The sequence below is a fragment of the Croceitalea dokdonensis DOKDO 023 genome (assembly GCF_001306415.1).
Classification (GTDB): Bacteria; Bacteroidota; Bacteroidia; order Flavobacteriales; family Flavobacteriaceae; genus Croceitalea; species Croceitalea dokdonensis.
In genome coordinates, this window is the sequence record NZ_LDJX01000003.1 from 1 (window position 1) to 57671 (window position 57671).

General features: G+C 42.9%; 45 protein-coding genes and 1 pseudogene (1 of these 46 running past the window's edge). 27 read left to right on the forward strand and 19 right to left on the reverse strand.

Annotation, left to right across the window (positions count from 1 at the left end; translation table 11 throughout):
* Positions 1-343: 343 nt before the first annotated feature.
* From I595_RS06975 to I595_RS07005, 7 genes are all read left to right on the forward strand, one after another.
* The gene (locus tag I595_RS06975) at positions 344-634 is read left to right on the forward strand and encodes a DUF2188 domain-containing protein (RefSeq protein WP_054558719.1); all 291 of its coding nucleotides are present in this window, start codon (positions 344-346) and stop codon (positions 632-634) included.
* A 9-nt stretch (positions 635-643) separates the two neighbouring features.
* Positions 644-1204 carry a TlpA family protein disulfide reductase gene (locus tag I595_RS06980; RefSeq protein WP_083467518.1) on the forward strand — a complete coding sequence of 187 codons (561 nt, stop codon included), beginning with the start codon at positions 644-646 and terminating at the stop codon, positions 1202-1204.
* Positions 1205-1734: 530 nt separating this feature from the next.
* Positions 1735-2748, forward strand: coding sequence for a chymotrypsin family serine protease (locus tag I595_RS06985; RefSeq protein ID WP_054558721.1), 1014 nt, complete (start codon positions 1735-1737; stop codon positions 2746-2748).
* 11 nt (positions 2749-2759) lie between these two features.
* Positions 2760-3551 (forward strand): hypothetical protein, encoded by a 792-nt coding sequence (locus I595_RS06990; RefSeq protein ID WP_054558722.1) that lies wholly within the window; start codon positions 2760-2762, stop codon positions 3549-3551.
* Between the two features lie 6 nt (positions 3552-3557).
* A complete protein-coding gene (locus I595_RS06995) occupies positions 3558-5396 on the forward strand; it encodes a sensor histidine kinase (RefSeq protein ID WP_054558723.1) in 1839 nt (612 codons plus the stop codon).
* Positions 5393-6007: a response regulator gene (locus I595_RS07000; protein WP_054558724.1), complete on the forward strand. Its 615-nt coding sequence runs from the start codon at positions 5393-5395 to the stop codon at positions 6005-6007. Before I595_RS06995 ends, I595_RS07000 begins: the two co-directional genes overlap by 4 nt.
* 30 nt (positions 6008-6037) lie before the next feature.
* Positions 6038-7075, forward strand: coding sequence for a hypothetical protein (locus I595_RS07005; RefSeq protein ID WP_054558725.1), 1038 nt, complete (start codon positions 6038-6040; stop codon positions 7073-7075).
* A gap of 136 nt (positions 7076-7211) precedes the next feature.
* On the opposite strand, the gene I595_RS07010 is transcribed toward I595_RS07005, so the two are convergent.
* Positions 7212-8078 (reverse strand): fructosamine kinase family protein, encoded by an 867-nt coding sequence (locus I595_RS07010; protein ID WP_054558726.1) that lies wholly within the window; start codon positions 8076-8078, stop codon positions 7212-7214.
* A gap of 167 nt (positions 8079-8245) precedes the next feature.
* On the opposite strand from I595_RS07010, the gene I595_RS07015 reads away from it, so the two are divergent.
* Together I595_RS07015 and I595_RS07020 are read left to right on the forward strand one after the other, a co-directional pair.
* Positions 8246-8683, forward strand: coding sequence for a hypothetical protein (locus I595_RS07015; RefSeq protein ID WP_054558727.1), 438 nt, complete (start codon positions 8246-8248; stop codon positions 8681-8683).
* Positions 8684-8687: 4 nt separating this feature from the next.
* Positions 8688-9245: a DUF7103 family protein gene (locus I595_RS07020; protein WP_054558728.1), complete on the forward strand. Its 558-nt coding sequence runs from the start codon at positions 8688-8690 to the stop codon at positions 9243-9245.
* Here I595_RS07020 and I595_RS07025 read toward each other — a convergent pair whose 3' ends face one another.
* From I595_RS07025 to I595_RS07040, 4 genes are all read right to left on the reverse strand, one after another.
* Positions 9246-12119: a type I restriction endonuclease subunit R gene (locus tag I595_RS07025; RefSeq protein WP_054558729.1), complete on the reverse strand. Its 2874-nt coding sequence runs from the start codon at positions 12117-12119 to the stop codon at positions 9246-9248.
* Complete coding sequence (gene rhuM, locus I595_RS07030; RefSeq protein WP_054558730.1) at positions 12119-13114, reverse strand: virulence RhuM family protein/type II toxin-antitoxin system death-on-curing family toxin; 996 nt, start codon at positions 13112-13114, stop codon at positions 12119-12121. The genes I595_RS07025 and rhuM overlap by 1 nt, the downstream gene beginning before the upstream one ends.
* A gap of 191 nt (positions 13115-13305) precedes the next feature.
* Complete coding sequence (locus I595_RS07035) at positions 13306-14577, reverse strand: restriction endonuclease subunit S (protein ID WP_054558731.1); 1272 nt, start codon at positions 14575-14577, stop codon at positions 13306-13308.
* A 128-nt stretch (positions 14578-14705) separates the two neighbouring features.
* Positions 14706-16313 (reverse strand): type I restriction-modification system subunit M, encoded by a 1608-nt coding sequence (locus I595_RS07040; RefSeq protein WP_054558732.1) that lies wholly within the window; start codon positions 16311-16313, stop codon positions 14706-14708.
* A gap of 182 nt (positions 16314-16495) precedes the next feature.
* On the opposite strand from I595_RS07040, the gene I595_RS07045 reads away from it, so the two are divergent.
* Positions 16496-16882: a hypothetical protein gene (locus tag I595_RS07045; RefSeq protein ID WP_157449674.1), complete on the forward strand. Its 387-nt coding sequence runs from the start codon at positions 16496-16498 to the stop codon at positions 16880-16882.
* A gap of 1003 nt (positions 16883-17885) precedes the next feature.
* Here I595_RS07045 and I595_RS07055 read toward each other — a convergent pair.
* Positions 17886-18644, reverse strand: coding sequence for an SOS response-associated peptidase (locus I595_RS07055; protein ID WP_054558735.1), 759 nt, complete (start codon positions 18642-18644; stop codon positions 17886-17888).
* 185 nt (positions 18645-18829) lie between these two features.
* Between I595_RS07055 and I595_RS07060 the strand changes: the two genes are divergently transcribed.
* Positions 18830-20011: a helix-turn-helix domain-containing protein gene (locus I595_RS07060; RefSeq protein WP_054558736.1), complete on the forward strand. Its 1182-nt coding sequence runs from the start codon at positions 18830-18832 to the stop codon at positions 20009-20011.
* 98 nt (positions 20012-20109) lie between these two features.
* Positions 20110-20718 (forward strand): hypothetical protein, encoded by a 609-nt coding sequence (locus I595_RS07065; protein ID WP_054558737.1) that lies wholly within the window; start codon positions 20110-20112, stop codon positions 20716-20718.
* A 292-nt stretch (positions 20719-21010) separates the two neighbouring features.
* Here the strand turns inward: I595_RS07065 and I595_RS07075 are convergent, their stop codons facing one another.
* The 4 genes from I595_RS07075 to I595_RS07090 all read right to left on the reverse strand — a co-directional run bounded on the left by I595_RS07075 (position 21011) and on the right by I595_RS07090 (position 24470).
* Positions 21011-22006, reverse strand: a complete 996-nt coding sequence (locus I595_RS07075) for an aspartate-semialdehyde dehydrogenase (RefSeq protein WP_054558739.1) — start codon at positions 22004-22006, stop codon at positions 21011-21013.
* A 240-nt stretch (positions 22007-22246) separates the two neighbouring features.
* Positions 22247-22648 carry a large-conductance mechanosensitive channel protein MscL gene (mscL, locus tag I595_RS07080; protein ID WP_054558740.1) on the reverse strand — a complete coding sequence of 134 codons (402 nt, stop codon included), beginning with the start codon at positions 22646-22648 and terminating at the stop codon, positions 22247-22249.
* 78 nt (positions 22649-22726) lie between these two features.
* On the reverse strand, positions 22727-23833 hold the full coding sequence (gene alr / locus I595_RS07085) for an alanine racemase (RefSeq protein WP_054558741.1): 1107 nt from the start codon (positions 23831-23833) through the stop codon (positions 22727-22729).
* Entirely contained in the window at positions 23826-24470 is a 645-nt protein-coding gene (locus I595_RS07090; RefSeq protein ID WP_054558742.1) for a thymidine kinase, read from the reverse strand. Before I595_RS07090 ends, alr begins: the two co-directional genes overlap by 8 nt.
* Before the next feature lie 157 nt (positions 24471-24627).
* On the opposite strand from I595_RS07090, the gene I595_RS07095 reads away from it, so the two are divergent.
* The 4 genes and pseudogenes from I595_RS07095 (at position 24628) to I595_RS07110 (ending at position 27888) form a co-directional block, all read left to right on the forward strand.
* The gene (locus I595_RS07095) at positions 24628-25302 is read left to right on the forward strand and encodes a hypothetical protein (RefSeq protein WP_054558743.1); all 675 of its coding nucleotides are present in this window, start codon (positions 24628-24630) and stop codon (positions 25300-25302) included.
* Positions 25303-25366: 64 nt separating this feature from the next.
* Positions 25367-26038, forward strand: a complete 672-nt coding sequence (gene rsmI / locus I595_RS07100) for a 16S rRNA (cytidine(1402)-2'-O)-methyltransferase (RefSeq protein ID WP_054558744.1) — start codon at positions 25367-25369, stop codon at positions 26036-26038.
* 125 nt (positions 26039-26163) lie between these two features.
* Positions 26164-26607: pseudogene (locus tag I595_RS07105) on the forward strand (uracil-DNA glycosylase family protein); the annotation flags it as partial.
* 84 nt (positions 26608-26691) lie between these two features.
* Complete coding sequence (locus I595_RS07110) at positions 26692-27888, forward strand: ATP-binding protein (protein ID WP_054558745.1); 1197 nt, start codon at positions 26692-26694, stop codon at positions 27886-27888.
* 398 nt (positions 27889-28286) lie between these two features.
* Here the strand turns inward: I595_RS07110 and I595_RS07120 are convergent, their stop codons facing one another.
* The gene (locus I595_RS07120) at positions 28287-28889 is read right to left on the reverse strand and encodes a carboxymuconolactone decarboxylase family protein (protein WP_054558747.1); all 603 of its coding nucleotides are present in this window, start codon (positions 28887-28889) and stop codon (positions 28287-28289) included.
* A 185-nt stretch (positions 28890-29074) separates the two neighbouring features.
* Here I595_RS07120 and I595_RS07125 point away from each other — a divergent pair, with 185 nt between their 5' ends.
* The 3 genes from I595_RS07125 (at position 29075) to I595_RS07135 (ending at position 32687) form a co-directional block, all read left to right on the forward strand.
* On the forward strand, positions 29075-29503 hold the full coding sequence (locus I595_RS07125) for an OsmC family protein (RefSeq protein ID WP_054558748.1): 429 nt from the start codon (positions 29075-29077) through the stop codon (positions 29501-29503).
* 221 nt (positions 29504-29724) lie between these two features.
* Complete coding sequence (gene recJ / locus I595_RS07130) at positions 29725-31413, forward strand: single-stranded-DNA-specific exonuclease RecJ (RefSeq protein ID WP_054558749.1); 1689 nt, start codon at positions 29725-29727, stop codon at positions 31411-31413.
* Positions 31414-31418: 5 nt separating this feature from the next.
* Entirely contained in the window at positions 31419-32687 is a 1269-nt protein-coding gene (locus I595_RS07135; RefSeq protein WP_054558750.1) for an MFS transporter, read from the forward strand.
* A gap of 50 nt (positions 32688-32737) precedes the next feature.
* Here I595_RS07135 and I595_RS07140 read toward each other — a convergent pair whose 3' ends face one another.
* Both I595_RS07140 and I595_RS07145 read right to left on the reverse strand, forming a co-directional pair.
* Positions 32738-34162: a Gfo/Idh/MocA family protein gene (locus tag I595_RS07140; RefSeq protein WP_054558751.1), complete on the reverse strand. Its 1425-nt coding sequence runs from the start codon at positions 34160-34162 to the stop codon at positions 32738-32740.
* A gap of 64 nt (positions 34163-34226) precedes the next feature.
* Entirely contained in the window at positions 34227-34712 is a 486-nt protein-coding gene (locus I595_RS07145; protein WP_157449675.1) for a 3-keto-alpha-glucoside-1,2-lyase-like domain-containing protein, read from the reverse strand.
* Positions 34713-34835: 123 nt separating this feature from the next.
* On the opposite strand from I595_RS07145, the gene I595_RS07150 reads away from it, so the two are divergent.
* The 8 genes from I595_RS07150 (at position 34836) to I595_RS07185 (ending at position 48796) form a co-directional block, all read left to right on the forward strand.
* Positions 34836-37970, forward strand: coding sequence for a WD40/YVTN/BNR-like repeat-containing protein (locus I595_RS07150; RefSeq protein ID WP_054558753.1), 3135 nt, complete (start codon positions 34836-34838; stop codon positions 37968-37970).
* 475 nt (positions 37971-38445) lie between these two features.
* Entirely contained in the window at positions 38446-40368 is a 1923-nt protein-coding gene (locus tag I595_RS07155) for a MutS-related protein (protein ID WP_245628247.1), read from the forward strand.
* A 23-nt stretch (positions 40369-40391) separates the two neighbouring features.
* The gene (locus I595_RS07160) at positions 40392-43508 is read left to right on the forward strand and encodes a WD40/YVTN/BNR-like repeat-containing protein (protein WP_054558754.1); all 3117 of its coding nucleotides are present in this window, start codon (positions 40392-40394) and stop codon (positions 43506-43508) included.
* Positions 43509-43701: 193 nt separating this feature from the next.
* The gene (locus tag I595_RS07165; RefSeq protein WP_054558755.1) at positions 43702-44253 is read left to right on the forward strand and encodes a CopD family protein; all 552 of its coding nucleotides are present in this window, start codon (positions 43702-43704) and stop codon (positions 44251-44253) included.
* A 212-nt stretch (positions 44254-44465) separates the two neighbouring features.
* Positions 44466-45872, forward strand: coding sequence for a sensor histidine kinase (locus I595_RS07170; RefSeq protein ID WP_054558756.1), 1407 nt, complete (start codon positions 44466-44468; stop codon positions 45870-45872).
* A 111-nt stretch (positions 45873-45983) separates the two neighbouring features.
* On the forward strand, positions 45984-46766 hold the full coding sequence (locus I595_RS07175; protein WP_054558757.1) for an enoyl-CoA hydratase/isomerase family protein: 783 nt from the start codon (positions 45984-45986) through the stop codon (positions 46764-46766).
* Positions 46767-46789: 23 nt separating this feature from the next.
* Entirely contained in the window at positions 46790-48343 is a 1554-nt protein-coding gene (locus I595_RS07180) for a hypothetical protein (protein WP_054558758.1), read from the forward strand.
* 15 nt (positions 48344-48358) lie between these two features.
* Complete coding sequence (locus tag I595_RS07185; RefSeq protein WP_083467520.1) at positions 48359-48796, forward strand: META domain-containing protein; 438 nt, start codon at positions 48359-48361, stop codon at positions 48794-48796.
* A 36-nt stretch (positions 48797-48832) separates the two neighbouring features.
* On the opposite strand, the gene I595_RS07190 is transcribed toward I595_RS07185, so the two are convergent.
* From I595_RS07190 to I595_RS07215, 6 genes are all read right to left on the reverse strand, one after another.
* Positions 48833-51307 (reverse strand): TonB-dependent receptor, encoded by a 2475-nt coding sequence (locus tag I595_RS07190; RefSeq protein WP_054558760.1) that lies wholly within the window; start codon positions 51305-51307, stop codon positions 48833-48835.
* Positions 51308-51447: 140 nt separating this feature from the next.
* Positions 51448-52140 (reverse strand): LytR/AlgR family response regulator transcription factor, encoded by a 693-nt coding sequence (locus I595_RS07195; RefSeq protein WP_054558761.1) that lies wholly within the window; start codon positions 52138-52140, stop codon positions 51448-51450.
* A gap of 4 nt (positions 52141-52144) precedes the next feature.
* Positions 52145-53161, reverse strand: a complete 1017-nt coding sequence (locus I595_RS07200) for a sensor histidine kinase (protein WP_054558762.1) — start codon at positions 53159-53161, stop codon at positions 52145-52147.
* 183 nt (positions 53162-53344) lie between these two features.
* Complete coding sequence (locus I595_RS07205; protein ID WP_157449676.1) at positions 53345-55363, reverse strand: glucosidase family protein; 2019 nt, start codon at positions 55361-55363, stop codon at positions 53345-53347.
* A 133-nt stretch (positions 55364-55496) separates the two neighbouring features.
* Positions 55497-56921, reverse strand: coding sequence for a Gfo/Idh/MocA family protein (locus tag I595_RS07210; RefSeq protein ID WP_054558764.1), 1425 nt, complete (start codon positions 56919-56921; stop codon positions 55497-55499).
* Positions 56922-57017: 96 nt separating this feature from the next.
* On the reverse strand, positions 57018-57671 hold the 3' portion of the coding sequence (locus tag I595_RS07215; protein ID WP_054558765.1) for an HD domain-containing protein. 12 nt of this gene lie beyond the right edge of the window; 654 of the gene's 666 nt are visible here — the last part of the coding sequence; its start codon lies off the right edge, out of view; it ends in the stop codon at positions 57018-57020.

The window sequence follows — 57671 nt, forward strand, 5'->3', positions numbered from 1 at the left end:
ATCGTTCCATGTAAAATACTCGAAGTGACAGTTGTGGTTAGATTGGAGTATTGCATGATGTCCGTTCAAGTGGCGTCCTGAAAAAGACGTTGTTCCCGATACTTCGGGGGAGAACCATTGTAACAAGAGAGCTTCTCGATACATTTTCCATCTCACTATCGTTCCATGTAAAACACTCGAAGTGACAGTTGTGGTTAGATTGGAGTATTGCATGATGTCTGTTCAAGTGGCTTCCTGAAAGGGACCAGGTTCCCGATACTTGGGGAGGCCAGGGGAACACAGTGAGCCTACCGCAACCGGCATGACAAAAAATAGTAACTTCACCATCATTAGCTAACTATTTATGCCCAAAAACAACGTTACCAAGACCTTGTTAAATACAATAATGGAGCTGATTGAGGTATTTTTCAAAAGTTCACGTGCCGTTGATAGGCCTAGAACATGGCACCAGCATGTAGTACCCTATGAAGACGGTTGGGCAGTAAGACGGGAAGGTAATAAACGCATCACCTCTAAACATCAAAAGCAATCTACTGCCATCACTAAAGCCAAAAGATTGGCAAAAAAGCATAAAGCCGATGTGATTGTCCACAGAGCGGATGGTACGATTCGCGACCGAATTAACTATGATTGAATAGTTACTATGAAGAAAAAGTTTAAACCCAGCGATATTTTCTTTTTAGTATTCATCGCATTACTGATGATACCGCAGACCCGAAAACCCATTCAACTGGCGGTCAATAAGGCCAAAATATGGGTTTGGTCACCAAGTGAAATAGCTGCTGAAGACCAAAAACAGCTGAGTCCTTTTGATTACCCTGTGCTTACCTTAGATGGGCAATCGAAAACGATTGAAGTGGGTAAAGGCAAGGTTACTTTTATAGGTTATTGGGCCACATGGTGCGCTCCATGTTTGGCAGAACTGCCCACTATTGAAGCCTTGTATGCCGATTATGGTGACCAGGTCAATTTTCTTTTACTGACCAATGAACAGCCCAAGACCGTAAAGGCCTTTCTTCAAAAGAACCCTTATGACCTACCGATATATACCTCACAAATTACGCCTCCAGACCTGTTATTGAATTCCAGTATCCCCACCAATTATTTGATAGGCCAAAATGGGCATATCCTAAGCAAAGAAACCGGTGCCGCAGATTGGAACAGTGAACGTGTAAGGGATATGTTAGAGGATGTACTACCTTAATCAGCCTTTAGCGCCCGTACCGATTGCAGCACAGTGGGTATAAAGTAAACCAAAGGTGTATCCTATGGTATCATTGCTATCAAGGTAATGGCATCGCTTACCAGCTCTTTTAAATGTGCTGATGTTTGATTTTAACAGTTTGGGTTGGCTACGCTGGTATTTTTGGATTGGAAACATTAAAATCAAAAGCCCATAGGGTTCCCATACCCTAATTCCCCCGAGTTAGAATATGGTACTGCCCATAGGCTTTTTTGCTTCACTAACTCGCCGTAAATAAACAAGGAACCACTGCGCTAGGCAATACCCATAAATCGGTATTTTTTAAAAAATCAGGTAAGAAAAATCTGATTATTAGAAGAAACTTTGGAAGAATAGGGAAATAAGGAGTAATAATTTGTTAAAAAGAGGAATTTATAGCACCTTATACTGGTTGGTGAAGGGCAAATAGCATCATCTAAAATACCTAATGATGGGGATACGGTCGCCAACCATTATAAACCACCTTTGTATAACTAATTTTTTGGTATTACATGCAAACTCACAGGAATTGGGACATTTACTTGGCCGTAAAAATGGCACTACTGGAAGTTGAACAACGTTGGTATGATAGAGAGCCTGCCCTAACCTCATTAAGAATTACAGCTTTGGAGGACGACGGTTCTACACTTTGCATTGAGGCTGGCGTAAAAGCAGGGGTATTGGGGCTAGTACCTAAACTTAAAAAAGAAAAAGGCTATAATTTACCAGAATTTTTAACCCTTTCCGATCGCCATGTCAAGGATGGTATCATTGGTTTTCCAAAAAATTTCACTAAACGGATACAGGTGATTGCCAAACCTCGCCGTACTTTTTATGGTATTTCAAATCATTTAAGCAGGCCCTTGGTGGGCGGTGTTAGCAGTATGAACAGTAATTATAAAGGACCCGGAACTTTGGGCGGACTTTTAAAGCTTAAGGATAACAGGCATATTTACGCTATCTCCAACTGGCATGTTTTTGTGAATTCAAACGGGAGGCTGGGAGATAAAATTCTGCAGCCCTGCAGGTATGATGGTGGTAAGTTCAAATCTAATCAGATAGGGGATTTGGTATGGTACCGTCTTGATGCATTTATGGATGCAGCCCTGGTAAAAGTGTCTAATGATATACAAATTGGCACGGGCACAAAAGGACAAGGAAAGTTGTCCGGTACCATAGCGCCTGTAAAGGGAATGGTAGTAGAAAAGTATGGGCGTACCACGGGCAACACCACAGGTGTAATCGAAGGTTTTTATGAAAGCATCAAAGTAAGCCATCCGGAATACCCCAACGGCAATATGATGTTTAGGGACCAGATATTATGTAATTTAAAGGCAGATTGGGGGGACTCTGGAGCTTTATTGACCACACCCAAGGGTGAGGTTGTGGGCCTGGTGTTTGCCTCGGATTTTGATGGCGCTTGTCTTGCCAATACATTGCAGTTTTCCAGGCCTTTACAAGCTGGGGGCAAAACGGGTAAAATGCATGGAATCATTAAAACATTAGATATAGAACAGTTTAACTAAAAACAATCAGCATGGCACATGAAAGATTACGATTTCCGGTATTATTGAACAATACCAACCATCCAGAAGAAACCGTTTACCAGCCTATTTTTTCCGATCAGGGTTACGGTACACATTTTGGCCTTTTTGCCAATTTTAAAGGTAAGCCTGTGGATGATGGATATCATTTAGATGGCATGGAAATTAAGATACAGGGGTATACCGGCGACGTTACTTTGGGAATCACAAAGGTTTTGGGTCATCGGGAGAAAGCGCTGCCCGATCAGTTTAAATTAACGGGCTTTTCAACAGGCAGATTGATAAAGTTATATGTGCTCTTACAGGCATTTAACCACAACAGTATCGCCAACTATCCGGAAAAAATAGCTAACGGGGACGCGAAAGGAGATGATGGGGAAGAAAATCAGGAAGCAGCGGCTAGCCCTTCCCTTAACCTATTACTAAGGCACGGAGACGTTGTTGAGGTTACGGTTTTGTACGAACCGGTAGCCAATAAAATTTCTCAGATCAAGGAAGATTCAGATACAAGAAATACCTACTCCCTTTTTGCAGACCCCAAGTTTCTGTTCAGGGATGGGGAAGAAATTGGCTGGTTAACGGGTGCAAAGGAAAAAATGGAAATCATTGAACTTGCAAAAAAGAAGGGGTTAGATGCTGCTATTGCCTTGGCTGATTCCCGGGAGCTGCACAGTTTTGTGGCAGAATCGTTCACAGAAGAAGATCTAGAGGATAGGTTGTTTGGGGCCATTGGGGGTGGCAGACCTTGTAAAATGAAATTGTCCGATGTTTATATCTTGAGATAATCACCAATGAAAACTACCGCCTTTATTTTTTTTATCCTGGTTTCGGTCTCTTTTTATGGACAAGAAAGAGAGGCGGTAGATTTTTTGAGGAGGTATGAGCTAGATGCGGCCCAATCCATGATTCTTCAAATTGAAACGGATTTTCAAGCCCCGCTATTATGGCAATTGAACATGCTCTATAAATTTGATTTTTCATCCGGGGTAAGCCCTCCGCAATCCAACCTTACAAGTACCAGTGTGTATTCCAACTTTTATCAGTTGGTCAATGAGGGGGATTTTTTGTTTTATTCCATGGAAGGGGAAAATCTTAAAGCATTGGAAAAATACCAAGAAGCCTTGCAGTATGCAGAAAAGAATGACAATGTGCAGTTGGCCTGTGAAGCGCTAAAAAAAATATTGACCCTACACCGTATCTATTATTTGTATGACAACCAAACGTACACCCAATATTTGGAAAAGTACGGATCATTGGCCTATGACGATTTTGAAATGGCCAATTACCATTATTATAATTTGATTCTAAACTTTAAGAACTATTATACGGACCAATGGAAACTAGCCTCCCAGGAATGGTTGGACACTTATTTTAAGACCCATAAAGAACCTTATCTAATGGCTAGGGTGTACAACGTTTACGCAAGTTATTATGAGGAATTGGAGCAGTATGATAAAACCAACGTATACATAGAAAAGGCGGCAACCGCTTACGATAAGGTCCCCTATAAGTTTAAGAGAACAAGAGTGAACCAACTGTTGGCCTTTGGGGCAAGGATTGCCGCAAGCCAGAACAAAACCGATGCTATGGCCCGTTATTTGGCAGATTTTGACACCACCTTGGCCAATAAGACAGATTTGCAGTTTAAATCGCTTTACCATTATTACAGCTCGGTTTTGGATACCTTCCAAGGAGACTACAAATCTGCTTACCACAATTATTATAAGTATGAAGTTTCACAGGACAGTTCCAGACGTTATCGTTATGATAATTTATTGAACGACCTAGAGGTAAAGTACCAGACCGCCGAAAAGGAAAAACAGCTCTTGGTAGAAAAGCAAAGGGCAACCGCCAACAGAAATGCCCTTATAGCCGCTTTGCTTCTTCTTTTGGTAGGTGGTGTTGTGAGTGTGCTCCTCCAAAAAAACACCGCCAAAAAGCGCCAATTGGCAGAGCAGGAAGCCCTATTGAAACAAGAACGGGTAGATAATTTGTTAAAACAACAAGAACTGCTGAGTATAGACGCCATGATCAGCGGGCAAGAGAAAGAACGCCAGCGTGTGGCCAATGAACTGCATGATGATCTGGGAAGCCTTATGGCCACGATTAAACTCCATTTTGACAACTCTAAAATCAGTAAAAAGGACCCCGCACTTAAAAATGCCCAAAAGCTATTGGAAGAGGCCTATCAAAAAATCCGTGGGATGGCCCACACCAAAAATTCCGGGGTAATGAGCGATCAGGGCCTTTTACCCGCCATTAAAAAAATGGCCCAGGTAATTACGGAAACCAATGCCTTGGAGGTAACCGTAGAAAATTTTGGAATGGGAGACCGTTTGGAAAACTCTTTGGAGCTTAACCTTTTCCGTATGGTCCAAGAACTCTTGGCCAATGCCATAAAGCATGCCCAGGCCAGTAAAGTGGTGATTCAACTCACCCAGCACAAGGACAGTCTCAACATTATTATCGAGGACAACGGCAAGGGTTTTGACCGGAGCAAGGTGGTAACCAACGATACGGGCATGGGCCTTACCACTATTGAAAAACGCATTGAACATTTAGAGGGCAGCTTTACCGTGGATAGTATCTTGGGTAAGGGCACCTCTATTTTAATTGATATCCCAGTATGATCACCGTAGCCATAGCCGAAGACCACCAAGCCCTTATTGATGGCATTAAATCCTATGTAAAACATGAAGATGATATCCAAGTGGTGGGCCACGCCAATAATGGTGAAGAGCTCCTAAACTTGGTGCGTTTAAAACAACCTAAAGTAGTGCTCACAGATATTAGGATGCCCAAATTGGACGGTATAGAAGCCACCAAAATAATCCTGGCAGAAATGCCCCACACCAAGGTAGTGGCCTTTACCATGTTTGATCAAGATGATGCCGTGGGGCAGATGTTGGCAGCAGGGGCACAAGGCTATATTTTAAAGAACAGCAGCTTAAAGGTGGTGTTGGAGGCCATTAGAACGGTAGCTACTGGCCATACTTACTATGACAAGAAAATACATCGGCCAGAGGCCCAAAAAAACAGCTCTAAAAGTATCCTCTCTTCCCGTGAGCGAGAAATATTACAGCTTATTGCCAAGGGTCAAACCAGCCACCAAATAGCAGAGGAACTCTTTATAGGCAAAAGCACGGTAGATACCCATCGTAAGAATATGATCCGCAAACTTAATTTAACCGGGGCGGGAGAGTTGCTCCGCTACGCAGTGGAGAAGAAATATGAGTTTTAACCAAACAAAATAACCATAAATCCAAAACACATGAAAATCGCACCAAGTATCCGGGCCTTTACGGCCATTACCTGCCTTTCCATTTTTGTCTCCTGCGAACAAGACCAGGTAGAAGAGGAAACCGTTCCCGTTCCCGTAAATGAAGCACCCATTATGCTAGACCAATCCTTTGATGTTTTGGAGAGTGCCAGACCGTTTGAGGTGGTGGGCGCCATAGAAGCTAGGGACCCAGAGGGCGAAGACCTGCTTTTTTCATTGGAGACCGATGTTGACCTTTTGGTAAACCCCGTTACCGGTGTCATTACCAATAAGGGCACCACTATTTTTGACTATGAGACCGCTACGGTACTGAGCATTCAGGTAAGTGCCCGGGATAAAAAAGGGGCCACTACCAGGGCAACCATTACCTTTAATGTGGTAGATGTGGAAGATGGCCCACTGACCAATTACCAAAAATCCTTTGTGGATGAGTATATCTACCTCACCTACAAATTGTCCCCAACCGCAAGCGGGGGCTCCCTGAGCGAAAAATGGCGGCAACCCATTAAACTGTATATGGATGGCGACCTGCCAGACAATTTTTTACAGACAGTGGAGGGCTACCTGAATGAGTTTAGGGCCCTCATGCAAGAAGGAACCACCATAGAGTTGGTCAACAGTCAGCAAGAATCCAACGTCCACGCGGTATTGGGGCCTACGGGCGCCATAGCTAACCTATGGCCAGATATGTTTGCGCTCATCAATAATCAGGGTTTTGGGGGTTATGCACTGTACAATTCAGATGGTGATTTTTCCATTTTTAACGGTCGTATTTGGCTGGGCAGTACGGATGAGGGGCTTTTTAAACATGAGTTGGGGCATATCATAGGCTTGGGGCACACCTCCGACGCCTATTGTGAAGACCAGGTCACCAGTGTTATGTGCTCTGGGGCAGCGGACGAGTTTAATCTTTTTGACCGGGAAATCATTAAAATACTTTATGACCCCAATACCCCCGTAGGCCTTAACCAAATAGAAATGCGGGAGCTGGTCACCCAGCTGCTCATCAATGGAGAGGTCTCCATTTAGGCAGCCGCACCCCTTTTTTGCGCAGCTGGGCTGGGACTGCCCGGTCTTCATTACCCGGTAAGCACAACAGGGCGAGGTTGGCAGTGTTTGGTACGGGCAAGGCCAAAACCAAAGCCAATGTTGCGCCTAAAAGCCCTTAGCCAAAATAGCGTGTTAAGATATGTGTCACAGAACCCTTGTAAGAAGTGCCAAACAAATTTAGATGCACCAACAAGTAGTACAATTGGTAGAGGTCACAGCGTTCCTTGGCCCCATCTTCTTTGGGGACGACCTCATGGTACGCCTCGTAAAACCTATTTCCAAAACCGCCAAAAAGTGCTGTCATGGCCAAATCCACCTCATGATGCCCATAATATACCGCAGGGTCTATCAAATAGGGCTCCCCTTTGGCTGAAATCAAAAAGTTGCCGGACCAGAGGTCGCCATGCAGCAGTGACGGTTTTACGGTAGGGAACAAGGTTGTACAAACCTTTATGAGTGTATTTTCTGATGGAACTTCCGTAGGATGCAGCTTTTGGGCATCTACGGCCATTTGCAATTGCGGTAAGAGCCTTTCCAAAACATAAAAGCTGGTCCAATCCTCATGTAAGGTGTTGGATTGTGGTAGGCTCCCAATAAAGTTAGACGTTTTAAAACCAAATGGACTGTTCTGCTCCAAGTGGTGCAACACCGCCAAGTGCTGCCCCAAACGTTCAAAATCCAATGGGTTGGGCTGTTGGGCCTCTATGTATTCCATAATGAGAAAGGCCTCAGCTTCAAAGGTGCTACAGAACAGTACCTTGGGAATGGCTATGGATTTGGAATCTGCCAAGACTGCTAAGCCTTTCTGCTCTGCCCTAAACATGGGGAGTGCCTGCATACTGCTGTTAACCTTACAGAAAAAGCGCTCGCTATCCGTCGCTATCAAATACGCCCGTGAAGTATCACCACCTGCAACTGTGCGCACTGCATTGATTTTGATACAGAGTAGGTATTCTAGGTGGGTTTTTAGGGATTGGGTCATTGGGTATCGGTCCTGGTGTTTTCATAAAGATACGGAGAGGGATGGTGTAATGTAAGAATCTTTTAATTGATTTATTCACAGATAGTTGCTATAAAAATACCTAGGAATGGGGATTGAAGTTAACTGCTTTCTATTTTACATTTAGGTCCAAATTAAAAGTTATAATCATGAAAAATTTCTTCACTGTCGTTGTTCTGCTTCTTTTTTTTAGTTGCAAGTCCTATGACATCAAACAAACGGAACCCATTACGTTAAAAGACGGGATTCAGGATATTATAGAAGCATTGAACCATGCCGGAGACTTAAAATCCAATAGATATAATGGTTTAGTACCTGCTGAATTCACTGTCGAACTCAATTTATCCACTTCTGATAAAAGGTCTGATAGCGGCTCTATTGAAATAGCACCAGCGTCATTTATACCAAAAATTGGTGCAGGATGGTCTGCTGAAGTAAATAATTCCACGGGCAATAAATTGACCATAAAGTTTAAAAGCATCTTATTTGCCAAGCAAGATGAATTTTTATCTTCACGTAGTCCAGATTCCATAGTTAAATTCTACGAAAAGTTAAAGGAGTTAAATTGGAATGCAACAATGAATTAGTGGTATGAAAAACTACATTCAGAAATTAGAAATATTACTTGCCGTTTTTTGTATTCTTATACCAATATTCTTAAAAATAGCTGATGGCTGGAAACCATTTAAACCAAGTATTAGCCATTACGTCTTAATGGAAAACAGGCATGTTTTTGGAATGGTAATTACCATTGCCGCCATGTTGTTTATTTATAACGGAGCAATACAGCTAACACTCCATTCTGGATACACAATTGTTACAGGTAAATTTTGGAAGAATCATGGTTACAATATTATTTTAGGATTGTTTCTTTTTGGTGTATTACTATTTCCTTTGAACACCCATCCTAAATTGCACTACTTTTTCGCTGTTTTATTTTTTGTTGGTGCCGCTTTGAGTATTGCCTTTTTTGGAGATAACCATGATAAAGTAGTACGTTATACAATAGCGGTTACATCTATTATTGCCCTTGGAATTCATATTTTAAAGCCTTCAATTATCAATATGTTTTGGGCTGAATGGATTGCTCTTTTTGTGGTGGGAATACACTTTATACTTGAAGCTAAAGGCATAATTTCTTTTACCTAGTTACCCCGTCATCCCATTAACAAAAACTTCAACGAACCGTCTCATTTTTTCAATGATGCGCTCTCCAATTTCGCGTGCTTTTAAGATGCTTGGTCGGTTGTCCAAACACTTAAAAACCTCATCTCGAATAGGTTCCTGTCCACTATAGATATAGCTTTCGATGAGTGCATTAAACTGTTGTTTATCCAAACCTTCATCTTCACACAATTTTGCCAAAGCCAGAATTTTTTGTTCCTGCCAATAGTTTTCAAATTCGTCTTGAATGTCATCGGCGTCATCAATTTTGGGAAGATTTTCCTCAATGAATTTTTCAATCAATTCGCGTTTACTCCGTAATTCCACGTCTCCAGCCAGTAAATCGATAATGGCTTTTTTCTGTGCTTCAATATCAGACTTTTTGGCTTCTTTGAGTTTGGCCAGCAGTTTTAGGATGTAAGCGACATTAATCTGGTCGCGATGAATCAGTTCTAACTCAAAATCAATATCATCTAAAATGGAAGTTTTATGTTTTTGTCGGTCCATTTTAACCTTATCGTATAGGTCTAAATATTTACTCTTATAATCCTCAAAAGTTTGCTCATCGATTTCTAAATCGTCCCAATCAAAATCTACATAAGACTCCAAGACATTTTTAGCGCGAAGTAATTTTCTAAACGCTTGAACGAATGCCAACTCTTGTTCTTCACCTAATAAATCATCAACGCTTTGATAGGTTGGCGTGAGTTGTAATAGATTTTCTAATGCCTCATCAAATTTAGAAGCAATCGCTTCGTAAGGCGGAACAATAATATCTTCTTTTGCGTCTTTGTTTGAAAATAAGGTAATTGCCTCGTCTGTGACATTTTTGAGATTACGGAAACATAAAATATTACCTTGGGATTTTTTCTCGCCAAGAATTCGATTTGTTCTTGAAAAGGCCTGAATTAAACCATGGTATCGCAAATTTTTATCAACGTAAAGTGTGTTTACTTTTTTAGCATCAAAACCTGTAAGCATCATGTTTACCACAATAACGATATCTAAACGGTCTTTGGCATCATTAAAAGTTGCCTTTTCACGGTCTTTTAATCGTTTGCTAATGTCTTTAAAATAGTTTTCAAATTGTTGTCCATCTTTAGTTGAAAAACTGGTATTATACATGGCATTATAATCCGCGATGAACTCGTCTAGTTTGTCTCTCGTATGGCTTGTTTTGTATTTAGAAGCTGGTTCTGCTGCTAAATCATAATCATAGTCTGGCAGATAGTCTTGTGCATCTTTATCCTCTTCGTTTGCACTATATGAAAATATAGTTGCGATTCGCAAATTGTGCTCGCCTGCTTCCTTTTTGCGTTTGAAGATGTCGTAGTACTTAATCAATGTATCAATGCTACTTACTGCAAATAAAGCTGAATACTCCTTATTGAAGGTTTTTTGACCATGATAGGCAACAATATAATCGGCTATTTTTTCCAATCGTTTTTCATCAGCGAATACTTCTGCTTTGTCAATGTCCTCAACCTCGATATCTATGAAAGTGTTGCCTTTTTGTTTGTATTTACCAACGTATTCAATACCGAATTTTAATACATTTTGGTCAGCAATGGCATCGGTGATGACGTATTTGTGTAAGCATTCTCCAAAGAGGTCTTTAGTAGTTCGTTTCCCTAAATCGTTTTTTGAGGCATTATCTGCAAATATTGGTGTGCCCGTAAAACCGAAGAGCTGATTGTTGGTAAAGTACTCAGTAATACGTTGGTGTGTGTCTCCAAACTGCGAGCGATGACACTCATCAAAGATGATGACCACTTTTTTATTTTTTAAAGATGCCAAGCGTTTTTTATAATGGTCTTTGCTAATGGCATTGTTCAATTTTTGAATAGTGGTCAATACCAATTTAGAATCGTCTGTGAGTTGCTTTACCAGATTGTTGGTGTTGTTGGTGACATCTACACTGTCTTTTTTAAAGCTGTTGAACTCTTTCATGGTCTGGTAGTCCAAATCCTTACGGTCTACCACAAATACCACCTTGTCAACAGAGGGCAAATCCATGATAATCTGGCTTGCCTTAAAAGAGGTCAAGGTCTTGCCAGAACCGGTGGTGTGCCAGATATAGCCATTATCTGTATTAGTTTTTACTTGCTCTACTAATTTCTCAACCGCATAATATTGATAGGGACGCAGAATCATTAATATCTTATGCGTCTCATTACGCACAATATACTTGGCAATCATTTTGCTTAAATGGTCTTGATTGAGAAATGCTGATGTAAACTCTGTAAGCTCTTTAATGTTTTTGTTATGCTCATCAGACCAAAAGAAAGTTTGCTTAACGGATTGTAGTGCGTTGTTAGCCAAATATTTGGTATTAACACCGTTACTTATAACAAAGAGTTGCACATATTGAAACAAACCATGATTGCTCCAAAATGAATGACGTTGATAGCGATTAATTTGATTAAATGCTTCTTTAATCTCTAGACCGCGACGTTTAAGTTCTATTTGTACCAATGGCAAGCCATTGACTAATAGTGTGACGTCATAGCGGTTTTTGTAAGTGCCTTCTTGAGTGATTTGGTGCGTAACCTGAAACAGATTTTTTGTCCAATCTTCAGAATCAAAAAACTGAATATATGTTGGCTCACCAGCATCATTGATAAACTGAAAACGTCCGCGTAAAGTTTTAGCTTTCTCAAACACATTGCCTTTTGCTAAATGATTGAGGATCGTCTCAAACTCTTTTTTTGAAAATTTAATGTTATTAAAAGTCGCTAACTGACGTTGCAAATTAGCTACCAAATCCGCACCATCTGGTATTGCTACAGATGTATACCCCAAACCAACGAGTTGGTTAATGAGATTTTGTTCTAATAGGGCTTCTGATTGTTTGGTCATTACTCTTCTGCAATTAATAAGTTGACCACTACTTTAACCATCATATCTTTATCCTCAGGATGACTTTCTGCTATCATGAGTGTTAAAGCTACAAGGGTATTCTCATTTATTCGCCTAAACCCTTTTTGATTAAGTAAGATTTTATTGCGTTCTAGAAACCAAACAAATAAAAAGGCTGCAATACGTTTATTTCCGTCTGTAAATGAGTGGTTTTTTACTACAAAATAAAGTAGATGCGCTGCTTTCTCTTCTATAGAACTATATAAATCCTTTCCATCAAAGGTTTGGTAAATAGTATCCAATGACCCTTTGAAGGAATCATCTTTTTCTTTACCGAACAAGCCTTCAAATTTGGTTTGTCTACCTAATGCGTCAATAGCTTTTCTTGCTTCGGTATAGCCAATTTTAAAAACCTCTAAGTGTTTGGACTCTGGTATCTTTAAGCGTTGGTGATCATAATCATCTAAAATATCTAAGGCTTTACTATATTGACTTATTACGTGGATTAAGCCTTGCGTTTCATTAGTATTGAGCGCATAATCCGTAAGCACCTGCTCCTGTAAGGCCACCACTTTCTTTAAGGACTCTAATTGTGCTGTCTTTTGTTGTAAACGTTTTTCATTAATAGCATAACCTTCAACTAAATAATTTTTTAAAACACTATTTGCCCATATTCTAAATTGAGTTCCTCTTTTAGAATTGACACGGTAACCTACTGATATAATAACATCTAGATTATAGTGGATTCTGTTTCTTGTTACATTTCTATTTCCTTCTTGTTGAACTGTTCGGAAATTCCGAACAGTTGCTTCTTCACTTAATTCTCCCGAACCAAAAATATTTTTGATATGTTCACTAATATTGGCTTTACTTGAATTAAAGACTTTAACGATTTGCGCCTGTGTTAACCATACGGTATCATCTTGCAACGAGACCTGCAATTCACTTTTACCATCATCGGATTGGTAAATTACTATTTGATTGTCTTTATTCATCTAATCTATTTCTCTAAACTTCTGCCATTTTTGTACTGGTTGCTTTTTCATTTTAAATTATACATTTTACAAAAATAGCTGCCGTAGCAGTCCCTTTTTTGTTCTCGACTGCGCTACAACTGACATTTAGACTCCGCTCAATGCAGGCTCTCTCTAAATTTATACTTTCAATTCTTAATTTCTTAATAATCTCATACGAATAGTTGTTGTAATAAACCCTTTTTAAAGAGTTGGGTGGTTTCTATTTGCTGTGTAACGGTTTCTATTTTGGTATCGAGCGCAGATAAATAATTGGCGATTTGTTGTTGTTCTTCCTCTGAAACTGGAAGCATGAATTTTGCTCCATTTAAGAAATCATCGTTATTAATGTTCATAGTGTTCTTTGCTCCCTTTTGTACCAATGGCACCAAATAGTTGTAGACATTAACCCATGAGAGAAAATAACAATGAAACATAAATCCAAGACTTTCAGCTTGTGGTCTTGTAACTACATAAAGTGGCGACACCAAACCTTTTCTGCCAGTTAGATTTTGCTTTATGATTCCAAATGGAAAATCTTTAGTTGGACTTTTGGTATAAATTAAATCACCTGGAAAAGCCACCTTATAATGTAATGTGGAATCAGCGGCATAAGAACGACCTAAATGCTCAATTTGATTTATTACTCCTTTTTCTTTAGCAACCGAAAACACTTCAGTTACAGTGCCATCAGTATTTTTAGTTTTATGTTCATCAAGAACATCTTTTAACTTCTTCTCTTCCCAATCTGGAAAGTCGCTACCATCGGGTTGTTTAAAGCGCAGTTGTTGGCTAAAGAGTTGTTGCATCACGCCTTTTTTGTACTGCTGTAAGAGCTCCTTTTTACCTGTGAGTTGCTGTAGTTTGGTATCTACTGCGGTTAAAAAACTGGCGATTTTTTGTTGTTCGGGAAGAGAAGGTAAAGTTATATACAATCCTTTTAAATCAGAATTATAAACATTGCTGATACTCACACCTTTCGCTAATGATGCAATTTTTCTTTTTAATTTTTGATTAATGTAGTAGGAAGCGTATATCTGCGAGTAAACCAATTTATTTTTTGGTTTTAAAATATTTATTGTCCGACCTATTGCAATATTTTCAATTGTAAGAGCTGATGCCGAACCAATGTCTAATGGGTCTTCACCTGCCGAGGGCAGTAAAATTTCATCACCATCACTGAATTTTAATTCACTTCTTTCAAGGTTAGTTTTATTTATAACTTTATGAATTACTTCATTGTACATGTGATATAATTCTCCATATCTAACGCAAGGAATATCAAATTCGGGCGAGGCTTCATTCTGTTTAATGTTCTTCCCTGTTGAAAATTGGAATATATCTTCAAAGAGGTTTTTAGTAAATGCATCATTTAAAAACTCTGCAAAACGTAATTGTGGAACAAACTGTTTTTCGGTTTTGGTATGTTGTGTTTCGGTGTTCATATAAGGTTGCTACATCGTTCTCGACTGCCCTTGAACTGACAGTTGTTGTTGTGATTTAAATACCGTATTTGCTTAACATATTTTCAAAACGTGTTAACGAAAATGCACTTTGGTTAACATATTGCATATCAAAATGGAGTATTAATACCTAATTGCTGGCAATAGTTGGTTATAGTAGCGTCGGTTGCCTTCATATCTTTTTCCAAATCTTTTAACTGCTGTGATACGGCTTGCAGGTCTATGGGTTCTTCTTCTTCAAAAGTGTCTACATAGCGTGGGATGTTGAGGTTGTAATCGTTGTCTCGTACTTCGTCCAACGTGGCCACATAGCTGTACTTTTCAATGGTGGCGGGAGATTCTTCACTACGTTCAGAATGACAATAGGCACGGTAGGTGCTTACAATCTTGTCTATATGTTCTGGCAAGAGGATGTTTTGGGTTTTTACCTTTTCAAAAGCGTTACTGGCATCTATAAATAGGATGCTTCGACTGCGCTCAGCATGACATTTAGAGCGGTCTTTTTTAAGTACAAGTATGCACGTTGGGATGCCTGTACCGTAGAAGATATTGGCGGGTAGGCCAATGACGGCATCGAGCTGGTTTTTGTCTTCGATGAGGTATTTGCGTATATGGCCTTCGGCAGCGCCACGAAACAACACCCCATGGGGCAAGACGCAAGCCATGGTTCCGTTATCGTCTAACTGATATATCATGTGCTGTACAAAGGCAAAGTCGGCTTTGCTTTTGGGTGCCATTTTACCGTAAGTTGAAAAGCGCTCGTCGCTAATAATGGCATCGGGATTCCACTTGGCAGAAAATGGTGGATTGGCCACAATGGCTTCAAAACGTTGGTCGCTGTGTTTTGGTGATGGGTTTACCAAGGTGTCTTCGTTATAAATATCGAAACGTTTGTAATGTACATCGTGCATGATCATGTTCATACGGCACAAGTTATAGGTGGTTGGGTTGCTTTCTTGTCCGTAAAATGAACCAACTTCCTTCACTTCTTTGGCAACTCGCAAGAGTAACGAACCCGAACCGCAGGTTGGGTCGTAAACGCTCTTGAGTCGGTCTTTGCCTGTGGTAACTAACTGCGCCAATATTTTTGAGACTTGCTGTGGTGTATAGAATTCGCCTGCTTTTTTTCCTGCACCAGACGCGAATTGCCCAATAAGGTATTCGTAAGCGTCACCCAATAAATCACTTTCTTGGTTTTCTAAATCGAAATTAATGCCTTCTAAATGTGTGAGCACTTTTACAATGAGTTCGTTTTTGGCTTCTTCCGTTTTACCGAGTTTGCTAGAGGTTAAATCTAAATCTTCAAAGAGGTTGCCAAAGTCGTCTTCGCTTTCGCTTCCCATGGTGCTTTGCTCGATATTGGTGAGTACTTTTTGCAGGTCTTCTAAAATGAACTTGTTGACACCACCAGAGTTCCCACGTTTAGCGAGCTCGCTAAAGAGCTCCGTGGGTTTTAGGAAGTAGCCTAGGGCATCCAATGCATCGAGTTTGATTTCATGAATCAACTCTTTTTGCATGGGATGGCCAATCACTTCGTGATATTCCAATCCATCGGGTTTGAGAATTTTATTGGCATGTAACGCCATTTTTCGACTGAGGTATTTATAAAAGATAAAGCCGAGTATGTAATCTCTAAAATCATCGGCATCCATATTACCACGAAGGTCGTTGGCAATGTTCCATAGGGTTTGATGTAGTTGCTGTTGGTCTTCGGACATTAAATTGTTTTTATAGTTTGTGGAGAATTTAATGGTTGACCTAAAATAGGCATTACCCCCTTAACAAAAAACAGAAAGCCGTTATTTGGGGTTTTACCCTAGTCAAGTTGTGGTTTCAGGATAATAATGAAAGAATGTTCTTGATTGTAGTGTGGGTCGAATAGGAGGTTGAAAGAGGTATCATGACCAAGGTTTGCCCTTTTACCCCTCCGACCCCGACGAAAAAGTCGGGGCCACCTCCCCTCGAAAATGAGGGGAGGAGCTTTTATTATCTAGGGCTTATAAAGCTCCCCTCTTTAGGAAAGAGGGGAATGAATTCTGTAGTTAAGGACAAGAAGAAAGGGGAGATTGCCTTTTGTGCGAGGAGTTTTATTTGGGGTTTGGGACAGTTCAATCCCTCCGTCAACGTTGCTTCGCTTGTTGCCACCTCCCTTTTCCAAAGGGAGGAGCTTGGTTGTGTTGTGCAGAAAATCTTGCGGCTCCCCTCTTTAGGAAAGAGGGGAATGAATTCTGTCGGTAAGGACAAGAAGAAAGGGGAGATTGCCTTTTGTACGAGGAGTTTTCTTTGAGGTTTGTGATAGTTCAATCCCTCCGTCAACATTGCTTCGCTTGTTGCCACCTCCCTTTGCCAAAGGGAGGAGCTTGGTTGTGTTGTGCAGAGAATCTTGCGGCTCCCCTCTTTAGGAAAGAGGGGAATGAATCACGACTTTATTGTCGTGAGAAAGGGGAGATTGCCTTTTGTGCGAGGAGTTTTCTTTGAGGTTTGGGATAGTTCAATCCCTCCGTCAACGTTGCTTCGGTTGTTGCCACCTCCCTTTGCCAAAGGGAGGAGCTTGGTTGTGTTGTGGAGAAAATCTTGCGTCTCCCCTCTTTAGGAAAGAGGGGAATGAATTCTGTCCGTAAGGACAAGAAGAAAGGGGAGATTGCCTTTTGTGCGAGGAGTTTTATTTGGGGTTTGGGACAGTTCAATCCCTCCGTCAACGTTGCTTCGCTTGTTGCCACCTCCCTTTTCCAAAGGGAGGAGCTTGGTTGTGTTGTGCAGAGAATCTTGCGGCTCCCCTCTTTAGCAAAGGGGGGAATGAATTCTGTCCGTAAGGACAAGAAGAAAGGGGAGATTGCCTTTTGTGCGAGGAGTTTTATTTGGGGTTTGGGGTGTTCAATCCCTCCGTCAACGTTGCTTCGCTTGTTGCCACCTCCCTTTGCCAAAGGGAGGAGCTTTATCACTTTGCAAAAAAAATAATGTCAACTATCTTTTTGAGTAAGATATACGTCCTATCAGTTCGAGTGGCGTCCTGAAAGAGGCGTTGTTCCCGACACTTCGGGGGAGAACCTTGGGTGCCCGGATGCTTCTCGATACATTTTCACTTCCGCTATCGCTGCACTGAAAACACTCGAAGTGACATTGGAGGTCTCCTTTAGGATTTGCGTACCAATTATACGTTTTGTCAGTTCGAGTGATTCGCTGCAAGCGAATTATATCGAGAACCTTGGGTGCCTGGATGCTTCTCGATACATTTTCCATCTCACTATCGTTCCATGTAAAACACGCTAAGTGAAGGTAGTTATTAAAGCTCAATCAAAAGCGAGCTGTACCTCAGGATAATCTACCTTTTCAATAATCCCAGGGTAGTTGGAAACTACACTACGGCTATACAAGTCTTTGGTCACTGGGTGAATGCCCAGTTCGCCTTCCCACAGATCATTGTCCATAATATCCTGCACATCAGAGGCCGTGTTGCCATCATGTAACCAAGCGTCAATATCGTTTTCAGCAATTAAAATAGGGCGGCGTTTCTTGTCATTATGTACTGCTGCAAATTTTGGCGTGGCAGCTTTGGTCAAGACTGCAAAAGTCCATCGCTCGTCCGCCGTTTGGGTATAAATGCCCGCCAAGTACAAGGGTTCACCATCCTTCCTGTAAAAATAAAATGGCACTTTAAAATCCTTGCCTTTTACCTTCACCTTGGTATTATGGGGTTCAAAAAAACCATCTATGGGTATCACACAACGCTGCTGCTGCCATGAATAGCGATAGATAAAATGGTCGAACAACTTTTCAGATTTGGCATTAAGCCCTCCAAAAGTCTTTGGGTTTTTAAAGTACTCTTTGTAATTGGCCTGCTTTTCACGTGCAGGCATCAGTCCCCACATGGCAGGAAGCAGGTGCTTGGGATACTCTTGTGCCACTATCCATAGGAGGGGATGTTCCCATCCGTTGGCATGGTAGTGTATTAGTTCTAAATTGGCACCACCGTCCTTAAAGGCAGAGGTGAGCCTTAATTTTTGCTGTATTGCTTCCCTTGTCCGTGTTTGCCGTGTACTGTAGCACATAGGCTAAAAATACAAAAAACAGCAGCTACATGTAGAGAGGGGCATAGGTGGGTACATGGGGCATGGCGGTTGCAACCTTTTTCTCGCCTGTGGCCCGCAACTGGTGTTATGGGCAAGCGCGCAGTCAATACCCCATTTCATGGCTGCAATTAAAAGGATATATTTGGAGGTGTAACGTACTGCCAATGCGACCCTTTTTTTTACAGGCTTTTCCTGATTTTAACCTCTTTAGCACGCCATTGCTCATCTTGGTGCTCCAAGGGCTTGTTTTGGCAGCACTCTTATACCTGCGTTTTGTAAAGGAACGGAATGTCCCGGACTTACTTTTGGCCTGTATCATACTCATTATGTGCTATCACCGCACCACCTATACCATTGGTTTTATGGGTTGGTACGATACGTTTAGGAACACCAAGGTCAACTACTTTTTGGTGAGTATGGAAATGCTCACGGCCCCCTTACTATATTTTTACGTAAAAAGTGTGGTGACACCAGGTTTTCAATTGCTCAAAAAGCACTTTTGGCATGCGGTACCTTGGTTGGTCTTTTTTCTGGTGAAAACGGTAATCTATTTGTACGATGCACAACAGCCAGGCTTTGCAGACGTCCAAAATGGCTATTTGGTAGAACAATTGCAGTGGCCCTACCTTAATCCATTTTTCAGTATTTTTTCTGCCATGCAAATGTTGCTCTACCTGGCTTTCTCCTTTCAGCTGTACGCTACCTATAAAAAGGGCGTGCCACAGTTCTTTTCCAATATGGCGTACAAGGAGCTTATTTGGATTCGTAATTTCTTGTGTATATACAGTTTTATCTTTCTCTACGGCCTTGTGCAGGTATTTATTAATGAGTTGGTCATTGAGATGAGCTGGAAACAGAAATGGTGGATACAGTTCTTTTCCGCTTTGGCCATATTGTATTTTGGAGTCAAGGGTTACTTTACCAATTTTTCTTTTTTAACTGATTTTCAGGCACCAGATTTGCCAAGGGGAGGCAAAACCAAGAACGGGGCAGCAGCAGATTACATCGTAAAAAGAAAGCAGGACATCCATAAATTGATGGAAGAGGAAAAGGTGTACTTAAATCCGGAATTAAACCTAAAACAACTGGCCGAACAAACGGGACTGCAAAGGGCTGAAGTATCGGAAGCCATTAACCAAGGCTTTGGAAAGAACTTTAATGATTTGGTAAACCAGTATCGGATTGCGGAATTTAAACAACGGGTGTCTGCGGGGGACAACCAAAAATTTTCCTTGGTGGGCCTTGCATTTGAGTGTGGGTTCAATAGTAAGGCAACTTTTAATAGGGTGTTTAAGAAACTGGTGCAAAGCACCCCAACGCAGTACGTGGAATCGTTAAAGAACTAGCGTCTCAAATCGTATGGGACGCCTCTTTTTAATTTAAGTCGCCCAAGGCAGACCGTTTTCACACCTTTGTCCCAATAACGGTTAAACATAAAAACATCATGAAAAAAGTAGTATGTAGTAGTATCCTTCTTTGTTGGTCTGTATTCTCTTTAGTAAGTGCCCAAAAGTCTGACCTTGAAATTGCCCCTGGCACCTCCTTGGATTTTGATTATGCAGAGTATGAGCTGTATGAGCTACAGTTAAAGAATAAAACGGGAAAAGAAATAGAAGTTAAGGTGGAGGACAAAAAAACAGGGGAGTTTAAAAGGGGGTTTGGTTTGGGACCCACGGGCAAGGCGGTGGTCATGGTAGAGCGGGAATCCAAAATTACGTTGACCAACAATTCTTCCAAAATGGGCAAACTTACAGTGGTGGTATTGAATGCCAATGCACAATGGCAGGATACCTCTGGTATGCAAATGGTTGATTTTACCCTAATGAATACCAGTGCTAAGCCCATACCGTTGATCATTCCCAATGTCATGAACCCTAATTTATCCCCTTTCTCCAATAGCGGGGTAGAATTAAAAATGGGGCAGGAATTATTGTTTAGGCAAGGTGGAAAACGCTATGTGTTGTTAACGGTGGACAATACCATTAAAAATGGCGATAAGATAGATGTGGCCAAGTTGCTCAAAGCACGAAAAAAAGAATTGGGGCTTAAGTAGGGCTTTGGCCAAATTTAAGAAAGGCCCATGGCTCTTTGTAAAAGAAGGGCGATGGGTTTTTTAGGGTTGATACGCCACAAAATCCATGGTGGTCTCTACGTACAATGGCCGTAAGCACCATATCCAAGGCTTTGTCGGGGGTAGGTTGCCGCAGAGGCCTAAAATAGGCCGTCCACAAGGGGTGGTTAAAGTCAAATTAAAGGTGCGGTCTGCAATAGACTACCTACAGGCACCCGGTGCAGGTGGATAGCCTTGACGTTTCAATAGGCTCTAGAGCAGTAAAAAAATGGGATTAAGCACCCACCAATCCGTGGGTCACCAAATATTCCGCAATCTGTACGGCGTTGGTGGCGGCCCCTTTTCTGAGATTGTCTGCCACAATCCATAGGTTCAAGGAGTTGCGTTGGGTCTCATCACGGCGGATGCGGCCTACAAAAACCTCGTCCTTGTCATGGGCGTAAATGGGCATGGGGTAGGTGTTGGTATCCGTATTGTCCTGCACGGTAACCCCTGGGGTGTCATTTAATAATTGACGTACCTCATTAAGTTCAAAATCGTTCTGGAACTCTACATTGACCGATTCTGAATGTCCTCCAGAAGTAGGAATACGGACAGCTGTGGCGGAAATGGAAAAACTACGGTCGTCCAAAATTTTCTGCGGCTCCCGTGCCAATTTCATTTCTTCCTTGGTGTAGCCATTTTCCAAGAATACATCACAATGTGGCAAGGCATTTCTATTGATGGGGTACGGATAGGCCATTTCACCCTTTACCCCGGCCATTTCGTTTTCCAATTGTTGTACCGCTTTTACCCCAGTACCGGAAACCGACTGGTAGGTAGAAACCACCACCCGTTTCATTTGATATTTTTTGTGGAGAGGATGTAATGCCATGACCAATTGAATGGTGGAACAATTAGGGTTGGCAATGATTTTATCCTCACGGCTAAGTTGGGAGGCATTAATCTCAGGAACCACCAATTTTTTGGTAGGGTCCATACGCCAGGCAGAGGAATTATCGATGACCGTGGTGCCTACTGCTGCAAATTTTGGTGCCCATTCCAATGAGGTATCCCCACCAGCGGAAAAAATGGCAATATCCGGTTGGGCCGCAACCGCATCCGCAAGGCCAATGACAGTGAATTCTTGATTTTTGTAGGATAGCTTTTTGCCAACCGAGCGTTCAGAGGCCACAACCAATAATGTTGTGATCGGGAAATTACGTTCTGCCAATACTTTTAACATCACCTCGCCTACCATACCGGTAGCACCAACAACGGCTACTTTCATCTTATGTAAATTTTAAGCCCACAAAGGTAATTTTACCTAGGGAATGGGCAAGTAAAAATTCCAATAATTTAAAAATACAACAAAAAGTTGCAAATATAACAGTTATTAATCGTTTCTTATTCCAATGGTTGATTTGGGTTGGGGACGCCCAAAAAATAACCCCCTATCAGGATGCTGATAGGGGGCTTTAGAATTAAAAAAGTGATGTAACGGCATCCTTAGAATTGCTCCTAAGAAAACTTACTTTTTAAGGGCATCACGTATTTCGGCAAGCAATTCCTCTGTTGTTGGGCCTGCTGGTTCTGCCGGAGCCTCTTCTTCTTTCTTTTTCATATTGTTGATGCCTTTCACCATCAAGAACATCACAAAGGCTACAATGATAAAGTCAATGACGCTGGTTAAAAACGTACCATATTCCAAGAATATCTCGCCCACCGTTTCTCCGGCATCATTCACCACTCCGTCTTTTAGTTTCATACGCATGGCTTTAAAATCAGTGTCAAATAATAGTCCGATCAGCGGGGAAACGATTCCTCCGGTGAAAGAAGTTACCACCTCTTTGAAAGCGGCACCCATGACAAAACCTACGGCAATGTCCACCAGGTTGCCTTTCATGGCAAACTCTTTAAATTCTTTAAGCATATTGTTTATAGTTTACTGGTTAATACGCCAGCAAGGTACAAAAAAAGCTAAAATTATGTTAACGGCCGCAAAAGAATTTCATTGGATGATACGCCGGCTTACCCGTTGGGATATGGCGGTTAAAATTTCGTAAGAAATGGTATCGGCAGCGTGGGCAAATTGTTCTGCGGATTGTTCGGCTCCAAAAATGACAACAGAGTCCCCTTCCTCGCAGTTGATATGGGTAACATCTACCATGATCATATCCATACATACATTTCCCACGATAGGCGCCTGCTTCCCGTTGATCACAACGGCTGCCCTACCCCTGCCGTACTGCCTCCCAATACCGTCTGCATGCCCAATGGGCAAGGTAGCGGTAATCATGGGGTTCTGGGCTATATGTCCGTGATTGTATCCTACGCTTTCCCCTTTTGCAATGTGGTGTATCTGCGAGATGACAGTGCTTAACCGCGCAACTGGTCTAAGCATTTGATCTATATTGGCATCATTCCCAAACCCATATAGACCAATACCACTGCGCACCATGGTAAATTGGGCTTCTGGGTAATGCAGCACCCCAGATGTATTTAACAGATGGCAAATGGGGAGGTACCCCAGGGCGCTTGACATCCTAGTGATGATTTCCCTGAATTTGGTGATTTGTCCTTGGGTAAATTCCGTCTGGTCCCTATCATCGGAAGCGGCCAAGTGTGAGAGCAAGGACTTTACCTTAATGGCTTTTTGCGCACGAATTTTTTCCGCGATGCCCGGTATGGCATCAGCTTTAAACCCCAATCGGTTTAAGCCGGTGTTGAATTTCACATGAACGGGATAGTCCGCCTGTTTTTTTTGTGTTGCCGCGGCAATAAAGGCATCCAGCACTCGGGTCGCATATACGCTGGGTTCCAGGCAACGGTCTATAAGCTCCCCAAAATTCTTGGGCTGTGGGTGTAGCACTAAAATGGGTACGGTGATTCCCGCATCGCGCAGCAGCACACCTTCTTTAACGTAGGCTACGGCAAAATAGTCCACTCCCAGTTCCTGCAGTTTGGTGGCCACGGAAACCATATCGCTGCCATAGGCAAATGCCTTTACTACGGCCAAAAACAGGGTATCCTTGTGCAGTCTTTTTTTTAAATAGGCATAATTATGCGCCAAGGCTCCAAGGTCAATTTCCAGGGTGGTCTCTCCAAGGTCAGTCATTCAAAGGTTTCTTTTTGGGGCTAATGGCCTCTGTGTTTACCTCAATATTCTTTACCCGTTCCTTGAGCATGGCCTTGTAAAAAGCGGCCCTGCTCAGGGGTTCATATTCATCGGTTTCCCCCAGAAAGACCAAGGAATCATTACTGGATTTTCTAAAACTGTAGTTGGCCAAATTGCCCGTTCTCGTACAAACGGCATGTACTTTAGTCACGTATTCTGCCGTGGCCATCAATGCTGGCATGGGTCCAAAGGGGTTTCCTTTAAAATCCATATCCAGACCGGCGACTACCACCCGTATCCCCAAGTTGGCCAAATCATTGCAGACCGTTACAATTTCATCATCAAAAAACTGTGCTTCGTCTATACCTACCACATCACAACCGTCCGCCAAAATGCGGATGTTGGCCGCAGCTGGCACGGGTGTGGAACGAATCTCATTGGCATCATGTGATACCACCATTTCCTCATTATAGCGGGTGTCTACCTGGGGTTTAAAGATTTCCACTTTTTGTTTGGCAAATTGGGCGCGTTTTAACCGTCTTATCAGTTCTTCCGTTTTGCCTGAAAACATGGAGCCACAGATCACCTCTATCCATCCGAACTGTTCTTTGGGGTTTACCGTGTTTTCAAGAAACATATTGTACTTTTAAACGAAATTAAGGGTTTGTAGGTTTTAATTGGACAAAGCGTAAAATTAATCTAAAAAAACGCCGTTTCTAAGGATGGAATTTAACCTTTTGTTGAAAAATTGCAATGCAAAATCATAGTACATTTATACGTAAAGAATTGAAACCATGAAACGAAAGCTAAGAGAGGAACTGGTTAAACTTTCTACCGACATTATTACCTCCCGGGAGGACAAGGAACTTACCGCATTGTATGAAGTGGCCAAGGAACTTTATGAGAAATTGGCCGTGCTAAAGTTCATAGAGGAGAAATTGGCAGATGTGGAGGTGGACGTTTCAAAAAATGTCATTGCTGCCCGTTTTGAGCAAATGGCCAATGCGGTAATGAATGAAAACCGTGGGGTGCCAGAGAGCAATCCACATAAGGAGGATATCATTACCCCGGGAATGGATACGATTAAAGATATGGTTTCGGAAATGCCGCCGGATGCGATTGAGTATATTTTTGGGGAGTTTATGGCCAAGCCCATGAAAAATGACAAAGAGGAGCTTTCCCCAATACCTACCAAACAAAACCTGGTTCCCAAGCCAACCTCTTTAAATGACCGTTTGGTCAAGGATTTTAAAGTGGGGCTCAACGATAAATTAGCTTTTGTAAAACATTTGTTCGATAACAATATGGAAGATTACACCAGGGTCATCTCCCAATTGGCCACCATTGATACGGAGGAGCGTTCCAAGGCATTTATAGATAATATGGTAAGGCCAGAGTATAACAACTGGGAAGGTAAGGAAGAATATGCAGAACGTTTTATGCAACTGATAGAACGCAAGTTTTCCTAGTCCGTTTCCAAAACTTATTAAATAACCGGAGGCTTTTTGCCTTCGGTTTTTTTATTTTTAGCCGATGGGAAAATTGTTTTTAGTGCCAACCCCGATTGGGAACTTACAGGACATTACCCTGCGGGCCTTGACGGTTTTAAAGGAGGTGGATTTAATTTTGGCCGAAGATACCCGTACCAGTGCAAAACTGTTGCAATATTTTAAAATTAGCACCCCAATGCAGTCCCACCATATGCACAATGAGCACAGGACGGTGGCCGGTATTATTGAAAAGTTGCAATTTGGGGAGACTATTGCCCTAATTTCCGATGCCGGGACCCCGGCCATATCCGATCCCGGTTTTTTATTGACCAGAGCATGCGTGGAACACCAGATTGAAGTGGAATGCCTGCCTGGGGCAACGGCCTTTGTCCCCGCTTTGGTCAACAGTGGCCTGCCCAATGATAAATTTGTTTTTGAAGGTTTTTTACCTGTAAAAAAGGGGCGCCAGACCCGTTTGGAATTGTTGGCCGATGAAACCCGTACGATGATTTTTTATGAATCGCCCCATAAATTGGTCAAAACCCTGGGCCAGTTTACGGAGTACTTTGGACCGGACAGACCAGTTTCCGTTTCCCGTGAGCTGACCAAACTCTACGAGGAAACCATAAGGGGCACTTTGGCAGAGGTTTTGGAACACTTTGCCCAAAAGCCGCCAAAAGGGGAGTTGGTGGTTGTGGTAGGAGGCAAGAAATGAAAGCGCTATTATCAGAAATCAGAAGATGCACGGTTTGCAAGCAGCATTTACCGTTGGGCCCAAGGCCCATTGTTTCGGGTAGTACAAATTCTAAAATCATTTTGGTGAGTTAAGCTCCGGGAAGAAAGGCACATGAGCATAACAAAGCTTGGGATGATGCCAGCGGAAAGGAACTTCGCAAATGGTTGGGGGTTACGGAAGAACAATTTTACAATCCAGATAATTTTGCGGTAATGCCCATGGGTTTTTGTTATCCGGGTAAGGCAAAGACGGGGGATTTACCGCCGCGTAAAGAATGTGCCCCACTATGGCATCATGTGATGTGGAAAGCGTTTACCCATGTAAAATTGATTTTACTGATTGGTAAATACGCACAAGACGGGTATTTAGGGAAGGATGGCAAAAGAAACCTCACGGAAAATGTGCGTCACCATCAAGAATTTTTACCCAAGTATTTTCCATTGCCACATCCATCTCCAGTCAATAGGTTTTGGCGGATAAAGCATCCGTGGTTTGAGGAGGAGGTGGTAGGGGTATTGCAAAATTATATTACTAAATCAATCCAATAATGTTATTGTAAATAACAAAAAATAATATAAAATGTTTTTTAAGATAACCATAAATATATAATTTTGTTATTGTAAAAAACAATAATGCAAGAATTATTTGCCCATCAAGAATCTTTAATTGCCCATGCTCCGCCCAATGAACGATATCTAGCAAAAGAAATAGATTGGTCAGACAGGTTAATAGCAATAAAGGGTGCAAGGGGCTCCGGAAAGACCAGTTTATTGCTTCAAAGAGCCAAATTTCATTTGGTTGACAAAGCATATTTATATACCACTTTAGATAGTCTTTACTTTTTGGAAAACACCCTTGTTTCACTAGCCGATGAATTTGTTTTGCAAGGAGGGGAATATTTATTGTTGGATGAAGTTCACAAATATCCAAGATGGTCTAGAGAAATAAAACTTATCTATGATAAGCACCCCAAGCTTCACCTAGTATTTACTTCATCTTCCATGTTGGAAGTGTATAAAGGGGAATCTGATTTGAGTAGAAGAGTGGTAACCTACCACTTAAAGGAATTATCATTTAGGGAGTTTTTATACCTCGATAAAGGGCACAAGATATCAAAGGTATCCATGGCGGATATTTTAACAGGTCATAAGGACATTGCCAGAGCCTTTTTGAAGGACATAAATCACCCAATAAAAGTATTTAAAGAATACCTGCAATACGGGGCTTACCCATACTTTTTAGAGAATAAGGAATCCTATGGCGAAAGACTTCTCCAAACCATTAATTTAATTATTGAAAGTGATATGGCAGCCGTGGAAAATATCACCTATGATGACAGTAGGAAGATAAAAAAGCTTTTGATCGCCATATCACAAAGTGCCCCGTTTACGCCTAATATTAAAAAGCTAAGCGAACGGTTGGGAATAAACCGTACTTTTTTAATCAATGCAATCAAACTTTTGGATAGGGCAGATTTGATCATATCCCTTTTTAAACCAGATAAGGGTATCGGGCAATTCACAAAACCAGAAAAGCTGTACTTGAACAATACCAACATCGTAAATGCCCTCGGTAAAGGCAATGCAGAAATTGGTACGGTTCGTGAAACTTTTTTTGCCAATCAATTCAAACATTTAAAGAACTGCGAGATTCATTTAGCAGAAAAAGCGGATTTTATAATTGATAGGAAATTTACTTTTGAAATTGGTGGAAAAGGCAAATCGTCAAAACAAATTAAAAACGTGGCCAATAGCTATGTAGTGCGAGACGATATGGAAGTTGGCGCATTAAACATTATTCCTTTATATCTTTTTGGGTTGATGTATTAGTCTTTGTAGAGGGTGACCTACATTTAAAGACCTTTTGATAAGTTGCAATTGCTTTAATTTTACATTTGAAAGTTTTCCCAGTTCCCTAATTCTTTTTAATCTGTTGATTTCTTTAAGGTATGTACGGAAAACACAGGTGATTGAAATGAGAATTGAAGGAATAGAAAAAAATATAGGTATCCATTTCTTTTTAATTTTTACCCAAGTTAATTTATTTATTTACAGTTTATGGTAACCTGAAGAATTCGCATCCACAAATTACATCAAATCTCGATAGGCATAAAACAGTCTTAAAAAAAGTAAAGCTATCTAGAACAAGTTTCAGAAAAATGAAAGAATAAAAACCCCACCAATCGACAGGGTTCAAAATCTCAGGTCTTAAGTCTTCTATCTAGTCTCTAATACCTACCCCCGTCATGCTTCCCTTTCTCCCATCCGTGTTTGCCTAGGTATTGGTTGGCACTTTCAACGGCACCGTCCTCAATATCGGTACCTTGGGAATCGTTCCAGCGGTTCAGGTACCCAAAGAGGGAAATAACACCCAGCATTTCAACGATCTCACCTTCATTCCAGTATTGGTACAGGCGTTCTTTAATTTCTGCATCCACACCGTTGGGCACTTGGGAGGCCTGCAGGGAAAAGTCTAGGGCAGCACGTTCTGCTTCTGAGAACGAAGGATGTGTTCTGTAGTCCCAAATATTATCCAGTTGCTCTTGTTCCGCTCCGTAACGTTCTGCCGCCCGTATTGCGTGCGCCTGACAATACCGGCAGCCTGTGGCATTACTGCTCACCCAGGCAATCATTCGTTTTAAAGCAGAGGTTACCCTGCCCTCATTGGCCATGACCGCTTTGTTTAGATTGATAAACGCCTTTGAAATCGCAGGCCTATGCTGCATCGTTAAAATGGAATTAGGACAAAAACCCAAGGTTTCGTTAAAGAACTCCGCCAGTTTTTTGGTTTCCGGGTCATGATTGGGGTCTAAAGGTGGTACTAAGGGCATAGGATATGTATTAGTGAACCAAAATACGAATTTAGATTTTGGGAGTGGGAAAAAGGGAGGCCAGAGGTAGGGTGCATGAAAAATACCCCTTATAATCAAGGGAGGCTGACATGGAAAAACTACACAGTGCCAACCACACAGCAAGGATTATCGTAATTTAGCGACCGTATTAGAAATAAAATAGTATGGGAGCAACAAATCATATCAGTACTAAGTGGAAAGGCGGAATGGCCTTTGAAAGTAACAACCCTTCTGGTCTTAATGTAACCATTGATGCCGGACCTGAGGATGGTGGCGAGGGTAAAGGATTACGTCCAAAAGCCTTGATGCTTTCTGGATTGGCAGGTTGTTCCGGATTGGATGTGGCCTCATTGATTACAAAAATGAAGTTGGAAGTAGATGATTTTAGTATTGAAACCATTGCCAACCTTACGGATGAACATCCTAGGTACTATGACCGAGTGGCCATTGAGTACCATTTTCATGGGTCCAATTTAAATGAGGAAAAATTACAACGTGCCGTAGACCTATCCGTAGAAAAATATTGTGGGGTCATGGAAATGTTCAGAAGGTTTGCGGAGTTGGAGATTAAGACAGTGTTTCATAAAAAGTAAATATGTAAAAGCTCCCCGCCTCAGATGAGGAGGGGAATGAATTCCGCCCAGCGGAAGAAAGGGGAGGTTGAAAGCCCAAGCCTTAACGTATCAAGCGTAACTCTAGGTTTTTTATTAAGTCGTGCATAAAAACCCCTCCGCTTTTCCATCCGCCGCGGCGGAGAAAACCACCTCCCCTTGAAAATAAGGGGAGGAGCTTAAATTAAAACCGAAATGAATCCATGCGTTGGACGATTAAGCCAATTCCTGAAAAACAAGAAATCCAAAAACTCTCGGATGAACTGAAAGTTAACACCTTAGTGGCGCAATTGCTTCTACAACGGGGAATTTCTTCCTATAAGGAGGCCAAAAGGTTCTTCCGCCCTCAATTGACAGACCTGCACAACCCCTTTTTGATGAAGGATATGGATGTTGCCGTATCCCGGATTGAACAAGCAATCACATCTCATGAAAACATCTTGGTTTACGGGGATTATGATGTGGATGGGACTACGGCAGTGGCCTTGGTCTCCTCGTATTTGCTACAGGAATATCCCAATGTGGCAACCTATATTCCCGATCGTTATGGAGAAGGCTATGGGGTGTCATTAAAAGGCATTGATTTTGCCGATGATAATGATTTTAGCTTGATCATTGCCTTGGACTGCGGGGTAAAGGCCGTGGCACAAGTGGAATACGCCAAGCAAAAGGGAATTGATTTTATCATCTGTGACCACCATAGGCCCGGTGAATCCTTGCCAGCCGCCGTGGCCGTTTTGGACCCCAAGAGGGAGGACTGTAACTATCCGTATGATGAGTTGTGCGGCTGTGGCGTAGGTTTTAAACTGGTACAGGCCTTAGCCTCCAACAAAGGACAGACCATAGAAAATCTAATCCCCTATCTGGACTTGGTGGCTACGGCAATTGGGGCGGATATCGTACCCATTACCGGGGAAAACAGGGTGTTGGCCTTTTTTGGGATGCAGGTCATTAATTCCAATCCCAGAATTGGATTCCAGGCCATCATCAACCAGGTAAAAAAGAAAGAACTCACCATTACCGATGTGGTGTTCATCATTGCGCCACGCATTAATGCTGCAGGTAGGATGGAACACGGGCAGCACGCCGTGAACTTGCTTACGGAAACAGATTTACAACAAGCGGAACGGTTTGCCGCAGGTATCGAAAAATACAATTTTGATCGTCGCTCCCTGGACCAAGAAATTACCCAGCAAGCCTTGTCACAGATTCGGACAAATAAAGAAGAAGAACGCTTTACCTCTGTTGTCTATCAAGAAAACTGGCATAAAGGCGTTATTGGAATTGTTGCCTCTAGATTAACGGAAACCTATTACCGCCCAACCTTGGTGTTTACAAAAAGTGGTGATAAGCTGGCCGCTTCCGCACGTTCCGTGAAAGGTTTTGATGTCTACAATGCCCTTCAGGATTGTGCGGAATGTATAGAACAATTTGGCGGTCACAAATATGCGGCGGGACTCACCCTACTGGAAGAACAGTTTGGGACTTTTAAAGCCAGGTTTGAAAAAGTAGTGGCGGAAACCATAGACCCACAATTGCTGACGCCAGAAATAACCATCGATGCCAAAATTGAATTAAACCAGATTACCCCAAAATTGATGCGTATCCTAAAACAGTTCGCCCCTTTTGGACCGGGCAATATGACCCCTGTTTTTATGGCAGAAAATGTGCAGGACACTGGGTACGGCAAAGGGGTTGGTGAAGGAGGGAAACACTTAAAATTGAGCGTCACCCAGAAAGGCTCAAAGCCAATGGGTGCAATAGGTTTTAACCTTGGTGATAGCATAGGGCGAATAAAGAAAAAAAATAGGTTTGACATCGTTTTTCATTTAGATGAAAACGAATGGCAGGGACAAGTGAACCTTCAACTTAAGCTTAAAGATTTGAAGTAATTGGGATGGAGAACAAAATTGACCCATATGCCGCCCTGCGCTTTAAAGAATTCAATATTTTTCTAGGAGTACGGTTTGCCATGGTCTTTGCCTGGTCCATGCAGTTTATCGTCATTGAATGGCAGGTCTATAGTCTTACCAAAGACCCTTTGTCATTGGGAATTATCGGGTTGATGGAAATCATTCCCGCTGTGAGCATCGCCCTATTTGCAGGGCACATCGTGGACCAAAAAGAAAAACGAAGTCTGCTTGTAAAATGTATTTTAGGATTTTCCGTGGTTAGTATGGGATTGTTTCTGGTTACCCATCCTTCGGTAGAAGAGGAGTATACCTCTAAAAGCATCTTATATACTATTTACGCCTTAGTATTTTTGGGAGGTTTGGTCCGGGCGTTTATTGGTCCCACGATATTTTCGCTCATTGCCTTGATCGTACCCAAGAAAATATATCCGAATGCTGCCACATGGAGCAGTTCCACCTGGCAAATGGCATCCGTGCTGGGGCCGGCCTTTGCAGGGTTTTCCATAAGTTGGATGGGGGTGCATTGGAGCATGTGCATCATCTTTGCCTTTTCTGTTTTGGCATTACTCTTTTTGTTCCAGATTGCTAAAAAGCCCATTTTAAATCCCAAGATAGGCGAGCCCGTGTTCCAAAGCCTTAAAGATGGATTACGTTTTGTGTTTGGGAGTACCGCTATTCTTGGCGCATTAACCTTGGATATGATCGCAGTGTTATTTGGTGGTGCCATTGCCCTTCTGCCTATTTATGCCCAGGACATTCTTCATGTGGGCTCAGAGGGTTTTGGTATTTTAAGGGCAGCCCCTGCGGTTGGGGCATCCATAACCATGCTGGGCTCTACCCGTTTTCCGTTGCATAAAAATGCGGGCAAAAAATTACTTTGGGCAGTCTTTGCCTTTGGCATCTGTATCATTGTATTTGGCTTATCCACCTATTTTTGGCTTTCGGTCATTGCCCTGTTTTTAAGTGGTGCCGTAGATGGGGTGAGTATGATTATCCGTCAGACCATCCTACAATTAAAAACGCCAGATCATATGAGGGGCAGGGTGGCATCCGTTAATTCAATTTTTGTAGGCTCCTCCAATGAACTTGGCGCTTTTGAGAGCGGGGTGGCGGCCAAACTGTTGGGTACGGTCACTGCCGTGGTATTTGGTGGTTGTATGACCTTGCTCACTGTGGGCACTACGGCATTGGTGTCCCCTAAATTTAGGAGGTTGGACCTGTCCAAAGATGTGGCAGACCATGACCAACAATAAGTCTTTTGGGCATTTTTATTTACGTAATGCCAAAAGTTGGTGAGTACCTTTTAAAACTCCCGATACGCACCTTTTAAAAATCTATTGGCCTCCGGTTCCGCAAATTTTGCGTTGTTGGCATCCCAATGTAAGGTCTGGTTGGGGAAACGGCCCGCAATGACCCCTAAGAGAATGGTTTCCGTTAGTTTTGCCGCATAGCCAAAAGGGGCGGAGCAAGTAGCCTTTCCCAGACAGGCATCCACAAATTCATGATAGTGTTTTGGGCCCTCGCTGTCATAGTTCCTGATGGGCTGGCCCAGATTGTGCTTGGCAATGTCCTTGGAAATATCCACATACTTACCACGCTGTATTTTACGGGGCAATTGCATAAAATGGGGCAATAACAACCTTCCTTTTGTACCCACAAACATGGCGCCCTGCTCCGGCAACTCCCCTTTTGCTGCCTTTTTTGCGTCCAAGGAAATATCGGTTGCTATAGCCGTCCGCCTTTTATGGGATATCCCATTCCCATCTGGCAAGACTAAATCTTCGTGGGCAGGTGGCATGCCAGGGCCGTCATACCAAATCCACTTTAAGGTGTCACTGGTATAGTCCGTGCCAGGAAATTCATAGGTGACGATATTATTTTCTGGGTACCCGAACCCGTTTGTTTTTTGACATTCATTCTTTATGGTCATTGGTACGTTAAGCTGCAGCGCGTTGTATGGCGTGTCCATGATATGTACCCCCATATCGCCCAGAGTGCCACAACCATAATCCATAAGTTTACGCCAGTTCCCAGGATGGTAATATCCTTCCTTATAAGGGCGTTCCGGCGAGGTTCCCAGCCAGAGGTTCCAATCCAGTTGTGCGGGAACATCATCCTTGCCGGTAGGTTCCGTACCCTTATAACCCCAATTCTTTGGGCTCCAAGCGTGCACGGTATGTACCTTGCCAATAATACCATCCTGGATTAAAAGGGTGGCCAGTTTATAATCATAAAAGGAGTGTACCTGAATCCCCATCTGGGTGACGAGCTGTTTTTCTTCCGCCAGTTTTTTGAGTTGTCTGGATTCCGCTACAAAGTGCGTTAGCGGTTTTTGGCAGTATACGTGCTTGTTCATCTGCATGGCATGCGCTGCTGCCGGGGCATGGGTATGGTCCGGGGTTGAGATGACCACTGCATCAATGGTATCCTTCATATCTGCCAACATGACCCGGTAATCTGCAAATATTCTGGCCTTTGGGTATTTTTTCCGGGCGGCGGAAAGGTTTATGGCATCCACATCGCAAAGGGCCACCACATCTACTTGCGGGTGTGAGGCGATATCACGCAGGTCTTCCGCCCCCATATTGCCCACACCAATATGCGCGGTGCGCAGACGCCCCCCCGGTTTCAAGGCTTTTATTTTTTTATTGGCGCCAAGAATGGAAGGTATTGCCAGTGCTCCCAGTGCACCAATCCCTGTTTTTTTTAAGAAGTCTCTTTTGTTCATATGCTATTGGCTTAATAGTAATGCTTTTTTTGTTTTCCCTACTAAGGTGAGATCAAGGGAGGCTTTATAGTTGTCTGATTTTAATAGTTCTGAACCCAATAGCGCTTCCATGGTCTTGTAAGCTAATATAGCCTATTACGTCATGGATACGGGCGTAATTTTCATCATCTATCAATTGGTATTCGGGGGCTACCATGGGCAGGCTACTATACCCCTCTTTGATATGATAAAGAATAGCGCGTTTGCCGCCTGGGGGAAGTTTCCATTCCGGATACCGTTCAAAGCTATCAAACTCCTCGGCTCCATACATAATAGCTTCTCTACCTTTAGCGTCCTGATCAAGTCCAAGGGAGGTATCAAAGATGAGCGTACGGTCACTTTTCGTCCAACTTGGGGATAAGGCATCCCTACCATAACCGCGCCAACCTTCTGGACTTTTGTCTTTTAACAGATAGCGATAGCCACATGGCTTTAGGGGTTTTGTTATGTTAGCGGGTCGGTTAAAAGGCTCATTGCTGTTCCTGTTTTTGCAAGATAAGAACACACACATCAAAACAAGGGTAAAAAGGGAAGGTCTCATTGTTCCGGGAAAATCACTTTGGTAAATTACAAAATATCTATGTTTTCATTTTTCATTACTTTTAGTAGCAACTAATTCAAAGAACCTAAAAAAATGAAAATGCTATTCTCCAAGGCAGGTATTGCCCTCCTCTCGCTATGTTTTGTTGCCTTTACCGGTGAATCCCAAAGAAGAAAGAAAAACACGGCTACACCAGAGATTCCCGCTGAGTTGTATTCCAGTTTGGAGTACCGCTTGGTGGGGCCTTTCCGTGGTGGCCGATCGGCAGCAGTGACCGGGGTTCCGGGTGAGCCCAATCTGTTTTATTTTGGGGCCACCGGTGGTGGGGTTTGGAAGACCTTGGATGGTGGCCGTAGTTGGAAAAATATTTCAGACGGTTATTTTGGGGGTAGTATTGGTGCCGTTGAGGTGGCCAAAAGCGACCCCAACGTCATTTACGTTGGTGGAGGTGAAAAGACACTTCGTGGAAACGTTTCCAGTGGTTACGGCGTTTGGAAAACCGAAGATGCCGGAAAGACTTGGCAAAAAGCCGGGCTGGAAAAAAGCCGTCACGTACCACGCATCCGGGTGCATCCTACCGATTACAACACGTTATATGCAGCGGTTTTAGGGAATATTTATAAACCCACGAAGGAACGTGGCATCTACAAAAGTACCGATGGCGGCAAGAATTGGAAGCAGGTCCTTTTTGTGAACGATCAAGCGGGAGCGGTAGACCTCACCTTTGATCCAAATAACCCCAGAATTTTATACGCAAGTACCTGGCGCGCAAAGCGGACACCTTACTCATTGAGCAGCGGGGGCGATGGTTCCGCTTTATGGAAAAGTACGGATAGCGGTGAAAGTTGGACGGAGATTTCCAAGAATGATGGTTTTCCTAAAGATACTTTGGGCATTATTGGGGTAGCGGTATCACCCGTAAATTCAGAACGGGTATTTGCCATAGTGGAGAACAAGGAAAAAGGTGGCCTGTACCGGTCCGATAATGGCGGGAAAACTTGGATGCAAATCAACAGTGAAAGAAAACTAAGACAGCGTGCTTGGTATTACACCCGGGTGTATGCGGATACGGAGGATGAAGATGTGGTGTACGTACTAAACGTACGCTACCATAAGTCTACGGATGGCGGAAAATCCTTTAAGACCTTTAATGCCCCCCATGGGGACCATCACGATTTGTGGATAGCCCCGGAAAACAGCCAGCGCATGATCATTGGGGATGATGGTGGTGCCCAGGTCTCCTATGATGGTGGAGAAACGTGGAGCACCTATTACAATCAGCCTACGGCTCAATTTTATCGGGTGACCACGGATAATGCCTTTCCGTATCGTATTTATGTTGCCCAACAGGATAACAGTACGGTACGCATCAACCACCGTTCTGACGACGGCAGTATTGGGGAGGATGACTGGGAACCCACCGCAGGGGGAGAGTCCGCACATATTGCCGTAGACCCAACCAATAATGATATTGTCTATGGCGGAAGCTATGGCGGCTTCTTAACCCGTGTAAACCATGATAAAGGTACGGTCCGTGGTATCAACGTTTGGCCAGATAATCCTATGGGATACGGTGCAGAGGGGATGAAATATCGTTTTCAATGGAACTTCCCCATCATTTTTAGTAAGCACGACCCCAAAAAACTGTACACTTTTAGCAACCATGTGCACCTGTCCACCAATGAAGGCCAAAGCTGGGAGTTGTTAAGTGATGACCTTACCCGTAACGACCCAACAAAACTAGTGAGCAGTGGTGGCCCTATTACCCAAGATAATACTGGGGTAGAGTATTATTGTACCATTTTTGCAGCCAATGAAAGCCCTTTAAAGGAAGGCTTGCTTTGGGTGGGTAGTGATGACGGACTGGTGCATGTGACCAAGGATGGAGGTAAAACTTGGGAAAACGTGACCCCAACCGGTATGCCAGATTGGATGATGATCAACAGTATTGAACCCTCTGCATTTGATGAAGGCACCTGTTATATTGCCGGTACCAGATACAAACTAGGTGATTTTGCCCCCTACCTTTATAAAACCACGGATTACGGTAAGTCATGGACCAAGATCACCAACGGTATCAAGAATGAACATTTTACGCGGGTACTGCGGGAAGACCCTAAGAGTAAGGGCTTGCTTTATGCCGGTACGGAAACTGGAATGTACGTTTCCTTTACGGATGGGGCCAATTGGGAACCTTTTCAATTGAACCTTCCCATTGTACCGATTACGGATTTGGCCTGGAAGGAAAACAATCTCATTGTTGCCACCCAAGGGCGCAGTGTTTGGATGATTGATGATTTAACCGTGCTGCACCAGTTGCACAAAGACAAAACTGCGGGCAAGGCCAGGTTGTTTGCCCCAAAAGATAGTTACCGCACAAAAGGTAGGGCGGCAAGTAAGCCAAGTTTAACTGAAGGACAAAATCATCCTAATGGGGTGGTCACGCATTTTTATGTGAAAAAAGCTACAGAGAAGGATAGTATCAGTTTAACGTATACCAGCATGGCCGGTGATACGCTTGCCAACTACAGCACATTTAACACAGAAAAAGGGAAGAAGTTAAAGGTTAAGGATGGCGGTAATACCCATGTTTGGGATACGCGCGGAAAAGGTGCGGAAAAACTAGAGGGTATGATTTTGTGGTGGGCCAATTTAGACGGTGCCAAAGCGGTCCCCGGAACGTACAAAGTGCATTTAAATGTGAACGGCCTTACCCAGACCGAGGAATTCAAAATTTTGCCCGATCCGCGTGCAGAGGTTTCCGTGGCCGATATGCAAAAGCAATACGATTTCATTACCAGTATCAATGAAACGGTGGACAATGCGCATCAGTCCATCAAAAAGATAAGAAACATAAATACAAAGCTTAACGCTTTTACCAAGCAGTATAAAGAAGACAAACTGGTCAAAAGCTTGGTGGACAAGGCGGAAGAACTAAAGAAAAGTTTTACAGAAATTGAAAAAACGCTGTACCAAACCAAGAATAGGAGTGGCCAAGATCCGTTGAACTTCCCAATTCGCCTGACCAACAAGCTAGCACACCTGAACAGCCTTGTCAGTCTAGATGATTTTCCCCCTACGGAACAGGATATTGCTGTCAAAAATGAGATGACCACTAAAATAAATGCCCAATTGGATGCATTTAATGCTTTGGTGGATAAAGAAATGAAAGCGTTTAATCAGCAGTTCAATGCAATGAATTTGGAATACTTGGTGATAGAAGAGTAAAAAGCTCCCTCTATCTCCCCCAAAGGGAAATCACCTTAAATGTGTGTTTTTTGCAGAAGACTATACGCTTTGGGTCTTGCGCCTTGCACTTTTGGAATGTCATGTTGAGGCACGAACGCCCCCTAGCCCCAAAGGTGGAATACTAACCGTTGAGAAGGTTCTCTGACTGCAGGCAGAAGGGTTTATAGTTGTATTTGTCATGTTGAGATATGAAACATCCCACGTATCAGTGAGAAGAGCTAAACCTTGACTAACAAAGCCCATGGTACGTCCTAATTTCAAAAGCTTGGGCCATCAACCTCCCCTTTCTTCCGCGATGCGGAATTCATTCCCCTCCTCAGCTGAGGAGGGGAGCTAAAGAAACCGCTTAGGTTTCATTTATAGCCTTAACTGATGATTATGTTGCAAGAAAAAAGCTCCTCCCCTTATTTCAAGGGGAGGTGATTTTCTACATTATTTTGGAAAATCGGAGGGGATGAAAGCCCGAGTTTTAGCTAAAACAGATTTCCCCTCCTTGGAGGGGCTAGGGGGTGGTTACATGTTGCATCAATTTAAAGTCCGAGAGAAAAATACATCTTTAAGACTAAAGGTTTTACTTAAGTTTGTGTTTTCAGTTAACATGAGTGAACCCAAAGACCCCAAATCCTTCTACGAAGGGCAGTTGAGCCAACACCAAAAAGCGGTTTTGGAACGTACCACGGTAATGCGCTGGTTGGGGCTTTGCAGATTGTTGGTGTTTCTGGGTTTAGTTGCCGCTACCTACTTCTTTTGGGGAAATACCCAGTTGCTTCTGGTGTGCAACGCCATTGCTATCCCACTTTTTGTCTTTTTGGTAGTACGATATCAAAAAGTGAAGTACCAAAGAGCACTGGAAAAAGCATTGGTTAAAACCAATCAGACAGAATTATTGGTTTTGGAGGGGGATTTTCATACGTTGCCGGATGGAAAAAATTATGCAAACGACCAGCATTGGTACAGTCAAGATATTGACCTGTTCGGGAAAGGGTCTTTTTACCAATATCTCAACAGGACTGTCTTAAAAAGCGGAAGTGATTTATTGTCGGATGTCTTATTATCCAATACTATTGAAGATATCCCGGGAAAACAACGGGCAATCCAGGAATTATCAGGACAGCCCGAATGGCGGCAGCATTTCACGGCAGTTGCTTCCTTGGTAAAAACAGAGGTAAATACAGATACTGTAGTAGCATGGCTCTCTGACTACAAGGCTTTTTTGCCAAAAGGGATACGCTGGGTCAGTATCGGTTTTTCTGTACTATCCATCGTAGTCTGGATCCTTTATTTTCAGGATTTGGTATCGGGTTATTTGGTCTTTGGAGTGTTTTTGCTTGGATTAATGATTACTGGGCGTTTTTTACCCAAGTTCAATCAGTTGTCCGGACAGGTTACCAAGGCCCAAAGCACGTTTAGGCAATACGCCACTTTACTTCAATTGTTGGAAAAGTCGGAATTCCAAAGCGCGCTATTATCGGAACAAAAAAAATTGGTGCATAATGATGAAGGTTCCAGTTCTGGGGTGTTACAACGTTTTTCAAAGTTATTGGATGCTTTTGACCAACGGAATAACATCCTTATAGGCATAGTGGCCAATGGATTTTTTTTAAGGGATATCTATATAGTCAAGGGGATTGAAAATTGGATTGAAGAACATCGGCTTAAAGTACCCAGCTGGTTCCATGCCATTGCCTTTTTTGATGCCTACAACAGCCTTGCTAATTATGCGTTCAATCATCTAAATCACGTATATCCTAAAATTGTGAATGAGGGGCCTACCCTTGTAAGTAAAGGTCTGGCACATCCGTTACTGCCCAAAGAAACTGCTGTTGCCAATGATATCACCATAGGCCGGGATGAGTTTTTTATAATTACTGGAGCCAATATGGCGGGGAAAAGTACCTTTTTGAGAGCTGTTGGCCTACAACTGGTCATGGCTAATGTGGGTCTGCCGGTATGTGCAATTGATGTGAACTATAGGCCTATCAAACTGATATCAAGCATGCGCACTACAGATAGTTTGACGGACGACGAAAGCTACTTTTTTAGCGAACTAAAACGACTAAAACACATTATAGATACCATTGCGGACACCCCACATTTTATCATTTTGGACGAAATATTAAAGGGTACCAATAGCACGGATAAGGCCGAGGGTTCCCAAAAATTCATTGAAAAACTGTTAGGACTCCAAGCAACAGGATTGATTGCAACGCATGATTTGAGCCTTTGTGCCGTGGCTGATAGCTATAAAATGGTAAAGAATCATTATTTTGATGCTCAGATTAAAAATGACGAACTCTTTTTTGATTATACCTTTAAAGATGGGATTTGTCAAAACATGAATGCCAGTTTTCTGCTTAAGAAAATGGGGATTGTATAACCAACGATAGAAATACCACCAAAATGAAAAAATCAATCTTTTTTGCTTTGTTGTTTGTCCTTACGGGAGCTTTTGCCCAAACGGCCAACGACTATTTTTCACCGGTAAAATACCGAAATATTGGACCCTTTCGTGGGGGAAGATCCGTCTGCGCAACAGGCGTTGTGGGGGATGCCATGACCTATTACATGGGCACTACCGGGGGAGGCCTTTGGAAAACCTCCGATGCGGGACAACATTGGAACAATATATCGGATGGTTTTTTTGAAATGGGTTCCGTTGGCGCGGTTGCGGTGGCACCTTCCAACAGCAATATCGTTTACGTGGGCATGGGTGAACATGCTCCCCGGGGGGTGATGACCTCTTATGGGGATGGCGTCTATAAATCTACGGATGCCGGAAAGACTTGGGTGAATATTGGCCTTAAGGAAACCCAACATATTGCCCGTATCCTGATACATCCCTCCAACCCCAATATTGTTTTGGTCGCTGCGCAGGGTGCTTTGCACGGGCCAAATAAGGAGCGCGGCATCTTTAAGACAACAGATGGGGGCAAAACATGGAGAAACGTCCTGTTCGTGAATGAACTTACGGGTTGTTCCGAGCTTTCCATGGATACCAACGTGCCCGAGGTGCTTTATGCCACCATGTGGGAACACCAGCGTAAACCAGAAATGGTGGTCAGTGGTGGCCAAGGAAGTGGTGTTTATAAGTCTACCGACGGTGGGGAACATTGGAAAAAGATAGAAAAGGGCCTGCCCAAAGAAAAAGGAAAGATGGCAATTGCGGTAAGTCCGGCAAATTCAGACAAAGTCTATGCTCTCATAGAGAGCGATTCCAATGCTGATAAAGGAGGTCTTTTTGTATCCAATAACGCTGGGGAAAGTTGGAGCATGGTTAGTGGGGATAATAGGTTGACCCAACGGGCGTGGTATTATACGGAGGTGTTTGCCGACCCCAACAATGAGCATGTGGTCTATGTGTTGAGCGCACCCGCCTTAAAATCCATTGATGGCGGAAAAAGCTGGTCCGTGATGAACGGTACCCATGGGGATTATCATGATCTTTGGATCAATCCTGACAACTCCAACAACATGATTTTGGCCGATGATGGCGGGGCAGCGGTCACTTTTAACAACGCCAAAACCTGGTCTTCCCTGGACATTATGCCCACGGCGCAATTTTATCGCATCAATGCGGACCATCTTTTTCCCTACCATATTTATGGCGGTCAACAAGACAATACCTCGGTAAGAATAGCCAGTCTTTCCTTGGGTCGCGGAAGTATTGGAAGACAGGATTGGGATTATTCCGCTGGGGGCGAAAGTGCATTTTTGGCGTTTGACCCAGATAACCCAAGATATGTGATGGGGGGAAGCTACTTGGGCAATATCAACCTTTTAGACAGCCATTCCAAAGCATCAACCCAAATCTTGACCGCACCCATTCAATACCTGGGAAGGCAGGCTAGGGACATGAAATACCTTTACAATTGGAACGCCCCCATAATTTGGTCCCAACATGAACCCGGAACGTTTTACCATTGTGCACAGTTGGTGCTGAGAACTCGGGACATGGGGAAAACATGGGAGGAAATCTCACCAGACCTTACTAGAGATCAAGATGAAAAACAAGGTAATGGGGGTGGCCCGTATACCAATGAAGCCGTGGGGGCAGAAAACTATGGGACCATAGCATACATGATAGAATCTCCGCATGAAAAAGGGTTGTTTTATACCGGTAGTGATGACGGTCTGGTGCACATCACCAAGAATGGGGGTGCCACTTGGGAAAACATCACCCCAAAAGGACTGGAGGAATGTTTGGTCAATGCCCTAGAAGTTTCTCCCCATGACCCAGCCACGGTCTATATGGCCACTACACGGTACAAGTTCAATGACTACACGCCCGCTTTGTACAAGTCTACCAACTACGGAAAGAGTTGGACCAACATCAGTAATGGCATTCCCATGGGGTCTTTTACGAGGGTGGTCAGGGAAGACAAAGACAGGAAAAACCTCTTATATGCGGGTACGGAAAAAGGCATATATATCTCTTGGAACGGAGGAAACGACTGGGAGCCCTTTCAACTTAACCTCCCCAAAACGCCCATTTTAGACCTTAAAGTGCACCAGGGGGACTTGATTGTGGCAACATCTGGCCGTTCCTTTTGGATTTTGGATGATTTAAAATTGTTGCAATCCTACACAAAGCCTAAAAATGAAGTCACGCTTTACACACCGGAGCCAGCGTATAACGGCACTTGGTACAGCGCTTTAAATGGCAACAACCCCAATTTTAAAGGTTCACAGCCATTTACAGGGGTAAATCCCGCCAATGGGGTGGTTTTGTATTATGAGCTGCCCGCCTTGGACAGTACGGATATTACTTTGGAAATCAAGGATATGGACGGAAAATTGGTGAATTCCTATTCCTCCAAAAAAGATAAGAACTTTAAGCAGTATGATGGTGGACCATCTGCACAACCGGTACTAACAAAGAAGAAGGGACTCAACCGTTTTGTATGGGATATGCACCATAGAACCATGCCAGGTATCCCGGAAGCCTACATTGAGGCCAATTATAAAGGCCACCGTGCCATTCCCGGAAGCTATAAAATCCAATTAAAAGCGGGGGGTATTGCTGTAGATACCGAGGCCCGTATAATAGAAGTTCCCTTATATGAAACCACCCCGGGACAGTATAAGGCCTATGACACGTTTATGACGGCCACGGAGGCGACCTTAACGGAAATGCACCAAACCGTAAACCAGTTGTACAAGACCAAACAACAATTGGAAACAGTGTTAGAAAAAATACCGGAGGGTTTGTTGAAAAAGGAGGCTAAAGGGCTTCTGGTACAATTGGAAGCTTGGGACAATGATATGGTACAGCGTAAATCCAAGGCTTACGATGATGTGGAAAATTTTCCCAATAAATTTACGGCCGAATATCTTTTTTTAATCAATGCCAGCGATAGTTCCATCCCAAGGATCAACCAATCCTCCATAGATCGTAGAAGAGAATTGGATGCACAGTGGAAAGGCTTAAAAGCAAGGGCAGAAGCCTTTAAAAATGATAAGATACCAGAACTCAATAAAAAGTTGTGGGCAGCAGGTATCGGGGCAGTACAGTTGTGATTTTCGCTATACGCTATACGCTATACGCTATACGCTATACGCTATACGCTATACGCTATACGCTATACGCCATACGCCATACGCTATACGTTGTGAGCAGTAAGTATTAGACTCAAAAGAATATTTAAATTACGGAATAAATAAAAAAAGACTTGAGTTTAAATTTTCTTAACCTTAAACTATAAACAACCAAATGACCGATATTTACCCATATATCAAATCCCTTCATTTAATCTTTGTGGTGACTTGGTTTGCAGGCTTGTTCTATGTGCCCAGACTGTTTATCTATCATATAGAAGCCCACGCAAAACCATCACCGGAAAAGGAAATCCTTACCCAACAGTTAAAATTGATGACCAAGCGTTTGTGGTACATCATTACCTGGCCTTCTGCCATTTTATGTACCTTTTTTGCCATTTGGTTACTGATCGTGATGCCGTCCTGGCTCCAATACCCTTGGATGCACGTAAAACTGACTTTTGTGTTGTTACTTTTTATATACCATCTTAAGTGCCACCAGATGTTTAGGCAACTGCAACGGGATGAGGTTAACTATACCACCAACTTTATGCGTATTTGGAACGAGGTTGCCACCTTGGTGCTGTTCTCCATCGTGTTTTTGGTGATATTAAAGAATGCCTTTAACTGGGTCTATGGCCTTATTGGTATCGTGGTGCTTGGAATTTTGCTGATGCTTGGAATCAAATTATACAAAAGGATCAGAACCAAAAATCCAGAGGCGTAGTGCTGGGCTCTAGTGTATGCTTTAACCAAAAACCGTTTAAGAATACCGTAAAGTATCAGAGGAAAGGGGGTTTGGTCGTTTACTGCCCTTTACATCTAAAACTCAAATCCATAGCCATACCCGATTTGGTTCGATTATTGTTAACTTTAATGTCCTAAGGATAAACTGTATTGTTTAAGAGTAAATCGCTTCGTTCCCGGATATTTTTTACCATGATCATGTTGGTGCTTATAGCATCGGTATTGATTGCCGGGGTCACCTTGTTCCAATACAAAGAACAGTCACAGGATTATCATGAGAATAGGTTGGAACGGAAAGAGGAGCAAATTATCCAAAGCATCAATTATGTATTGCGTGAGACCACCTATGAACCCAGTACGGAAAACCTTCAGTATATTTTTAAGGATGAGATATATAAGATTGCGGATGTACAGAACGTCAACTTTAATATTTATGACCTAGAAGGGGAGCTGATCAAAAGCTCCAAGCCCGCCTTTGAAGCAGATTCTGTTTCTAATTGCCTGGATGCAGAGGTGCTGAACAATCTTTTGAACAGCCCGGACAAGCGGTACGTAGAAGAAAAAAGTACTGCCGGTGATAATTACCAGGCCACCTACAAATACATTAACGATCCTAAATTTAAACCAATTGGTATTTTAAATCTACCCTATTTTGAGGACAATTCTTTTAATGATATGGAATTGCGGGAATTTTTTGTAAGGCTGGCAGGGGTGTACCTGCTCATGTTGATAGCCGCAGTGGTACTGGCCTACTTTATCTCTAAATACATCACCCGATCCCTGCAAACGGTGTCCGATAAAATGACCAAAACCAACCTCACCCATAGGAATGAGAAGATATTGATTGACAATCCTACCGAGGAGATCGGTAAGCTAATTTCCTCCTATAATGGGATGATAGACGAGTTGGAGGCAAGTGCCGCTAAATTGGCACGCAGTGAACGGGAGCAGGCGTGGCGTGAAATGGCCAAGCAAGTGGCCCATGAAATAAAGAATCCCTTGACACCAATGCGGTTGACGGTACAAAGTTTTGAACGAAAATTTGAACCTAACGACCCCAATGCCGAAGAAAAAATCCAAGAATTTTCAAAAACCTTGGTGCAACAGATAGATACCATGAGCAATATCGCCTCCGCCTTTTCCAATTTTGCAGATATGCCGGCCCAGCAAAAGGAAACCTTGAATGTGGTCCATGTTAGTAAGTTGGCACTGGATATTTTTAATGAACCCTATATCCATTTTATAGCGGATGAGGAGGAAATCATTGCCAAATTAGATCGGACACAACTCATTAGGATCGTCACCAATCTGGTGATGAACGCCATACAGGCCATGGGTGATCAACAGTATCCACGGATATTGGTTACTGTGGCCTCCGAAGGTAGCTATGTAAAAATATCGGTGGCGGATAATGGCGTTGGGATTGCGGACGAATTTAAAGAGAAGATTTTTGAGCCCAAGTTTACCACCAAAACCAGTGGTATGGGGCTTGGTTTAGGGATGGTTAAAAACATTGTTGAAAATTACAGGGGCAGTATTAATTTCACCTCCCAAATTGGGAAAGGCACTGTTTTTACCGTCAAGTTTCCCAAAGAGTAGGAAGTCTTGATCGGTGCCCAATACATCACAGCAGATAACACTTAAAAAACCAATATGGATCAACTGCTTTGAAAAAGGTTTGCTAACTTTTAACTTCTAAATTCTCAACCTATGGAATATAAAAACATCTACATTGAAGAAGAGCGCAACTTGGGAACCATCACCATAGACCGCCCTAAAAAATTAAATGCCTTGAACAAGGCAACGATCGAGGAACTTCATGTGGCGTTCAAGGAATTGGACGCGGATAAGAACATTAAAGCGATCATTATAACTGGCAATGGGGAAAAAGCTTTTGTTGCCGGTGCGGATATTTCCGAATTTGCGCACTTTTCAGAAAAGGAAGGAGGCGTTTTGGCAGCAAAGGGGCAAGAGCTGCTCTTTGATTTTATTGCCCATCTTTCCACACCGGTTATTGCAGCAGTTAACGGGTTTGCATTGGGTGGTGGATTGGAACTTGCCATGGCGTGCCATTTTAGGGTGGCCAGTTCTAATGCCAAAATGGGATTGCCAGAGGTGTCCTTGGGGGTTATCCCCGGCTACGGTGGCACCCAGCGCCTTCCCCAGCTGGTGGGTAAGGGCAGGGCCATGGAAATGATCATGACGGCAGGTATGATCAGTGCAGAACAGGCCTTGGATTACGGTCTCGTAAACTATGTGGTAGAACCGGAAGATTTAATGCCGTTGTGTACCAAGTTGGCGAGCAAGATATCGAATAATTCCCCTGTGGCCATTGCCCACGCAATAAATGCCATAAATGCGGGTTATAGCTTTAATACCAATGGCTATGCCGCGGAGATTGAGGCTTTTGGTGCTTGTTTTGGCACTAACGATTTCAAGGAAGGAACCACTGCCTTTTTAGAGAAGCGAAAAGCAAACTTTCCCGGGTCGTAGTCAGGGTCCCCAAACCTGATAAAATGAAGAACTTTTTATGCTTTCTGGCCTTTTTGGGTCTTACTATGACCGTTTTTGCCCAAAAAATGCCCGTTTCCTATGATTTTAGTGAAAAAATAAGTGATCGTTTCCGGTACTCCAACTTAGTGGCGCTCGATAATGATGATGATGGTGGGTACGTATTGGTCCGGGCGTATTACCAGGGATTGATACTAAAGCCAAGGGGCTATCTTATTGAACACTACAATAGCGATCTAGAATTGGTAAAAGAGTACAATTACAAACTTAAAGGACTGCAGTTTGTAGATGGTTTTATCAAAAATGGGCAGTTACGCCTATTGTTCTTTACGTATAATTTTGAGCTTGGGTTCTACGAGTACCAAGCGCATACGACCAATCTGGTTAATTTTGACTTTAAGCAAAAACAGCTCTTAAAGTTCAAAACACCCGCAGTAGAGGGTGCGTTTGGCAAAAATTATTATAATAGGGACTTTAATAAGGGCTTCACCACCACCTTGTTGATGAACGAGACCAAATCTGGTTTTATCATTAGTACACACCATAAAAAGGGCAAGGAGAACAAACATACCATCCATTTGTTCGATGACGATTTAAACAAAAAATGGGAGCATGATTTCTCAGCAGCCATTGAAGAGAAAAATTATGCTTTTGAAAGTTTGGCCATTTCACCAAGCAGGGATCAAGCGTATCTCGTAGGTAAGGCATATTTTAAGAAAAAACGCTTTCAGGCAGGTGATCGCAAGTTTCAGTATGAAGTTGTTAAAATAGGTGACGGTATGGCAAAAACCCAATCATTTAATGATGAGGGCAAGTATCCAGAAGCCTTATATCCCATCTTTAAGCAAAACGGGCTTTATCTCGTAGGCTTTTATGCGGACCGGAAGGACAACCGCTACAATGGACTTTCTTTTTTTGAACTAGATGCAATTAGCTTGGACATAGAACGTAAACGGTACAACCCGTTCACCCCACAATTTATGGAGGATAAATTTGGTAGGGGAGAGGATGATATTGCCGTAAAAAACCTGGTCTTTAAGAACGTGTACCTAACGGATAACAATGAAATACTGTTTAATGCAGAAGAGTATTTTATGACTAATAGCATCCAACGTACAGGTTCAGGGGAACGCATCCGTATGGAGCGTTTTCACCACAACGATATTGTCAGTGCAAAGTTGGACATACAAGGCAATATGCTGTGGGCAAGGAATATTAAAAAGGCAGAGGTTACCCAAGGAGACGGCGCCTATGCTTCCTACAGCTCTTACGTAAAGGACGGGTCTACCTATTTCTTTTTGAGTACAGCGGCGGAGAATCCGCAGCTCATTAATGGGGAACGTTTAATTTTTAAGCAAGGGTATTCCGGCAACCGTAATGTCTTCCTTATATCCTTGGATGCTAACGGAAAAATGGATTATGAAAAAATCATAGATGCCAAAGAAGCAAGGTTGCCCCTGATGGTTTCCATTCCCTTAATTGATAAAAAGGAGGATGAGATGCTTTTTTACGCAAAACGGGGATCCAAAAAGCAATTGGTAAAAGTGGCTTTTAATTAATTAAAAAAAATAGCGATGATAACAAGAACCCTTAAACTATGTTGTTTTATAATGCTATTGGTCTTCGTGTCCTGCAGTGAGGATGAGGCACCGGTACAGACCCCTGTTGGCGGCAATTGGAGAATTACCGAAATCAAAGTGTCCAACGCCACCTTAACCCAACGAACGTTGGACAATGAGAGGGTTACCTTAAATTTTGCGGATGATGGTACCTTTACGGGCAGTACGTCCGTAAACCAGTTCAGTGGCACCTATGAGGTTGAAAATACTACCTTGACCATGTTGTCCTTTAGCTCCACAGAGGTACTTGACACCAACTTCGGTGCTGCCTTTTTTGCTGCGATTACCGAAGCACAGGTACCAAACACCACCTTTGCCCAGTTTGCATTTCAGTTGGATAGCGGCAATTTATTGTTAAGTTTTGGTGATGGTGGGGAAATGATTTTGGAATAATTGCCACATGGATGACCATCTGGTTTAAGATAGGTTCTAAGGGGTATATTCCCCTCCACCATCATCATCCCTTTCGCGGTTACCTCCATCTCGTTTTTTCTTTTGGTTGATGCGATATACAAAGGAGAAGTTAATTTGGCGTTCTCGCCACTGAAATTCGCTGTCCGAACTAAAGAATGGCGTTTCCGTGCTCCTGATACGCTTTCTTGAATTCAATAGATCGCTCACATTTAGGGCGATGGTGCCATTGTCCTTTAGAATATCCTTGCTAAAGGCTAGATTAAGAGTGAATATACCTTTGGTTCTGGTTTGAGCGTTTTCAGTAGGCCCTCGATAAAAAGCATTGGTCTGCCAGTCAATTTTCCCCGGTAAGCTTATTTTTGAGCCCAATCGTGAAAACCAGCTTGTGTTGGTTGCCCCAAAGTCTGTTCCTCGGAAGGTGCCTTCTGTATTAAATTCAAAGAAATTAAAACTGGTATTGATGCGCCACCATTTTGTGGGGTTGTAGAGAATACCCAGCTCTGCGCCTACCCGTTCATTTGTAGAAAGATTTATGGGCAGTGAACGGATGATCACGATACCATCAGAGGTTACCTCACCGGTCTCTTCTTGGATGCGTTCAAAGGAATTGGTCTCTTTCTGGTAATAAACGGATGAGGTTAGGGTGAGGTTTTTCCATCGTTTTAGATAACCAACATCAAAGGCATCCGCAAAGGCAGGATCTAAATCCGGATTCCCCTGAAAAACATTGGTTCTACTGCTACGGGAGGGGAATGGATTAATAAACCAGCCTCTTGGCCTATTAATTCGGCGATTATAGCCTAGTGTAATGTTCTCATTCTCCCTAAGCTCATAGGTAAGGTTTAATGTGGGGAATAGGTTGAGGTAGTTTTTATCAAACTCAAGCGCTACGTCCTCCCCCAATAGTTCTTCCAGGGTTTCTGTATCCGCACCAAGGACCTCACCTGTTAATTGGGTGTTTTCTAAGCGTAATCCTGCCAAAAAGCTAAAGTTTCCAAATTTGTCGCCATATTGTGTATATATCGCATTTACATTTTGGTTAAAGACAAATTGGTTGGAAAGCCCAGAATTTGCCTCAAATTGACCTGTGGCCAAATTGAGTTCCTCCAGATTAAAATTTGTCTGGTTCTCCTCAAAATTACCGCGGTAACCTGCCTCAAACTGTGCATCTCCTATAGGCAGTACATAATCTACCTGAATCAAAAATTCATTTTGTTCCTCTGTTTCCAAGATGTTCTCTGCTCCTACGGTTTCCGTATTGGGAAAGGTGTTCTGCTCCGTAATGGTAATAGGTTTAATTTCTTCATCGTAAGAATATTGTACGTCCACGGCCAGTTCTTGCCCTTCATCATTAAAATTGTTGATGTAGTTCAGCGAAAATTGGTAGGAGGCTTCGTCCTCAACTTCCGTCTCGCTCCTTATGGTCCTGCTATCCAAAGCGCTATTGATAAAACGTACGGTATTGTTCACGGTAAGGTCCTCACCATCATTTAGGCGCCCAAAGACACTGGCAGTGATGGAGGAGTTTTCGGTTAGAAAATATTCAAATCCCACATTACCGTTAAAACCGCTATTGGTCCTTGAAATATCGCGCTCCTCGGTAATTCTGTCAAACGTTCCCTGTTGGTAGGTATTGTCAAAAAAAGCATTTCCGGGGGGCGTGCTGTAACTGTATCCAAATGTGGTAAATAGGTTGAATTTGTCTGTCCTAAAGTTAAGGTTTGGGGTAAAGCTAAATCTATCTGGAGTGCCGGCTACCGTATTAATGACACCGTTAAAGCCCCTGGTTTTATCCTTCTTTAATACAATGTTGAGGATACCGGCCGTACCTTCTGCATCATAGCGCGCTGAAGGACTCGTGATGACCTCCACTTTCTCAATGGCGTCTGCGGGAAGCTGCCGTAGGGCATCGGTAGACCCAAATCCCGCAAGGGCAGAGGGTCTTCCGTTAATGAGTATACGTACATTATCGTTACCGCGTAATGCTATACCGCCTTCAACGTCTACAGTAACGGAGGGGATGTTATCAAGGGCATCACTAATGGTGGCCCCACTATTTGTGAGGTCTTTCCCCACGTTATATATTTTTTTATCCAAGCGCACTTCTACGGAAGTCCTCTCCGCAACCACCTCAACAGCCTCTAGTTGCGCTACATCGGGCTCCATTTCTAAATTTCCAAGATTTATGGATGCATCAAAGGTTCTAGCAGGGAACTCCAGGGTTTTATAGCTCAGGTACTCTATCCTGCTTATGTACGTTCCTGCCGTAGTCCTAATCTTAAATTTTCCTTTTAGGTCTGTTATTGCCCCTGTTACGTTTTCAGGGTTGCCTGCATCCTGTAAGACAAAGGTGGCGTATTCCAGAGGTTGTCCGCTACCTTTTTCCGTTACGGTACCAGATATTACAATGCTTTTGGATTGTGAAAAAGCTTGTGCCGTAAGCAATGAACACAAAATAAGATAAAACCGTAGGTTCCCTAAAAGCCTCATGCAGATTCAATTTTTTTTCAAAAATCTGAACAATCGGAGAAACCAAAAATTATAATCCCCCAACACCAAAACAAAGCCCTTGAACGACCCTAAGAAAGTGTTAAAAATAAAAGATGGGGTAAGATCAACGGCAAAAATGGTCAGTCCTTTAACACCTGTTTCATAAAGGCCTCCTTATAGGAGCGTCCAATAGGAAGCTCTGTACCATCTTCTAAATACACCCTATTGCCCAAAAACCTTGAAATTTTTGTGATATTGATGAGGTAGGACTTGTGTATTCTAAAAAAGGACTGCTTGGCCAGAGTGTCTTCCCAATATTTTAGGCGCTCCGCTGAGAGGTGCTTGGTATTACCGGTGAAGATAAAGGTATAATCGGTATCGGATTGAATATAGTTAATGTCATTTACCTTGATTTTACGGTATTCATGGCCAGATTTTACAAAGAATGCGCTGGTACCTTGCATAGGTGCCAAAGCATGGGAACCACTACTTTTTTGAACTTTGCCAACAGCGGTAAGGAAACGCTGAAAAGAAAAGGGTTTTAGCAAATAGTCCACCACATGTAGCTCATAACTTTCCAGGGCATATTCAGAAAATGCCGTGGTCAAGATAATATGGGGCCTATCGTTTAAAGATTTTAAGAATTCAATACCCGTAAGCTTAGGTAAGTGGATGTCAAGAAACAAGATATCTACCCTTTCCGTTTTTAAAAAATCCATGGCCTGCATGGCATTGGAAAAAGTGGCCTTTAACTCCAGTGTTTCCGCATCTTCTATGTATTTCTGCAAAATACGTTGTGCAGGTACTTGGTCTTCAATAATGACGCAGGTCATACCTTTAAATTTTTGTCAGTTCAATACTCAGGTCCACCGCGTACTCATTATCGGTTTCATGGATATTTAACTCATGTGCGTTTGGGTAACTCAAATGTAACCGCTTTTTTACGTTTTGCAGTCCAATACCGCTGCTTAGACTTTTGTGTTGCTCCCCGCTGTCGTGGTTGTTGATACACGTAAAATGTAAGGTATCGCCCTTTAAAGTTACATCAATCTTAATGCTGATATCGTTGGATTGTCCGGCTTGGCTGTGTTTAAAAGCATTTTCAATAAACACTATCAATATCAGCGGGGCTATTTTATGTCCAGTTGCCTCCTTGGAGGCGTTAAACGTCACTGTGCCGCGCTCCTCAATCTGCAACTTGCTCAAGGCAATAAAGTTCTGTAGTTGCTGTAGTTCTTTTGAAAGGGGCACATATTTTTCTTTGCATTCGTAAAGCATGTATCTTAAAAGGCCGCTGAGCTCTAGTATGATTTGTGGGGTTTTTTCAGAACCTTGTATGGCGTAGGAGTACAGGTTGTTAAGGTTGTTGAATAAGAAATGTGGATTGATCTGGGATCGTAAAAATTGTAGTTCTCCCTCCTCAATGATGCTCTCCAGTTTTTCAATCTCCTGTTGTTTTTGCAAAGCGTCCCAGCCAAATTTAAACCCTGATAAAACGGTGAGTACAGGAAGTACCCCAAGCATGGAATAAATAACCCCAGGAAAGGAAGATGCCCTTCTGGTACCGGGAAAAAAGAGCGGTTCCAGTATCAGTTCTTCCAAGACAATGAGGACTGCTATGATAATGAGGACAAAAATGGTGAAGGGAATGTATTTTTGACGGTATAAATACCTAGGCATAAGATAGAATCCAATGATGATGGATGCGATGACATAGGTAGAAAAGAAGACCAGTTGGTGAAATTTGAACCCAGGGGCGTTTCGATCAAACGAATAAAAGAGAAACACCATTACCAAGAGCACTGCCTGAAAAAGCAGCTCCTTTTTTGATATGTTCCATACCGGTTTTACCATAGGTGAACAAAAGTATCCTTTCTTGTGCCAACTCAAAAAAAACTTGGTCAACGGCAAGCTTAAGCCATTGAACAACAGATTACTACTAACCTAATAGTCTGGCAATGATATGTGTAAGGTTGCCACTAAAGCTTTACATAAATCCGGCATGGCTGGGTGTGAACCCGTAAATGTGATGGATGTCTAAAAAAACCGTAGGAGTAATGGGTCACCATTTACAATGTTTTTGTCCAACACCGTTCTTCCCTGTATCCGAATCTGTACTTGTATGGTATTAGTGCGCTCCACTCTATTAAGGGTAATGGTCAGGGGCTTCCCTGATATGTAGACGTCTTTTAGTTCCAAAAAATTCCATGCTTCCGGTAGTTTGGGACGTAGTTCCGTAGTTTTAAAGCCAATGGGCTCCATGCCCAGTACACCTTCTGTAATGATGCGGCAGTACAGGGCACTTTCCGTAGAAAGTTGTTTTGTCATATGTCCCGGGTAGGCTTCAATGGCATAAGGTGCCCGTTCCCCCAACAACCTCTTTTTGGAATAGGCCGCTAGTTTGGCATAGGCAGTATCCACCAGGCCCACCCTAAAGGCACCGCGTAAGGCATGGAGCGTTGCCCTGTCCAAAATCACCGATTCTTTTTGCGGAATATTTGTACTGGTCTGGACCAAGACCCCATTGGGTGTCCATAAACGCTCAAAAAGTGCACGTAGTGTTCCTTCCTTACGATCGTCAATGCCCATGGCCAAGGGCAGGGAAATCCAATGACCAAGTTGGGTGTTGCCGTCATCCTGCCTATAGGTCTCCAATCCGTCCAGGACAGCCCCAAAGTAGTTTTCAATATCCTGTTTCAGTACTTCTGCACGCCGTTGAAAAACCTTTTGTTTCACCGTTTTGCCCAATTCTGCCGCTAAGCGGGATGCATATACCAGCCCACCGAAGTACAGACTCGATGTTGCTAAATTGCTCTTTCCTGAAGTAGCTTGTACCACACCATCTTTATTGCGCATGTCGTGACAGTATTCAATGGCGTAGGTGATCAAGGGCCATAATTTTTCTGCATCCCTTTCATCTCCAGAAGTCAATAGATATAATGATGTTCCATAGGCCACCATGGCAGCAGCACCCCTGTCCAAATGGTCCATAACCAACATTCCATCCATTTCAAAGGCGTGCGGCAGGCGGGAACCGTCTTTAGGGAGATGTTTTAAAAATTTAACATAAGCATGGTAGGCCGCTAAATTTCCTTGCACGTATCCTAAAAAAGGAAAAAATGGACCACTATGGGCAATCTGGTCATTTGCCCAGACACCGGCATAATAATTGCCTCCGCCAGGGGAGTGTACAATACCCATGGAAGAATCAAAGATACTTTCTGCCGCCCTAATTTTGGAAAAATAGAAAAAGGTATTGATGACTGGGTCCGGGGTCTCCAATTGCAATTTAGAATACATTTCATCTAAAAAAGACTGTCTTGTCCGTAAGGCCTGTTGGTGGTTAAAGCTAGATTTCCTCTCTTCATCAAGGGTGGCACCATAGTAGATTGGAAAGCTATACGTTTCGTTTTTGGCCAGTTGAATGCTGTCCAAGGCCGTGCTAAAGGCTTGGTGAGTGTAGTTGCCCTTGTGCCCAAGCTCTTTTTGCGTTAGCGATACGTTAGAAAATTTAAGGGTCTTTACGCTGTCCGAGGTATTGCTAAGCTGGTACTCCTCCACAATAAAGCGCTGGTCCATGGAAGGGTAGAAGGTCCGGATTATTTGAATGTCCTTTATGGGGCTATGATAAAAACGAAGCATTCCTGAAATTGTGACGGAATCTATTTGGGACGGCACAAGAAGCGTGTCGTTTAGGATGATTTTAGGCCTAATGGCGTCCGAATAGTTTCTCCTGAAATAAGCCCGGTACTTTTTCCATTCGGGTTCGTTGGATCTTGGATAGGTCCGTAACTGCGGAAAGATGACATCGCGGTTTACGCGCAACACACCAAGGGAATCTATCTCATAATCAATAATGCTAGAAACCTTTCTTCCAGAAAGCTCCATTTGGCCTGTATACGGCAGTTGGGTACTGGCGTTCACCGGAAGTGTTATGCTGTTGATATCAGAAATTTTCCAATACGTGGGCACCAAAGTGTCTTGCGCAGCGGAAGTACATAGGCAACAACAGGATAATAACAAAAGTAAGCCTCTGCAAGTACGATGCGCGTTCATTATCCTTACCTTAAGATAGCCGAAAATTCGGAAATTCTTAAGAAATTGGTTTTCCATTTAGGCGGTATTATTGTTTGGACGCTTCGTGGGTGGTTTGGAATAGCCCAGCAGTTGGGTAGCCCTTTAGGATATTTTAGGTAATTTCCCAACCAGGCCTATACTCCCTGCTTACCCACTCGTTGGCTTTCTCATAATTGGTGATTTTCATGCGCTCCCCGTCCCATAGCAGTTTTCTGCGTCCGGGATACTGGTAGGGGTCCCAATCACCTACTTTTTTTCCTTCTTTCAGGATTTTGTACTGATATGCCTTTACTGCTAAATTCCCCATTAAAACCGTTTCTGTCAATGGTCCCGCTTTTGCAAAATCCGAAGATGTAGCGGCCCCGTTTAGGCATCCATCCACAAAATTTGCTATATGGCCACTTGTTCCACCGGGAATCCTTGGGTATTTGGCTGCAGGGGTTTTGTAGAGGTCCATCATCTCTGAAGGAAGAAGCCTGGCGTTCATTGAATAGGTATCCGTAATCAAGGTACCCTTATCGCCATACATAATGGTTCCACCACCAGCATTGCCAATGGTTTCGTTGTCTTTAAGTTCATCTGGTAAATCTGGTTTTAGGCCACCATCATACCAATTGAGTTGAATGTCACCGTGGTGATCATGTTTAAATTTTAAATGAATTTTAGAGGACGGTGGGCAAGAGGGGCTATAGTCTGCCTCTATAAAATCACCTACCCATACGGTGGTGCAACTGGCTTCTGCCTCGGTAGGATAGCCCAAGTCCAAGACACTAAATGGCGTTTCCATAATATGGCAGCCCATATCGCCAAGGGCTCCTGTACCAAAATCCCACCAGCCGCGCCATTTAAATGGTAAATAGGCCGCATTGTAATTCCGCATTTCTGCCGGGCCTAGCCAAAGGTCCCAATCCAATCCTTTGGGAATCCGTTGCCTTTCTGTAGGCACTGGAACGCCCTGCGGCCAAACGGGTCTGTTTGTCCAACAATCAATGGTATGTATTTTTCCTATGATTCCGGACTCTACCCATTCCCGGGCAATACGGCTATCATCACTGGAAGCCCCTTGGTTCCCCATTTGCGTTACAATGCCATTTTCAGCGGCCACCTTGGTCATTAATCTAGCTTCCTTGATATTATGGGTGAGCGGTTTTTCTACATAAGCATGCTTTTTTTCCCGCATAAACGGCAAAGCTATGCTAGCGTGGGTGTGGTCTGGGGTGGCTACCATGACGGCATCAATGTCTTTAAGGTGGTTGTCGTACACCTTACGGAAATCTTTGTATTTTTTAGCATTGCGGAAAGTAGCATAGGTGTCCTTTGCCTGTCTATCATCAACATCGCACATGGCTACAAACTTTACCTTCCCCGTTTCGTTTAAGCCATTGATCACGCCTCTGCCTCGACCACCAACACCAAAAGCCCCAACATAAAGGGTATCACTTGGCGGGACATGGCCCTTTCCTAAAACAAAACTGGGTACAATGGTGAATGCAGCTGAGGTTGCAGCAGCATTTTTTATAAACGTTCTTCTTTCCATGGATGTTGTATCTGATTTAATGCATGGAAGATACTAAAAATTAGATTTTTATTTCAGGGATGCAATCTTAGAATAGGAAAAACTATCATTGTTGACCTAGGATAAGTTTCCACCGTTCCATTCCTTATAAAATTGCGTTAAGAATTGCAGCATGAACTGGTGGCGTTGTTCCGCAATTTTCTTTCCTGTCCTGGTATTCATTTTGTCTTTTAAGAGCAATAGTTTTTCATAAAAGTGGTTAATGGTAGGCGCCTTGGATTTTTTATAAGCTTCCTTTCCCATACTAAGGTTTGGTGCAATTTCCGGGTTGTAGAGCGCTCGGTTTTTAAAGCCCCCGTAGTGGAATGCCCTAGCTATACCAATGGCACCAATGGCGTCCAAACGGTCTGCATCCTGCACAACATCCAATTCCTTGGAATGAAATTTTTGGCCACCTTTTTCCAAGGAGTTTTTATAACTGATATGTGTTATGATGTTCACTACATGGTTCACAACATCAGGGGCTACCTCATGTTCACCTAGAAAGTCTTTCGCTATTTTGGGTCCAATGGTCTCATCCCCATCATGGAATTTTGCGTCTGCTATATCATGCAAAAGTGCGGCAAGGCTAACCACCAAAACATTTACTTGTTCTTCTTTTGCAATTAAAAGGGTGGTATTAAAGACACGTTGTATATGAAACCAGTCGTGTCCTGCCTCAGCATCCTTGAGTCTGGATTTGACAAAATGTGTGGTTTGTTCAATTAGATC

Bases quoted from the DNA above. Each gene is read 5' to 3' on its own strand.
- I595_RS07045 (WP_157449674.1), top strand. From the start codon at position 16,496: ATGACCAAGGTTTGCCCTTTTACCCCTCCGACCCCGACGAAAAAGTCG.
- I595_RS07110 (WP_054558745.1), top strand. From the start codon at position 26,692: ATGCAAGAATTATTTGCCCATCAAGAATCTTTAATTGCCCATGCTCCG.
- I595_RS07065 (WP_054558737.1), top strand. From the start codon at position 20,110: ATGAAAAAAGTAGTATGTAGTAGTATCCTTCTTTGTTGGTCTGTATTC.
- I595_RS07210 (WP_054558764.1), bottom strand. From the start codon at position 56,921: ATGGAAAGAAGAACGTTTATAAAAAATGCTGCTGCAACCTCAGCTGCA.
- I595_RS07120 (WP_054558747.1), bottom strand. From the start codon at position 28,889: ATGCCCTTAGTACCACCTTTAGACCCCAATCATGACCCGGAAACCAAA.
- I595_RS07090 (WP_054558742.1), bottom strand. From the start codon at position 24,470: ATGTTTCTTGAAAACACGGTAAACCCCAAAGAACAGTTCGGATGGATA.
- I595_RS07000 (WP_054558724.1), top strand. From the start codon at position 5,393: ATGATCACCGTAGCCATAGCCGAAGACCACCAAGCCCTTATTGATGGC.
- I595_RS06985 (WP_054558721.1), top strand. From the start codon at position 1,735: ATGCAAACTCACAGGAATTGGGACATTTACTTGGCCGTAAAAATGGCA.
- I595_RS07160 (WP_054558754.1), top strand. From the start codon at position 40,392: ATGAAAAAATCAATCTTTTTTGCTTTGTTGTTTGTCCTTACGGGAGCT.
- I595_RS07010 (WP_054558726.1), bottom strand. From the start codon at position 8,078: ATGACCCAATCCCTAAAAACCCACCTAGAATACCTACTCTGTATCAAA.
- I595_RS06975 (WP_054558719.1), top strand. From the start codon at position 344: ATGCCCAAAAACAACGTTACCAAGACCTTGTTAAATACAATAATGGAG.
- rhuM (WP_054558730.1), bottom strand. From the start codon at position 13,114: ATGAATAAAGACAATCAAATAGTAATTTACCAATCCGATGATGGTAAA.
- I595_RS07170 (WP_054558756.1), top strand. From the start codon at position 44,466: ATGATCATGTTGGTGCTTATAGCATCGGTATTGATTGCCGGGGTCACC.
- I595_RS07095 (WP_054558743.1), top strand. From the start codon at position 24,628: ATGAAACGAAAGCTAAGAGAGGAACTGGTTAAACTTTCTACCGACATT.
- I595_RS07145 (WP_157449675.1), bottom strand. From the start codon at position 34,712: ATGTGTGTGTTCTTATCTTGCAAAAACAGGAACAGCAATGAGCCTTTT.
- alr (WP_054558741.1), bottom strand. From the start codon at position 23,833: ATGACTGACCTTGGAGAGACCACCCTGGAAATTGACCTTGGAGCCTTG.
- I595_RS07020 (WP_054558728.1), top strand. From the start codon at position 8,688: ATGAAAAACTACATTCAGAAATTAGAAATATTACTTGCCGTTTTTTGT.
- I595_RS07190 (WP_054558760.1), bottom strand. From the start codon at position 51,307: ATGAGGCTTTTAGGGAACCTACGGTTTTATCTTATTTTGTGTTCATTG.
- I595_RS06990 (WP_054558722.1), top strand. From the start codon at position 2,760: ATGGCACATGAAAGATTACGATTTCCGGTATTATTGAACAATACCAAC.
- I595_RS07135 (WP_054558750.1), top strand. From the start codon at position 31,419: ATGGAGAACAAAATTGACCCATATGCCGCCCTGCGCTTTAAAGAATTC.
- I595_RS07055 (WP_054558735.1), bottom strand. From the start codon at position 18,644: ATGTGCTACAGTACACGGCAAACACGGACAAGGGAAGCAATACAGCAA.
- I595_RS07125 (WP_054558748.1), top strand. From the start codon at position 29,075: ATGGGAGCAACAAATCATATCAGTACTAAGTGGAAAGGCGGAATGGCC.
- I595_RS07140 (WP_054558751.1), bottom strand. From the start codon at position 34,162: ATGAACAAAAGAGACTTCTTAAAAAAAACAGGGATTGGTGCACTGGGA.
- mscL (WP_054558740.1), bottom strand. From the start codon at position 22,648: ATGCTTAAAGAATTTAAAGAGTTTGCCATGAAAGGCAACCTGGTGGAC.
- recJ (WP_054558749.1), top strand. From the start codon at position 29,725: ATGCGTTGGACGATTAAGCCAATTCCTGAAAAACAAGAAATCCAAAAA.
- I595_RS07195 (WP_054558761.1), bottom strand. From the start codon at position 52,140: ATGACCTGCGTCATTATTGAAGACCAAGTACCTGCACAACGTATTTTG.
- I595_RS07185 (WP_083467520.1), top strand. From the start codon at position 48,359: ATGATAACAAGAACCCTTAAACTATGTTGTTTTATAATGCTATTGGTC.
- I595_RS07025 (WP_054558729.1), bottom strand. From the start codon at position 12,119: ATGACCAAACAATCAGAAGCCCTATTAGAACAAAATCTCATTAACCAA.
- I595_RS07205 (WP_157449676.1), bottom strand. From the start codon at position 55,363: ATGAACGCGCATCGTACTTGCAGAGGCTTACTTTTGTTATTATCCTGT.
- rsmI (WP_054558744.1), top strand. From the start codon at position 25,367: ATGGGAAAATTGTTTTTAGTGCCAACCCCGATTGGGAACTTACAGGAC.
- I595_RS07075 (WP_054558739.1), bottom strand. From the start codon at position 22,006: ATGAAAGTAGCCGTTGTTGGTGCTACCGGTATGGTAGGCGAGGTGATG.
- I595_RS07035 (WP_054558731.1), bottom strand. From the start codon at position 14,577: ATGAACACCGAAACACAACATACCAAAACCGAAAAACAGTTTGTTCCA.
- I595_RS07150 (WP_054558753.1), top strand. From the start codon at position 34,836: ATGAAAATGCTATTCTCCAAGGCAGGTATTGCCCTCCTCTCGCTATGT.
- I595_RS07175 (WP_054558757.1), top strand. From the start codon at position 45,984: ATGGAATATAAAAACATCTACATTGAAGAAGAGCGCAACTTGGGAACC.
- I595_RS07040 (WP_054558732.1), bottom strand. From the start codon at position 16,313: ATGTCCGAAGACCAACAGCAACTACATCAAACCCTATGGAACATTGCC.
- I595_RS07015 (WP_054558727.1), top strand. From the start codon at position 8,246: ATGAAAAATTTCTTCACTGTCGTTGTTCTGCTTCTTTTTTTTAGTTGC.
- I595_RS06995 (WP_054558723.1), top strand. From the start codon at position 3,558: ATGAAAACTACCGCCTTTATTTTTTTTATCCTGGTTTCGGTCTCTTTT.
- I595_RS06980 (WP_083467518.1), top strand. From the start codon at position 644: ATGAAGAAAAAGTTTAAACCCAGCGATATTTTCTTTTTAGTATTCATC.
- I595_RS07200 (WP_054558762.1), bottom strand. From the start codon at position 53,161: ATGGTAAAACCGGTATGGAACATATCAAAAAAGGAGCTGCTTTTTCAG.
- I595_RS07155 (WP_245628247.1), top strand. From the start codon at position 38,446: ATGAAAGCCCGAGTTTTAGCTAAAACAGATTTCCCCTCCTTGGAGGGG.
- I595_RS07060 (WP_054558736.1), top strand. From the start codon at position 18,830: ATGCGACCCTTTTTTTTACAGGCTTTTCCTGATTTTAACCTCTTTAGC.
- I595_RS07180 (WP_054558758.1), top strand. From the start codon at position 46,790: ATGAAGAACTTTTTATGCTTTCTGGCCTTTTTGGGTCTTACTATGACC.
- I595_RS07165 (WP_054558755.1), top strand. From the start codon at position 43,702: ATGACCGATATTTACCCATATATCAAATCCCTTCATTTAATCTTTGTG.
- I595_RS07005 (WP_054558725.1), top strand. From the start codon at position 6,038: ATGAAAATCGCACCAAGTATCCGGGCCTTTACGGCCATTACCTGCCTT.